Source organism: Acidisarcina sp. (genome assembly GCA_035539175.1).
Classification (GTDB): Bacteria; Acidobacteriota; Terriglobia; order Terriglobales; family Acidobacteriaceae; genus JANXZS01.
This window is the reverse complement of sequence record DATLIY010000007.1, coordinates 863,960-921,630: the sequence shown is the minus strand read 5'-3', so window position 1 is coordinate 921,630 and position 57,671 is coordinate 863,960. Positions and strand designations below refer to the sequence as shown.

General features: G+C 58.0%; 44 protein-coding genes and 1 other RNA gene (2 of these 45 running past the window's edge). 31 read left to right on the top strand and 14 right to left on the bottom strand.

Going from position 1 to position 57,671, the window contains the following annotated elements:
- Window positions 1-821, bottom strand: partial view of a GNAT family N-acyltransferase gene (locus VM554_06595; GenBank protein HVJ08033.1) — the 5' portion only. The gene continues 28 nt to the left of window position 1, outside the view; 821 of the gene's 849 nt are visible here — the first part of the coding sequence; it begins with the start codon at window positions 819-821; the stop codon falls past the left edge of the window.
- A 358-nt stretch (window positions 822-1,179) separates the two neighbouring features.
- On the opposite strand from VM554_06595, the gene VM554_06590 reads away from it, so the two are divergent.
- A complete protein-coding gene (locus tag VM554_06590) occupies window positions 1,180-1,380 on the top strand; it encodes a cold shock domain-containing protein (protein HVJ08032.1) in 201 nt (66 codons plus the stop codon).
- A gap of 164 nt (window positions 1,381-1,544) precedes the next feature.
- Window positions 1,545-3,605, top strand: a complete 2,061-nt coding sequence (locus VM554_06585; protein HVJ08031.1) for an ATP-dependent DNA helicase RecQ — start codon at window positions 1,545-1,547, stop codon at window positions 3,603-3,605.
- A gap of 6 nt (window positions 3,606-3,611) precedes the next feature.
- Here the strand turns inward: VM554_06585 and VM554_06580 are convergent, their stop codons facing one another.
- Window positions 3,612-4,775 carry an aminotransferase class V-fold PLP-dependent enzyme gene (locus tag VM554_06580; protein HVJ08030.1) on the bottom strand — a complete coding sequence of 388 codons (1,164 nt, stop codon included), beginning with the start codon at window positions 4,773-4,775 and terminating at the stop codon, window positions 3,612-3,614.
- A gap of 243 nt (window positions 4,776-5,018) precedes the next feature.
- On the opposite strand from VM554_06580, the gene VM554_06575 reads away from it, so the two are divergent.
- The 14 genes from VM554_06575 (at window position 5,019) to VM554_06510 (ending at window position 22,112) form a co-directional block, all read left to right on the top strand.
- A complete protein-coding gene (locus VM554_06575) occupies window positions 5,019-6,740 on the top strand; it encodes a hypothetical protein (protein HVJ08029.1) in 1,722 nt (573 codons plus the stop codon).
- A gap of 49 nt (window positions 6,741-6,789) precedes the next feature.
- Window positions 6,790-9,063, top strand: coding sequence for a glycoside hydrolase family 3 N-terminal domain-containing protein (locus VM554_06570; protein HVJ08028.1), 2,274 nt, complete (start codon window positions 6,790-6,792; stop codon window positions 9,061-9,063).
- Between the two features lie 340 nt (window positions 9,064-9,403).
- The gene (gene ndhC / locus VM554_06565; GenBank protein HVJ08027.1) at window positions 9,404-9,775 is read left to right on the top strand and encodes an NADH-quinone oxidoreductase subunit A; all 372 of its coding nucleotides are present in this window, start codon (window positions 9,404-9,406) and stop codon (window positions 9,773-9,775) included.
- A gap of 35 nt (window positions 9,776-9,810) precedes the next feature.
- Window positions 9,811-10,455, top strand: coding sequence for an NADH-quinone oxidoreductase subunit B (locus VM554_06560; GenBank protein ID HVJ08026.1), 645 nt, complete (start codon window positions 9,811-9,813; stop codon window positions 10,453-10,455).
- On the top strand, window positions 10,452-11,081 hold the full coding sequence (locus VM554_06555) for an NADH-quinone oxidoreductase subunit C (GenBank protein HVJ08025.1): 630 nt from the start codon (window positions 10,452-10,454) through the stop codon (window positions 11,079-11,081). The genes VM554_06560 and VM554_06555 overlap by 4 nt, the downstream gene beginning before the upstream one ends.
- Window positions 11,082-11,153: 72 nt before the next feature.
- A complete protein-coding gene (locus tag VM554_06550) occupies window positions 11,154-12,317 on the top strand; it encodes an NADH-quinone oxidoreductase subunit D (GenBank protein ID HVJ08024.1) in 1,164 nt (387 codons plus the stop codon).
- Window positions 12,318-12,340: 23 nt separating this feature from the next.
- Window positions 12,341-12,946: a 4Fe-4S dicluster domain-containing protein gene (locus VM554_06545; GenBank protein HVJ08023.1), complete on the top strand. Its 606-nt coding sequence runs from the start codon at window positions 12,341-12,343 to the stop codon at window positions 12,944-12,946.
- A 145-nt stretch (window positions 12,947-13,091) separates the two neighbouring features.
- On the top strand, window positions 13,092-14,267 hold the full coding sequence (gene nuoH, locus VM554_06540; protein ID HVJ08022.1) for an NADH-quinone oxidoreductase subunit NuoH: 1,176 nt from the start codon (window positions 13,092-13,094) through the stop codon (window positions 14,265-14,267).
- Window positions 14,268-14,427: 160 nt separating this feature from the next.
- Window positions 14,428-14,928: an NADH-quinone oxidoreductase subunit J gene (locus VM554_06535; GenBank protein ID HVJ08021.1), complete on the top strand. Its 501-nt coding sequence runs from the start codon at window positions 14,428-14,430 to the stop codon at window positions 14,926-14,928.
- Window positions 14,925-15,233, top strand: a complete 309-nt coding sequence (nuoK, locus tag VM554_06530; protein ID HVJ08020.1) for an NADH-quinone oxidoreductase subunit NuoK — start codon at window positions 14,925-14,927, stop codon at window positions 15,231-15,233. The genes VM554_06535 and nuoK overlap by 4 nt, the downstream gene beginning before the upstream one ends.
- 84 nt (window positions 15,234-15,317) lie before the next feature.
- Window positions 15,318-17,399: an NADH-quinone oxidoreductase subunit L gene (gene nuoL, locus VM554_06525; GenBank protein HVJ08019.1), complete on the top strand. Its 2,082-nt coding sequence runs from the start codon at window positions 15,318-15,320 to the stop codon at window positions 17,397-17,399.
- Window positions 17,396-18,967, top strand: a complete 1,572-nt coding sequence (locus tag VM554_06520) for an NADH-quinone oxidoreductase subunit M (GenBank protein ID HVJ08018.1) — start codon at window positions 17,396-17,398, stop codon at window positions 18,965-18,967. The genes nuoL and VM554_06520 overlap by 4 nt, the downstream gene beginning before the upstream one ends.
- Window positions 18,968-19,092: 125 nt before the next feature.
- Window positions 19,093-20,622: an NADH-quinone oxidoreductase subunit M gene (locus tag VM554_06515; protein ID HVJ08017.1), complete on the top strand. Its 1,530-nt coding sequence runs from the start codon at window positions 19,093-19,095 to the stop codon at window positions 20,620-20,622.
- A complete protein-coding gene (locus tag VM554_06510) occupies window positions 20,619-22,112 on the top strand; it encodes an NADH-quinone oxidoreductase subunit N (GenBank protein HVJ08016.1) in 1,494 nt (497 codons plus the stop codon). The genes VM554_06515 and VM554_06510 overlap by 4 nt, the downstream gene beginning before the upstream one ends.
- An 88-nt stretch (window positions 22,113-22,200) precedes the next feature.
- Here the strand turns inward: VM554_06510 and VM554_06505 are convergent, their stop codons facing one another.
- The 4 genes from VM554_06505 to VM554_06490 form a co-directional block, all read right to left on the bottom strand.
- A complete protein-coding gene (locus VM554_06505; GenBank protein HVJ08015.1) occupies window positions 22,201-23,922 on the bottom strand; it encodes a CRTAC1 family protein in 1,722 nt (573 codons plus the stop codon).
- Complete coding sequence (locus VM554_06500) at window positions 23,919-26,825, bottom strand: tetratricopeptide repeat protein (GenBank protein HVJ08014.1); 2,907 nt, start codon at window positions 26,823-26,825, stop codon at window positions 23,919-23,921. Before VM554_06500 ends, VM554_06505 begins: the two co-directional genes overlap by 4 nt.
- Before the next feature lie 263 nt (window positions 26,826-27,088).
- Window positions 27,089-27,985 (bottom strand): 2-oxoacid:ferredoxin oxidoreductase subunit beta, encoded by an 897-nt coding sequence (locus VM554_06495; protein HVJ08013.1) that lies wholly within the window; start codon window positions 27,983-27,985, stop codon window positions 27,089-27,091.
- Between the two features lie 65 nt (window positions 27,986-28,050).
- A complete protein-coding gene (locus VM554_06490; protein HVJ08012.1) occupies window positions 28,051-29,835 on the bottom strand; it encodes a 2-oxoacid:acceptor oxidoreductase subunit alpha in 1,785 nt (594 codons plus the stop codon).
- 568 nt (window positions 29,836-30,403) lie between these two features.
- Between VM554_06490 and aceE the strand changes: the two genes are divergently transcribed.
- From aceE to VM554_06430, 12 genes are all read left to right on the top strand, one after another.
- A complete protein-coding gene (gene aceE / locus VM554_06485; protein ID HVJ08011.1) occupies window positions 30,404-33,073 on the top strand; it encodes a pyruvate dehydrogenase (acetyl-transferring), homodimeric type in 2,670 nt (889 codons plus the stop codon).
- Window positions 33,074-33,282: 209 nt separating this feature from the next.
- Window positions 33,283-34,005 carry an HAD family hydrolase gene (locus VM554_06480; protein ID HVJ08010.1) on the top strand — a complete coding sequence of 241 codons (723 nt, stop codon included), beginning with the start codon at window positions 33,283-33,285 and terminating at the stop codon, window positions 34,003-34,005.
- Between the two features lie 131 nt (window positions 34,006-34,136).
- Window positions 34,137-36,458 carry a trehalose-6-phosphate synthase gene (locus VM554_06475; protein ID HVJ08009.1) on the top strand — a complete coding sequence of 774 codons (2,322 nt, stop codon included), beginning with the start codon at window positions 34,137-34,139 and terminating at the stop codon, window positions 36,456-36,458.
- A gap of 45 nt (window positions 36,459-36,503) precedes the next feature.
- Complete coding sequence (locus VM554_06470; GenBank protein HVJ08008.1) at window positions 36,504-36,998, top strand: DinB family protein; 495 nt, start codon at window positions 36,504-36,506, stop codon at window positions 36,996-36,998.
- Between the two features lie 275 nt (window positions 36,999-37,273).
- Window positions 37,274-38,332 carry a LacI family DNA-binding transcriptional regulator gene (locus tag VM554_06465; GenBank protein ID HVJ08007.1) on the top strand — a complete coding sequence of 353 codons (1,059 nt, stop codon included), beginning with the start codon at window positions 37,274-37,276 and terminating at the stop codon, window positions 38,330-38,332.
- Between the two features lie 104 nt (window positions 38,333-38,436).
- Complete coding sequence (locus VM554_06460; protein ID HVJ08006.1) at window positions 38,437-39,360, top strand: ROK family protein; 924 nt, start codon at window positions 38,437-38,439, stop codon at window positions 39,358-39,360.
- 377 nt (window positions 39,361-39,737) lie between these two features.
- Entirely contained in the window at window positions 39,738-41,201 is a 1,464-nt protein-coding gene (locus tag VM554_06455) for an acetyl-CoA hydrolase/transferase C-terminal domain-containing protein (GenBank protein ID HVJ08005.1), read from the top strand.
- Complete coding sequence (locus VM554_06450; GenBank protein HVJ08004.1) at window positions 41,098-41,361, top strand: 4Fe-4S dicluster domain-containing protein; 264 nt, start codon at window positions 41,098-41,100, stop codon at window positions 41,359-41,361. Before VM554_06455 ends, VM554_06450 begins: the two co-directional genes overlap by 104 nt.
- Before the next feature lie 13 nt (window positions 41,362-41,374).
- Window positions 41,375-42,469: a 3-methyl-2-oxobutanoate dehydrogenase subunit VorB gene (vorB, locus tag VM554_06445; GenBank protein HVJ08003.1), complete on the top strand. Its 1,095-nt coding sequence runs from the start codon at window positions 41,375-41,377 to the stop codon at window positions 42,467-42,469.
- Window positions 42,462-43,925, top strand: a complete 1,464-nt coding sequence (locus VM554_06440; GenBank protein ID HVJ08002.1) for a 2-oxoacid:acceptor oxidoreductase family protein — start codon at window positions 42,462-42,464, stop codon at window positions 43,923-43,925. Before vorB ends, VM554_06440 begins: the two co-directional genes overlap by 8 nt.
- Window positions 43,926-44,487: 562 nt before the next feature.
- On the top strand, window positions 44,488-44,931 hold the full coding sequence (locus VM554_06435; GenBank protein HVJ08001.1) for a CidA/LrgA family protein: 444 nt from the start codon (window positions 44,488-44,490) through the stop codon (window positions 44,929-44,931).
- A complete protein-coding gene (locus tag VM554_06430) occupies window positions 44,928-45,623 on the top strand; it encodes an LrgB family protein (GenBank protein ID HVJ08000.1) in 696 nt (231 codons plus the stop codon). Before VM554_06435 ends, VM554_06430 begins: the two co-directional genes overlap by 4 nt.
- 229 nt (window positions 45,624-45,852) lie before the next feature.
- On the opposite strand, the gene VM554_06425 is transcribed toward VM554_06430, so the two are convergent.
- From VM554_06425 to VM554_06405, 5 genes are all read right to left on the bottom strand, one after another.
- On the bottom strand, window positions 45,853-46,068 hold the full coding sequence (locus VM554_06425; GenBank protein ID HVJ07999.1) for a hypothetical protein: 216 nt from the start codon (window positions 46,066-46,068) through the stop codon (window positions 45,853-45,855).
- A 319-nt stretch (window positions 46,069-46,387) separates the two neighbouring features.
- Window positions 46,388-46,738, bottom strand: a transfer-messenger RNA (tmRNA) gene (gene ssrA / locus VM554_06420).
- 131 nt (window positions 46,739-46,869) lie between these two features.
- Entirely contained in the window at window positions 46,870-47,307 is a 438-nt protein-coding gene (locus tag VM554_06415; protein HVJ07998.1) for a CYCXC family (seleno)protein, read from the bottom strand.
- A 758-nt stretch (window positions 47,308-48,065) separates the two neighbouring features.
- Window positions 48,066-48,359 (bottom strand): 4a-hydroxytetrahydrobiopterin dehydratase, encoded by a 294-nt coding sequence (locus tag VM554_06410; GenBank protein HVJ07997.1) that lies wholly within the window; start codon window positions 48,357-48,359, stop codon window positions 48,066-48,068.
- Between the two features lie 26 nt (window positions 48,360-48,385).
- Window positions 48,386-49,474, bottom strand: a complete 1,089-nt coding sequence (locus tag VM554_06405) for an HD domain-containing phosphohydrolase (protein ID HVJ07996.1) — start codon at window positions 49,472-49,474, stop codon at window positions 48,386-48,388.
- Between the two features lie 338 nt (window positions 49,475-49,812).
- Here VM554_06405 and VM554_06400 point away from each other — a divergent pair, with 338 nt between their 5' ends.
- A complete protein-coding gene (locus tag VM554_06400; GenBank protein HVJ07995.1) occupies window positions 49,813-50,388 on the top strand; it encodes a sigma factor-like helix-turn-helix DNA-binding protein in 576 nt (191 codons plus the stop codon).
- A gap of 44 nt (window positions 50,389-50,432) precedes the next feature.
- Here VM554_06400 and glmU read toward each other — a convergent pair whose 3' ends face one another.
- Genes glmU through VM554_06385 form a run of 3 tightly spaced genes read right to left on the bottom strand, consistent with a single transcriptional unit; the run spans window position 50,433 to window position 54,839 of the window.
- A complete protein-coding gene (gene glmU / locus VM554_06395) occupies window positions 50,433-51,836 on the bottom strand; it encodes a bifunctional UDP-N-acetylglucosamine diphosphorylase/glucosamine-1-phosphate N-acetyltransferase GlmU (protein HVJ07994.1) in 1,404 nt (467 codons plus the stop codon).
- A 1-nt stretch (window position 51,837) separates the two neighbouring features.
- Entirely contained in the window at window positions 51,838-53,313 is a 1,476-nt protein-coding gene (locus VM554_06390; protein HVJ07993.1) for a pitrilysin family protein, read from the bottom strand.
- Window positions 53,310-54,839 carry a pitrilysin family protein gene (locus tag VM554_06385; protein HVJ07992.1) on the bottom strand — a complete coding sequence of 510 codons (1,530 nt, stop codon included), beginning with the start codon at window positions 54,837-54,839 and terminating at the stop codon, window positions 53,310-53,312. Before VM554_06385 ends, VM554_06390 begins: the two co-directional genes overlap by 4 nt.
- A 262-nt stretch (window positions 54,840-55,101) precedes the next feature.
- Between VM554_06385 and VM554_06380 the strand changes: the two genes are divergently transcribed.
- Both VM554_06380 and VM554_06375 read left to right on the top strand, forming a co-directional pair.
- The gene (locus VM554_06380; protein ID HVJ07991.1) at window positions 55,102-57,627 is read left to right on the top strand and encodes a 3-hydroxyacyl-CoA dehydrogenase NAD-binding domain-containing protein; all 2,526 of its coding nucleotides are present in this window, start codon (window positions 55,102-55,104) and stop codon (window positions 57,625-57,627) included.
- 2 nt (window positions 57,628-57,629) lie between these two features.
- Window positions 57,630-57,671 carry the start of a hypothetical protein gene (locus VM554_06375; GenBank protein ID HVJ07990.1) on the top strand. Its footprint extends 543 nt past the window's final position, so only the first 42 of its 585 coding nucleotides appear in the window; it begins with the start codon at window positions 57,630-57,632; its stop codon lies off the right edge, out of view.

The following is a 57,671-nucleotide window of genomic DNA, read 5'->3' as shown; positions in this document are numbered from 1 at the left end:
GCTCTCGCGGCGGGCGTAAGCTGGTGAAGATCAAGCAGGGTCAGCAGATCGATCGTGCCAAACTCCCGATCCCACGCCGGTGTGCCGCAAATTCTTGCACCCACTCCAATATACGTCCGAAGCAGCTTCGGTACCTTGGCAATCGCCTGTGGCACCGCGTCCTCTGCAGGAGGGGTAAACGGCGGCAGGGCAAATGCCGTGGTTGGCTGGGTTTGCAGCTCGGGAGCTACCAGGAACCCTGACAGTTGCTGAAACATTGACCACCCCGCCTGCGGGTCCTGCGAGGTCAGCGAGGAGCAGCCGATTAAATACCTCAATCCGTGGAACTTGGCATATTGTGCAATCCCGCGCCACAAGAGGGTCAGCACTTCACTGCTGCGGTGTTCGCGATCGATCGAGGCGCGTCCCAGCTCCAGAAGTTCTCCCCGCAGTGGCTCATAGGGGGAGAAATCGAACTCCTGCGCGCTGTAATAGCCCAGGTTTTGCGCGGCCGTGGCGCCGGATTGCATTCTATAGGTGCCCACGATGCGGCGGTGCAGCTTCTCCTCCACGATCAGGTGGTCGCAGAAGAGATCGTATTCGTCCCGGTCAAGGCCCGTGTTGTAAGAGGACTGCAGGCCCTCTCCCAGCTCGATGTTGAAGACTTTAAAGCGCAATCTGCAGGCCAGTTCGCGCTCCTCCATGGAGGCTGCCAGGCGAACGCTGTACTTGCCAAACTCCCCGCCAACGTAGGGCTTTGGCTGCGATTCTTCCTCAATCCTGGGGTGCAGCGTTGGCGTCTGGGCTGCTGTCTCATAGCCGGACAACTCTTCGGCTAGCAAGGAGAGCCTGCGGGACACAGTTGGACTATTCGGGGTGAGCACAGCCCATCATCCCCCGACTTGACGAAATAATTTTTAAAATTCCGAGAAGAACTCGCGAATTCTTGCACGTGGGTAACTGCAGTCTTTTCCGTACCTCCACGACGTTTTTGCATCTAACCCTTCAGACGAAGCTGGGATTTTTCTCATCCTTAACGTTTCAGCTATTGCATTTTTTTTCAATATCGGGGTACACTTGCAGGACGTCGAATACGGATTTCGGTTTTCTGCTCGTTCTGCACTTGCAGTCGCACTACTTGCTGACACCCCGAATTGAATTCAGCGTAATTTCAACAAATGAAGTGAAGGAAAAGAAACAATGGAACAGGGAACAGTGAAGTGGTTTAACGACGCAAAGGGATTTGGATTTCTGAGCCGCGCAAACGGAGAGGACGTCTTCGTTCATCACACCGCGATTCAGGCCAATGGCTTCCGCACGCTGCAGGAGGGTCAGGCGGTTCAGTTCAACGTAACCAAGGGACCGAAGGGCTGGCAGGCAGAGAACGTTCAGGTTCTGTAGTTCGATCTGAATTTTCAAAGAAAAGGGACGGCATTCCGCCGTCCCTTTTTCTTATGCATCCATCCTCGGATCTCGTTTTCGATCGAGTACAGAGTTACGCCTCTCGCTTTGCCGCTTCCGTGTAGCGCGGCAGGTATGCACTAGAATCAGAGAGACCGCAACTCATGTCTCATACCCGTGCAGCACTTGCCGTTTCGAAAACCAGCGAAACTCTCGATGAACTTCTGCATCGCGCCTTTGGCTTCCGCTCCTTCCGGGCCAACCAGAGGGCTGTTTGCCAGGCCTCCATCAAGGGCCGCGATGTTCTCCTTGTCATGCCGACGGGCGCAGGCAAGTCGCTCTGCTATCAACTTCCCGCGCTGGCTCGTGGCGGCACCACTTTGGTGGTCAGTCCGCTCATTGCTCTTATGGAGGACCAGGCGGCCAAGCTATCGGCGCTGGGGCTTTCGGTCGCTCGCATCCACTCCGGGATGGACCGCTCCGCCTCCCGCCAGGCCTGTATCGATTACCTGAACGGATCGCTGAACTTTCTCTTCATCGCCCCGGAGCGGCTGCGCGTCCCCGGCTTTGCCGAGATGCTGGCCAAACGCAGGCCATCGCTCATCGCCATTGACGAAGCGCACTGCATCTCGCAATGGGGGCACGATTTCCGGCCTGACTACCGCACGCTGGGCCAGCACATGCCGGCGCTGCGGCCAGCGCCCGTCATTGCGCTTACCGCTACCGCAACGCCCGTGGTGCAAAAGGACATCGTCCAACAACTGGGCATGGTTCAGCCTGCGTGCTTTATTCATGGTTTCCGCCGCGAGAACCTGGCGATTGAAGTGGTGGAGGTGGTTCCGTCGCGCCGGTCGGAGTCTGTCTGCACTCTGCTCTCCAAGGAGGAGCGCCGGCCTGCGATTGTCTACGCGCCTACGCGCAAGCAGGCGGAGGCCCTGGCGCGCGAGCTATCGCAGATCTTCCCCGCCGCCGCGTATCACGCCGGGCTCGATCCCGAGCACCGCGATAAGGTCCAGAGGCAATTCCTTGCCGGTCGCCTGCAGGCCGTCGTTGCCACGATTGCCTTCGGCATGGGGATCGATAAGGCGGATGTGCGCACGGTCATCCATACTGCGTTGCCTTCCAGCCTCGAAGCCTACTACCAGGAGATCGGCCGCGCGGGCCGCGATGGCAAGCCCAGCCGCACCATCCTGATGTATTCCTGGTCTGACCGCCGCATGCAGGACTTCTTCTTCGAGCGCGATTATCCCCGCGCCGAGGTGCTCGACAATATCTATCGCAAGCTGGCCCGCGATCCTCGCAATCGCGAAGAGCTTCGGGAGTCGCTCCACATGGATCCGGACACCTTCGACAAGGCGATGGAAAAGCTCACGATCCATGGAGGCAGTGTTCTCGACTACGCGGATAACGTTACTGCCGGGGATACGGGGTGGCGTACTTCCTATGTCTCCCAGGCGCAACGCCGCCGCACGCAGATTGAGTTGGTGATGCGCTTTGCCGAGTCCACCCAGTGCCGGATGTCCGCGCTGGTGCGCCACTTCGGCGATAATGCCGATGGCCAGCGTGCCTGCGGAGTCTGCGATTCCTGCGCTCCGGAGCGCTGCGTCGCACGCCGCTTCCGCACCGGGACGGGTGAAGAGCGCAGCACGGTGCAAGCTATCGTTGAGGCTCTGCGTTCCACCCTATCCCGATCCACCGGGAAGCTCTACAAGGAGCTCTTTCCCCGCGAGGACATGAGCCGCAATGATTTCGAGGATCTGCTGGCGGCAATGGCTCGCCTGGGACTGGTGGACCTTGAAGACGCCGAATTTGAGACCGAAGGCAGAACCATCCCGTACCGCAAAGCCACACTGACACTGAAGGGCGAGAATCTGGAGAAGGCGGCCCCGCTCAACCTGGTCATGAAGCACTCTGCCGCTGCATCGGGTGGGAAGCGCCAGGGTTCCGGAAAGAAGCCATCAAAGCCGCGGCAGGAGCCAGACGTCACCCTCAGCTCCTCCGGCGAGGAGCTTGCCAAAAGACTTGTTGAGTGGAGGATGGCGGAAGCCAGGGAGAGAAATGTCCCGGCCTACTGCATCCTCAGCAACAAGACACTGCGCGCCATCGCTCATGAAGCGCCCGCGACGGAGGACGATCTATTGACGATCCCCGGCATTGGCCCGGCCAAGGCGGCGAACTTCGGCGAAGCCATCTGCCGCATCTGCTCCGGTGGTTCGCCCGCCTGACTCCCTTTAGGCCTTGGCGCGTTTCAGCGCCTGGTCCAGATCCGCAATCAGATCCTCGGTATTCTCGAGCCCTATGGACAGACGCAGCAGGTTCTGCGGTGTCTGGCTCTGGGGTCCCTCGGCGGATGCGCGATGTTCTATCAGGCTGTGGGTGCCTCCCAGGCTGGTGGCGCGAATCAGAATTTCGGTGGCTGCAGCCACTCGCATCGCCGCCTCCGATCCTCCTTTGACCAGGAACGAGAGCACACCGCCAAACATACTCATCTGGCGGCGCGCGGTCTGGTGCCCTGGATGGCTTGGCAGCCCGGGATAAAACACAAGCTCCACCGATGCGTGTCTATTGAGAAACTCCGCGATGGCCTGCGCGGAAGCCGATTGCACCCGCACCCGGCAGGGAAGTGTGGCAATGCCTCGCAGCGTCAACCAGCAGTCAAACGGAGAAGGCACCGCTCCTCCCAGCCGCTGTGAGCGCCGCGCGTGGTCAAAGACGGCGTTTTCCTTGCGGCAGATCAGAACTCCTCCGACCACATCGCTGTGACCGGCAAAATACTTTGTGGTGGAGTGCGCTACCAGATCCACTCCAAAATCCAGCGGCCGCTGGAGCACGGGAGTGGCAAAGGTGCCGTCACACACCGTCGTCACGCCTGCCTTGCGCGCGATCTCGACAATCGCCGTGATATCGGTGATCTTCAGCAGCGGATTTGAGGGCGTCTCCATCCAGATCAGCCTGGTGTTGAGACGCAAGGCGGCCGCCACATTTGCTGCGTCAGAAAAATCCACGTAGCTAACTTGCAGGGACATGTGATCGAAGACGCCGCTCACGGCCTTGCGGAAGCCGTGATAAATGTCGGAGGGCGCGAGAACATGATCCCCGGGGCGGAGCGCCTGCAGCACTGCCGACGCCACTGCAATGCCCGAGGGAAAGGCCAGTGCACGCGTTCCACCTTCCATTGCAGCCACGCACTTCTCCAGCGCAGCGCGATTTGGGTTGTCGTCTCTCGAATAGGAGAACCCACGTGGATAGTCCCCCTCCACGCCGCGCTCAAAGGTTGTGGACAGATAGATAGGCGTGGCCACCGCGCTCGTTGCCGAATCGACGGGTTGGCCCGCATGCACTGCCAGCGTCTCAATATGCCGGGTTGGATTAGGATTGGTCGGGTTCGAAGCCATAACGAATCATAAGCGATCCTGCTTTTGCCTGAAGTAATCCGCATCACGATCCGCATCTTTCGTGCGCTGTCACGGCGCTGTTTCGGCTTTGCTTCTTGGACTTCGCCCAGCGAACCCTATATATTTTCGCCAATCTTCAAAAGCTATTGGAACTCGTCGGCAGAACCATCCGCTATCGCTCTTGTCTCTCGCGCGTTGCCATGGCCGGACGGGTACTTCGCTCGCCTGGATGGAGGTAGTCTGTTGAGCCGGTTTACAAGACGTTCCTTTGTTGGAGGTGCCCTCGCTGCCACGGTTGCCAGCGGTGCGAGCGGTGTGGCCGGGCAGCCGGGAAGCAAGCCCGGAGTTGCGGCTGCATCCTGGTGCGAAATCCTTCGCATGCCTGACCGCGTCACCGCCTATGCGGAAGATTCGCCGCGGGCCATTGCTCTGGCCCGCTCGCAATCTACCTGGCGCGCCTCGGGCATCGAGGTCCGGACTGAAGTTAGGACGGGGATTCAGTCCGGCGAGCTGTCCATTGACCTCGCCGCCGCTGCGGTGCCGCTCACCCGTATCCATCTGCGCTGGAGCATGCCGGTCAACGCCTCCGTTCTCATCATGGGCGATGCATGGGAGCGCAGCTATGGCGATCTGGCGTGGCGAGGCTTTGTTCCCGAGCGGGCCATGCCCTGGTACTTTGCCACCCAGGCCGCAGACGGCGTGCATTGCTACGGAGTGCGTACCGGCGCTCGCGCCCTCTGCTTCTGGCAAATGGACCGGGAAGGCATATCTCTCTGGCTGGATGTGAGCAACGGCGGCATGGGTGTCCTGCTGGGCCAGCGCGAGCTTCACGCAGCAACGGTGCTGGCGCGGCGTGGTTCCACTGGCGAACAGCCTCTTCAGGCGGTCGCCAGCTTCTGCCGCCTCCTGTCTCCCCACCCGCGCCTGCCCCAGGGACCGATCTACGGCACCAATGATTGGTACTACGCCTATGGCAAGAACACTTCGGCGCAGATCTATCGGGATACGGATCTGATCGCCTCCTTGTCGCTCTCCGGAGGGTATCGCCCCTTCTCCGTTATCGATATGGGGTGGGAGGGGAACAGCACCTTCCCCGATATGGCGCGCGTCGCCGAGGAGATTCGCCGCCGCACGGTTCGCCCCGGTATCTGGGTTCGCCCGCTGGAAGCGCCCAAGGATGCCAACACTAACCTGTTGCTTCCTGCTGCGCGTTTTGGTTCGCGCCGCAGTCGCGCCGCAGAGCTGGCCTACGACCCCACGATTCCCGAGGCACTGGAGGCCGCTTTGGCCAGAATTCGCCACCCGGTCCAGTGGGGCTTCGAACTCATCAAGCATGACTTCTCCACGTATGACCTGCTGGGCCAGTGGGGTTCCGAGATGGGCGCGCAGCCAACCAATTCCGGATGGCATTTCTCGGACCGGTCCAGGACCAATGCGGAGATCCTCCTCGATTTCTATACCGCGATCCGAAAGGCTGCTGGAGACAGCCCGCTTATCCTCGGCTGTAATACCGTCGGCCATCTCTCGGCGGGGCTGTTCGAGCTGCAGCGCACCGGGGACGACACCAGCGGTCAAGCGTGGGAGCGTACGCGGCGCATGGGCGTCAACACCCTCGCCTATCGCCTGCCGCAGCACGGAACCTTCTTCGTGCAGGATGCCGATTGCGTCGCAATCACCAAGGCTGTTCCTTGGCCGCAGACGCGCGACTGGCTCGATCTGGTTGCCCGCAGCGGAACCGCTCTTTTTCTCTCTCCTGCGCCGGACGCGATCGGCGAAGAGCAGCGCGCAGCGATCCGGGAAGCCTTCGCCATTGCCGCCGCGGGAGACTCGCACGGTCGCGCACTCGACTGGCTTTCAGAGACTACTCCACAGGATTGGCGCTTCGAAAATGGGTCCTCTGCATCATCGGCAACGAGGCATTACAACTGGTCCGGCGAGAACGGCTGCGATCCATTTTCTGTTTGACTTAGCGGGCTTGATGTTTAGAAACCATTCACGAGAGGACTTTCCTTTTATGGCATACCGCGTTGCGTGCCGCACTGCCGCCAGTTGTCTTTCTGTTGCGCTGTTTGTTTGCATGCCTGCGTCCATCGCGCAGCAGTCGCACGCGGCTGTGCCGCCCAATGCTCTCTACAAACGCGCCAATGCTCCCATCGAAGCACGGGTTCGCGACCTGCTCCAGCGCATGACGGTGGAAGAGAAGGCGCGCCAATTGGATATGTATGCCGGAGTTCCCGGGCTCATTGATAAGAAGACGGACGACACCCACGCCGCCAACGATGCCATGTTCCTCAGCGACCAGGCAGAAAAATTGTGGGGCACGCTTGGCGTAGGCAGCATCCATGACCTTTACGGATCAGCGTCACTCAACAACAGCATCCAGACCTGGATCCTGCAGCACTCGCGCCTTGGCATTCCGGCGCTCTTTGCCGAGGAGGGGCTGCACGGATTCAGCAACGGTACCGTCTTCCCGGCGCCGATCAATCTTGCCGCGACGTGGAACCCGGCGCTTGCCCGGGAAACAGCAGCCGCAATTGCGTCGGAGGCGCGCGCCACCGGCGTTGGGATGCTCTTTGCCCCGGTGCTCGACCTTGCCCGCGAACCGCGCTGGGGCCGGGTGGAAGAGGATTTCGGCGAGGACCCGTACCTTACCGGGCAAATGGGCCTGGCTTATGTTCAGGGGTATCAGGGGGATTCGCTCGCCAGCGATCACACCCTGATCGCAGAACCCAAGCACTTTGCCGGCCATGGTTCGCCGGAGTCGGGCACGAATACCTCTCCTGTCCACATCGGCGAGAGGGAACTGCGCTCCATCATGCTCCGCGGCTTTGAGCCGGCCTTTCGCGAAGGCAAGGCCATGGGCACTATGGCTGCGTACCATGAGATCGATGGCATCCCGGTTACCGCAGATCCTTTCCTGCTGAAAAAGATTCTCCGTGACGAGTGGGGATTTCAGGGTTTTGTGCTCTCCGACCTCGGCGCAATCCGCCGCCTCTATGACACCCATCACGTCGCCGCCACGCCAAAGGACGCTGTCGTCATGGCCATCAACGCCGGAGTCGATATGCAGTTCTACGACTTCGATCACGCTATCTTTCAAGGAGCAATTGTCAGCGGCATCAAGGATGGCTCCCTCTCGCCGATCGCCCTCGACCGCGCCGTCTCCTCAGTACTCCGCGTCAAGTTTGCGCTCGGCCTCTTTGATCGCCCGATGGTCGATCCGACGCTGGATGCGAAGGTGCATCGCTCTCCCGCGCATCTTGACGTTTCGCTGGAGTCGGCGCGCCAATCGATGACGCTGCTGAAAAACGACAATCACCTGCTGCCACTCTCCAGGGATCTCGGGCATATCGCTGTCATCGGCCCTAACGCCAACGTTGCCCGATATGGGGATTACGCTGTGGAGGGCCAGGGCGCTCATATCAGCCTGCTTGACGGCATCCGGCAGGCGCTGCCCCACGCCGAGGTCTCCTTCGATGAGGGAGCCGACATTTCCTCTGCCGTTGCCAGGGCAAAGGCCGCCGATGTCGTGATTCTCGGATTAGGGGAGAAACAGGGTATCTCCGGCGAAGGCTTTGACCGCACGAGCCTCGATCTTCCCGGCAATCAGGAGGCATTGCTGGAGGCGGTCATCGCCACCGGGAAACCAACCGTCCTGGTGCTCCAGAATGGCCGTCCACTCACCATTGGCTGGGCCAAAGATCATGTTCCTGCAATCCTGGAGGCCTGGTATCCCGGCGAGTTCGGCGGCCGCGCCATCGCCGAGACGCTCGTTGGCGACAACAATCCCGCTGGACGCCTGACCATCACCTTCCCGCGCAGCGTCGGCCAGCTTCCGGACTTCTACAACTTTCATCCATCGAAGAGCCACAAGTACATGGACGACGACGGCCAGCCCCTCTTCCCCTTCGGCTACGGCCTTAGCTACGCGACCTTTCGCTATGACGCGCTCAGCATCCAGGCGCCTGCCACCAGCAGGGAGGACATAATCGCAACCGTGCAAGTTACAAATACCGGCAACGTGGAGGGCGATGAGGTGGCCCAACTTTATCTGCGGGAAGACGTCAGCAGTGTGGAAACCCCCGGTCGTGCGCTCAAGGGTTTCTCCCGCGTCCACCTCCATCCGGGAGAAGTGAAGACGGTTACCTTCCGCGTGCCGCTTGCCCAGCTCGCGGTCTGGACTGCCGAGGGCAAATGGTCCGTTGAACCTGGCGCCTACACGGCGTGGGCCGGACCCTCCTCCGCCGCTACGCTGACGACAAAGTTCCAACTGCCCGCGTTTCGTTGAGCCTGTTCCGGAGATCCAAAGGGGTTGTGCAAAACAGACCCATCTTTGCGGGGGTTCAACCTTTTTCTATGGTGGAACGTGCCGATTCCGATTTATGCAAAGATCGTGTCGATATAGTCACAGCTTCCATTGGTTCTCTTCTAGGCTTTTGTCATACACTCTCCATAGCAAGATTCAAAAAGTGATACGAATCACAGAAACACCCTTCACGCGGGGCATATGATCGCCAAAGTGTGGAAGGGCTTACCCTGGGCTGCGAGACATTTTCCGATGCGGGATGCAGGCAAGGTAAGTGACTGAAATAAAAGAGTAGTTTCGAACAGAGACGGTTTCGAAAACGATGATGAACGGTGCCTATCTGACTCTCCTGATTCTGTTTCTCTGCGCCATCGGCTTTGGCGTGGGGCCGCTTTTGCTGGCCTGGATATGGGCAAAAGTGTATTCCCCGGAGAAGCCCGGACCGTATAAGAACGCTACCTATGAGTGCGGTCTGGAGTCCAAGGGAGAGGCCTGGATTCAGTTCAAGGCTGGGTATTATCTCTATGCCATCGTCTTTCTGATCTTCGATGTGGAGGCGGTCTTTCTTCTCCCCTTTGCCGTAGCCTTTACGGGTTTGACGGTGGGAGCGTGTCTGGCCATGCTGGTCTTCCTCCTGCTGCTTGTAGAAGGTTTGATTTGGGCCAGCCGTAAGGGCGTCCTGCTCTCCACGTAAGTGGAGCAGCCGCTGGGAAAGTCAGCAGTGTGTACTTGGAAGTCAGGTCAAAATACGTGATCGATGAGCAACTCAAACTCGAGATGAGCCGGCAGGGGATCTTCACCACGACCCTGGAGGAGCTCTATAACTGGGGCCGGAAGAACTCCGTCTGGCCGCTGACCTTTGGCCTCGCCTGTTGCGCCATTGAGATGATCGCTACCACCATGGCACGTTATGACCTGGCGCGCTTTGGCGCAGAGGTCTTTCGTCCGTCTCCCCGGCAGGCCGATCTGATGATTGTCTCCGGCACGGTCACCAAGAAGATGGCTCCGCAGGTGGTTCGCCTCTACAACCAGATGCCTGAGCCCAAATACGTCATCGCGATGGGCGCCTGCGCCATCTCCGGCGGCCCCTTCAAGCAGGGCTATAACGTGCTGAAGGGAATCGACCGCTACGTGCCTGTTGATGTTCACATCCCCGGATGCCCTCCGCGGCCGGAGGCGCTCATTCACGCATTCATGACGCTGCAGAAGAAGATCGACGAGCAGCATCTCACCGGCGCGGACCGTGCAAGACACCTGAACGAGAATCTGCCCAGCGAGTTTGTTGTACCCGAGTTTGGCGAGCACGATCTGGAGCCGCGCAGCAACACTCTCGTCTGGCCAATCGCTAGCAGTAAGGATGGCGCGCAGGGATGACAGTCGAGCAGATTCAAGCCCAAATTCAAGCTGCCGTTCCGGGAGCCAGGGTGGAGATTGTTTACAATCCCAGCCCCTCCGCGCAGCACTCGCTGCTGCTCGATTCCGAGCACGCGCTGGCGGTCGCGAAGTTTCTGCGTGACGATCGCGAGCTCTGCTTCGACCAATGCTCCAATGCCAGCGGCGTCGATTGGCTGCCCCGTGAGGTCAGCGAAAAAGTAAAGGTGAAGAAGTTGGTCGAGGGCGTCGAGCAGGAAGTCGAGGAGGTCCAGAAGACAATGGTTCCCGGCTACCTGGAGGTTGTCTACCACCTCTTTTCGATTGAGAAGAAGCATGGGCCGGTCATCCTTCGCCTGCGAACCGAAGACCGCGCCGACAAGGTGCATCTCCCGTCCATGACGCCGGTCTGGCGCTCCGCGGAGTTCCAGGAGCGGGAGATATTCGATCTCTATGGAGTGATTTTTGACGGTCATCCCGACCTTCGGCGAATCCTGATGTGGGAGGGCTTTAAGGACCACCCCATGCGCAAGGATTACGTGGAGGCGGACGATTATGAGTACGAGCCGACTCCGCATGACCATGTCCTGCAGCGGGCACGGGAGGAGTCGAGCCGCCAGCAGTCTTAGCATCGGCCTTCTCCGCGAGGGAGACCGGCCAGAAGAAACCGTTACCGCGGCGATGAACCGCAGATGAGCAGCATGACAGAGACCACAGCAGCAACGAACGAAGAGCGGACGCGAGAGCTTACCGGCGAGATTGGCGAGGAACAACTCCTCGAAGTCTCGATGGGGCCGCACCATCCCTCCACGCACGGTGTCTTCCGCATGGACGTGGTGCTCGACGGCGAGCGTGTCGTCAAGCTCAAGCCGGTTTTCGGTTACCTGCATCGGAACCATGAGAAGCTTGGCGAAGGCCAGAGCTATCTGGCATCCATGCCGTATACCGACCGCCTGGACTACATCTGTTCGCTGACCAATAACTGGGCATACGCGCTCTCTGTCGAAACGCTGGCTGGATTCGAAGTTCCCGAGCGCGCCCAGTATCTGCGGGTCATTACCGCCGAGCTAACCCGCCTGCAGAATCATGCCGGCGTGATCGGTTTCCTTGTGCAGGATCTGGGAGCCAGCGGCACTCCCTTGATGTATGCCTTCCGCGAGCGCGAAAAAATCCTCGATCTCTTCGAGTCGCTGACCGGCTCCCGCATGATGTGCAACTACATGCGCTTTGGTGGATGCCGGGTGGATTTGCCTCCTGGCTGGCTCGACGCCGCGAAGAAGGTCGTCGATGCCTTTCCGCGCTTCCTCGATGAGTTTGAGAATCTGCTCGGGACGAATGAAATTTTGATGGCCCGCACCCAGGGCGTCGGAGTGCTCTCGCGCGAACTGGCCATCAATGCTGGAATCACCGGGCCCCTGTTGCGCGCCTGTGGCATCAACTACGACATCCGCAAAGTGGACAAGTATGGCATCTACGACCGCTTCGACTTCCGGGTGCCTCTGGCCGAAAACGGCGATGTCTACGACCGCTACATGATCCGTATTCTCGAGATGCGCGAGTCGATCAAGATCCTCGAACAGGCCATGCGAGATATTCCGCCAGGCCCCATCATGGATCCCAAGGCGAAGCTCCGAGGCTTCCGCCCCAAGGCAGGGGAGGCTTACGGCCGCATTGAAGCTCCCAAGGGCGAACTCGGCTTTTATCTGATCAGCGATGGTACGGGAAATCCATATCGCTACCGCGTGCGGGCTCCCAGCTTTGTCAACCTTACGGTGCTTGAAGATATGTGCATCGGCAACTACATCGCGGACACCATTGCCATTCTCGGCAGCATCGATATCGTGCTGGGCGAAGTGGATCGATAAGAAGTCAATCTTCAGGAGAAGTTATGCTGGGCGAAGGAATTGTAAAAGGGCTGGCGGAGACGGCGAGAAACTTCTTCGGCAGCTACGTCAGCAAGGAGCGGCTGACTACCGTTCAGTATCCTGAAGAGCGCCTGCCTCTGCCGGAAGCCGCGCGTGATTATCCATTCCTTGTGTATGACGGAGACGACTGGCAGGCCGGGCTGCGTTGCGTCGCCTGCCAGATCTGCGAAAAAGAGTGCCCACCGAAGTGCATCTACATCGAGAAGAGCAAGGACAAGAAGCCCGATGCCCTGGGTAAGCTGCAGTTCTATCCCGCTCGCTTCGATATCGACGTCTCTGTCTGCATGAGCTGTCAGATCTGCGTCGAGGTCTGCCCCTTCGAAGCCATTAAGATGGATAACGTATACGAGCTCAGCACCGATGACCGCTTCGGCGGCCTTTTGTGGCATAAAGACAGGCTCGCCAAGCCGGATGCGCATTACCACGCGATTCATCCGTCCGAAGCCGCGGTGACGGACCAGGTGCTCGCCGAGGAGAAGGCCAAGGCCGAGGCGAAGGCCAAAGCGGCGGCTGCCAAGGTGGCCAATCCCGTGCCAGCAGCTCCCGTGGAGGCGGCAAACGAGAAGTAACCGGGCTGCGGGAACAGTAGTCAGTTGCGGGCGATACAGGTTAGTATGAGCATCGCCACCCCGCGGCAGTACAGAATCGACGAGCGCTTTACTGCCCGTCAGAAAATAGATGTGTTCGACTTGCAGGGATTGATGGACTGGAACGATGACTGAGACGATCGATCAGATTTTTGTGATTCTGAAGCACTGGCTGGTGGGATACGTGCCCGCCGCTGCGCAACCTGTTGTTGCCGGATTGATCTCCGTTGTCCCCATCATTCTTTTCTTTCCGCTGCTCTTCGCTCTCATCACCGTCCTCGAACGCAAGGGACTGGGGCGTATTCAGAATCGCTACGGCCCTAACCGCGTCGGCCCCTTCGGCATCCTTCAGCCCATTGCCGATGGCGTCAAGACGCTGACCAAAGAAAACATCATTCCTCGCTCCGCCGATAAGCTGGTTCACCTGCTCGCGCCGTTGCTGCTGGTCGTGGCTACCTTCCTTGGCTTTGCCGTGATCCCCGTGGGACGCAACATGGTGGCCACCGATATGGATGCTGCGGTGCTGTACTTCTTTGCTGCCGGATCAATTACCGAGCTGGCGGTCTTCATGGCAGGCTGGTCCAGCCGCAACAAGTACTCTCTGCTGGGAGCCATGCGCGCCATCGCGCAGATGATCAGCTATGAAGTGCCGCTGATTCTCTCCGCCGTCACCGTGATCATGATCGCCGGCACGCTCTCCACTGTCTCCATCGTCGAGTTGCAGTCGGGGTACACCGGCATTTTTCCGCACTGGTATGTATTCACCCCTTGGGGATTCGCCGGCTTTATCCTCTTTATGATCGCTGCGACTGCAGAATCGAATCGCTCTCCTTTCGATTTACCTGAAGGCGAGTCGGAGCTGATCGCTGGCTACTACACGGAGTACTCGGGCTTTAAATTCGCGCTCTTTTTTCTCGCGGAGTATATCGGGATGATGTCCATCAGCGGTATGGCCATCACCCTGTTCCTCGGCGGATGGGCGGCGCCCTTCTCTTTTCTTACATGGATTCCGTCGTATCTCTGGTTCTTTGGGAAGCTCTTCTTCCTGATCGCTGGATTTATCTGGATCCGGGGTACCATGCCGAGGCTTCGCATGGATCAGTTGATGAATTTCGCATGGAAGTTCATGCTGCCGATGGCACTCATCAATCTGGTTACCGCTGGCGTCTGGCGCTTCTTGTCTCCGGGAGTTCTCCGGTGGCTCATCTGCAGCGTTATGGTGGTCGCCCCTTACATATTGCTGGGGCGCGGACTGGTGCCGGGAAAGAAACTGGAGAAGCGGGCATATCGTTTTGCCGAGTAAACGGGAGCAAGCAAATGCCGTGCTTCCGCCTACCGGAGAAATTTCGTGATGAGGGTCACATCATATTTCTGCTTGACTATGAGAAGTTCATTTTGACAACCCTGCAGGGGCAACACATTAACCGTAGCGGGTACGGCTACACGATAGAATCCTGGGAAAGATGACACTGCCGTTCGCCATCATTGCTGCGCTGACGATTGCCGGAGCCGTGGCAGCAATGAGCCTTCGTAATCTAGTGCACTGCGTCCTTGCGCTTACCCTGGCGTTTGCCGGGCTCGCCGGAATGTTCCTACTCCTTGGTGCGCAGTTTGTCGGATTCGCCCAGGTCCTGGTTTACATCGGCTCGGTCGCAATTCTCACCGTCTTTGCCATCCTGCTCACGCGTGGTGCGGAACCGGATGCTTTTCCCCAACTTCGATCGGCGTGGCTGCCCAACATGGTGATCGTTGCCGCAGTCTTTGGCGTGCTGGTATGGGCCGTGCATGCGAGTCCATTGTCGCGGAGCGCACTACCGCCCCAGCCCCAGGTGAGCGTCAAGCAGATTGGCTTCGCTCTGATGGATAGATTCGTGCTGCCGCTCGAGGTGATCGGCCTCCTGCTGACGGCCGCGCTGATCGGAGCAGTCATTATCGCCATGCATGAAAAGCAGGCCAGCAAATGACGTTATCCGGATACCTTATCGTTGCGTCCCTCCTCTTCGCCGTCGGATTTGCCGGCGCATTGACCCGCCGCAACTCGATTCTTGTCCTGATCGGTATTGAGCTTATGCTCAACGCCGCGAACCTTAACTTCATCGCCTTCTGGCGCTATGGCCCCCATCCTGAAGCTTTGACCGGCATTCTGTTTGCGGTCTTCTCCATCGGGGTCGCGGCGGCGGAGGCGGCGGTTGGACTGGCCATGATCATTGCCATCTACCGTCATTACAGAACCACCAACCTTGACTACATCGACTCCATGAAGGGATGAGGAGCCGGGCAAATTGATTCGGGAAGATCCTCGTGTTCTTCCTTGTCGCAGAGAAAGATGGATCTACTGAGTTTTTGAGGCAACATGAACTGGATAGTGCAAAACCTGTGGCTGATTCCCGTTCTGCCGCTGCTGGCAGCCGGACTCAGCTCCGTAGCCCGCCAGCGGAACCGTGTCTTTGCCGCCTCGCTGGCCATTGGGTCGATGGTTTTGTCCTTCCTCCTCTCCCTCGCTGCGATTGTCCATGTGTACGGTCTTACAGGTAGCGGAACCCCAGCGCGAGAGGTCTTCAACTTCCGCTGGTTCCAGTTTGGCAGCGAATGGCTCAGCCTGGGATGGGTACTGGATCCACTTACCGCCATTATGCTGGTGATGGTCACCTTCGTCGGCACGCTGATCTTTATCTACAGCGTTGGCTATATGGCCCACGACGAAAATTTCACCCGCTTCTTCTGTTTCCTGTCGCTATTCGCAGCCGCGATGCTGGGCGTGGTCATCGCCAACAGCCTGCTGCTGCTCTTCATGTGCTGGGAGCTGGTCGGCCTGACCTCCTATCTGCTCATCGGCTTCTGGTATCACCGACCGAGTGCTGCAGCAGCAGCGAAGAAAGCCTTCATCACCACCCGCATCGGCGATCTGCCTTTTCTGCTCGGCATCGTCTGGCTCTATGCCCAGACCGGCACACTGCTCTTTTATAACGGCGGCGCCGGAGCCATCGAGCACTCGGCACTGACCGCGATGGTTGCGCAAATCACCAGCAGTGGCATGGCCGTGTCTACCGCCATCGCTCTGCTGATCTTCTGCGGGGCGGTTGGTAAATCCGGCCAGGTTCCGCTGCATGTGTGGCTCCCCGATGCCATGGAAGGTCCTACCCCGGTCAGCGCGCTCATCCACGCGGCAACCATGGTGGCGGCTGGCGTCTTTCTCGTAGCCCGCGTCTATCCTCTGATGTCTGCCTCGCCGGCGCTGCTTGCCCCGGGTGCGATTGAGACTGCAATTACCGCGACTACGGCGCTCAAGGTCGTTACCTGGATCGGTGCCATCACCGCAGTGTTTGCGGCCAGCATCGCAGTTGCGCAGAACGACATCAAGCGCATCCTTGCCTACTCCACCGTCTCCCAGCTTGGCTACATGATGCTGGGATTGGGAGTGGGAGGTGTCGCGGTTGGATTCTTCCATCTAATTACGCACGCGTTCTTCAAATCGCTTCTCTTTATGGGCGCCGGATCGGTGATCCACGGTTGCCATGAGGAGCAGGACATTCGCCGCATGGGCGGTCTGCGCAAATGGATGCCGGTTACCTTCGCAGCCTACTCCGTCGGCATGCTCGCGCTTTGCGGCTTTCCGCTGTTTTTCTCCGGCTTCTGGAGCAAGGATGAGATTCTCCACTCCGCGCACCTGTGGACCGTCTCCCGTATGCCTTTTTATCTCGGTGTCATCGGAGCGTTCTTGACAGCCTTCTACATGACCCGGCAGATGTTCTACGTCTTCTTCGGTAAGTCGCGCCTCGCATCGGCCGACCAGCACGAGACGCCCCACGAGAGCCCATCGGTCATGACGACGCCGCTGGTCATCCTGGCCACGTGCTCGGTACTGCTCGGCTTCGTTGGCACGCCGGCATGGAACGCCTTCCACGCCTTTCTGCAGGGGGAGCGCATTGGCGTCGATTTCTCACGTTTTGGCGAGAATGGAATCCTGCCCGTCATGCTCTCTTCCTCGCTCGTCGTCTTCCTCGGCCTGACACTCGGATGGTGGTTCTATGGGCGGAAACCGGTTCCGGCGGCGGATCAGCCCGATGCTCTCGACGCAATCCAGCCGCAACTCTTTCGTGTGTTGGCCAATAAGTTCTACGTCGATGAACTCTACGAGGCCACCTTCATTCGCTTCAACGCCTGGGCGGCTCGTGCCAGCGATTGGCTTGACCGTTGGGTATGGGGCGGAGGCGTGCAGCTTGTTTCCCGCAGTGTCCTCGCACTCTCCTGGTTTAATCGCCTTCTGGATACCAACGTGGTCAACTCGGGATTTGATGCGGGTTGCCAAGGCGCTGCTCGTGGTGCGCGGATTCTCTCCCACTTGCAGAACGGCCGCGTACAAAACTATCTGCGCATGATCGGAGTGGCACTCGTCTTTTTTGTCCTGTTCCTGATCTGGGGAAGCAAAGGATGACGACCTTGCCGGTGCTCACAATTCTTACCCTCATGCCGGTCGTCGGCGCGCTGCTTATCCTCTTCATCGGACAGGCGTCGGACAGTGTCCGCACAGACCGCGTTGCCCGCGCCCTCGCAGTCGGCTTCAGCCTTGCCGCGTTGCTCTTCACGCTGGGGTTATGGCATGCCTTCCAGCCCGCTTCCAATGGGCTCCAGTTTCAGGAACAGCACGCCTGGATACCGTCGCTGAACATCCAGTACCACCTCGGCATCGATGGGCTGGGACTCCTGATGGTCCTTCTCTCGGCGATCGTTGTCCTCATAGGCATCGCAGCCTCGTGGCGTGTCACCGAGAGAGTGCCTCTCTACTTTTCTCTGGTGTTGCTGCTCCAGGCGGGACTCTTCGGTACCTTTACCGCCCTGAACTTTTTTCACTGGTTTCTCTTCTGGGAGCTCAGCCTTATTCCGGCCTTCTTCCTTATCCGGCTCTGGGGAGGACCGCAGCGCGCTTCTGCCGCTACACAGTTCTTTATCTACACCATGGTTGGCAGCGTAGCCTTGTTGCTTGCCTTCCTGGCGCTCTTTCTCGCGACCGGCAGCTTTGACTTCATCGATCTCGCGGCCATGGCGCGCGATGGACAGCTCCTTCCGGCTATCACCGCAAATCTGGGTGGGCACGGCATGGCGGGCAGCCGCGTTGCGCTGCTCCTCTTCTTTGCCGCACTGCTCGGCTTTGCCGTCAAAGTGCCGCTGATGCCGTTCCATACCTGGCTGCCCGCTGCTTACGCCGAAGCGCCAACGGGAACGACCATTCTGCTGACCGGAGCCATGTCCAAGATGGGCGTGTACGGATTCCTCCGCATTCTGCTGCCGATTTTTCCGCAGCAGATGTTGTGGATGCGCAAGCCGCTCCTCATCCTCGCCGTTGCCACCATCGTTTTTTCCGCCTGCGCTGCTTTCGCGCAGAAGGATCTCAAGCGCATATTCGCCTACTCGTCCATCAATCACCTTGGCTATTGTCTGCTGGGCATCTTTGCCGTGGCCGGAGCCAGTGGGGACAGCGCCGCAATGCTGACGCAGAAGGCTGCAGCGATTGACGGCGTATTTCTGCAGATGTTCAACCACGGCCTTACCGCTTCGGTGCTCTTCTGGTTTGTTTCGCTGATTGAGAAGCGCAGCGGCGGAGTTCGCGGCCTCAATGATTTTGGTGGTCTGCGCAAGGTCGCTCCTGTCTTTTGCGGATTGATGGGGATCGCGCTCTTCTCTTCGCTCGGCCTGCCGGGTCTCAACGGATTCATTGGCGAGTTCCTGATCTTTAAGGGAGTTTTTCCGCTCACACCCTGGGCCGCGTCCCTTTCGCTCTTTGGGCTGCTGGTCACGGCAATTGTGCTTTTGACGATCCTGCAGCGCGTCTTTTCAGGTCCGTTGAACCCCCGCTGGTCGGGCTTTGCTGACCTTTCGGCGCAGGAGACGCTGGTGCTGGCGCCTGCTATCGCGCTGATGTTTCTCCTGGGTCTTTATCCCCAGGTCGTGCTTGGTGTCGTCAACGGGACCGCGCTGGCGATTGCCGCGCAACTGAGCTTTTAGCTGGTGGTTTTAGATGTTTTTAGCAACGTGTTTTAGCAAAAAAATATGTATGAGAACGGATCAAAGACGGTAGTCAACAGCAACAGCAGAGCGCTACGCCGTATAGCTGTCGTCGCATTCTAACTATGCTTGCCTGGACCATTTACGTTTCGTTTCTCGCCGCAGCCGTGCTCATGCTGCTGCCGAAGAATAGCGCTCGGCTTGCGCGCGTTATCGCGCTGCTGGCGGCGATGGCTGGTCTGTTCTTCGTCTTGAGAGCCTGGGCCACCCACCGCACCGGCGAACTGGTCACCGTCGTCCATCACGCTTGGATTCCATCGCTCGGTATCAGCTATCATCTCGCCGCCGATGGCATCAGCATGGTCCTGCTTCTCCTTACTGGCATCATGGCCATTGCCGGGATTCTCTTTTCCTGGAATATCGAGAATCGCACCCGCGAGTTTTTCGCCTTCTATCTGGCTCTTATTGGCGGCGTCTATGGCGTCTTTCTCAGCTTCGATCTCTTCCTGCTCTTTGTCTTTTACGAAATAGCGATTATTCCGAAGTACTTCCTGATTGCCATCTGGGGATCCACACGCAAGGAGTATGGAGCGATGAAGCTCGTGCTGTACTCCTTCATTGGCAGCTCCATGGTGCTCATCGGCATGATCGCCGCCTATGTAGTAGCTGGCTCCCGCACCACCAGCCTTGAGGAACTCGCGCGCTTTCCGTTCCCTGTTCATTTCCAGATGTGGGCCTTTCCGCTTGTCTTTGTGGGATTCGCGATTCTTGCTGGTCTGTGGCCCTTCCACACGTGGGCGCCCACCGGTCACGTTGCCGCTCCGACGGGAGCTTCGATGCTGCTGGCCGGAGTGGTGATGAAACTGGGTGCCTATGGCTGCCTGCGGGTGGCTATGATGCTCTTCCCCCTCGGTCTCGACCCCTGGGGCTTTCACTTCCTGGGTCTTGGTTCCTGGCGGGATGTCTTTGCCCTGCTCGCTGTGATCGGCATCGTCTATGGCGCTATGGTTGCCCTGGTGCAGGAGGACTTCAAGTTCGTCATTGGCTACTCCAGCGTCAGCCACATGGGGTTTGTCCTCCTCGGACTCATGACGCTTAACCGCATCGGACTTGATGGAGCCGTACTGCAGATGTTCTCCCACGGTGTAATCGCGGGCCTGCTCTTCGCTGTTGTAGGGCGCATGGTTTACGACCGCACCCACACCCGCGACCTTGCCGCGCTGGAGAAACTGCACCTCAGCAAAGTCATTCCATTCGCCGCGGTGACCTTCGTGCTTGCCAGTATGGCCTCGATTGGACTGCCCGGCTTTAGCGGATTCGTGGCGGAACTGCAGATTCTCATCGGCGCCTGGCGCACCTTTCCCGTTGCCGCACTCCTTGCCGGGGTGGGCCTCGCAGTCGGGTTCGCGTATACCTGGCGTGCCATGCAGAAAGCCTTCTTCGGCGCGGGATCCGTGGCTGGCCAGAGCAAACCTCCGGCTCCAGCCGAACACGCGCAGCTGCCTCCCATCACCCTGGCGGAACGCGCAGGTGCAATTCTCCTCTTAGGAGCCAGCGTAGCCGTGGGTCTTTATCCGCAGATACTTCTCAATCTGATCATCCCCGCTTTCAATTCGCCGTTGTTTGAAGGCTTGCGGAAAGGGAGCTGGCAATGACCGGACTTAGTTACAGGGAACTGCTGCTGCTCGCCTTACCGCAGACCATTCTTGTCGTGGCGGGCCTGATCGCGCTCGCGCTCGATCTGACTCTCTTCCGCAAGTCAGCCAGCCGTGTGCGCTTCTCTGCGGGAGCCATCGTCACGTTTGCCGGGGCGCTTGCCGCCGGATGCTGGATTCATCTTGCGCAGGGCCAGACAATCCTCCAGGGCGGAATGTTGTTGTCGAATCCGCTGACGCAGCTAATTCAGATCGCACTTCTCGTGCTGGCTGTTCTTACCATCCTGCTTTCTGTCGATTCCGACTTTACCAGCCACATCGGCGAATATATCCTGCTCATTCTTCTGGCAACCGCAGGCATGATGTTTCTGGTCAGTACGCAGGATCTGCTGCTCATCTTTATTTCGCTGGAATTGCTGAGTCTGTGCCTCTATATCCTCACCGGCTTCAATAAACACAGCGTCCACTCCGCAGAGGCGGGGCTGAAGTATTTTCTTTTTGGGGGCATGTCGGCAGCCTTTCTGCTCTTCGGCTTCAGCCTCCTTTACGGACTCTCCGGGTCTACCAACCTGGTTCGTATTGCCGCCGCCACCCAGGGGCCTGCGATGGATCCTCTGCTGATGGTTGCCATCGTAATGACGGTGGTGGGCTTCGGATTCAAAGTAGCTGCCGTACCGTTCCATCTCTGGGCGCCTGACGCTTATGAGGGAGCTCCTGCTCCCGCGGCCGCCTTCATCGCTTCGGCTTCCAAAGTCGCCAGCTTCTTTATCTTTGCGCAGGTCATGATCCTGGGCTTTGCCGGTTCCGCTGGCAGCGCGGGATGGCATCTTCGCACGCCGGGATGGGCGCCGCTCATCGCGGTGGTTGCGGCCTTCTCGATGATTCTGGGGAACGTTGCCGCCCTTGCGCAGACAAGCGTAAAACGGCTGCTGGCGTATTCGGCGATTGCCCATGCTGGCTACATGCTTGTGGCCTTCGTTTCGCACAACCAGCAGAGCATCGCCGCGCTCCTCTACTACGTTCTTACCTATGCGCTGACTACGATCGGTGCCTTCGGAGTTGTCGCCGCAGTCGAGCGCCCGGCCGGGGGCGACAAGTTTTCAGATTTCGTCGGGCTTAGCAGGCGCGCACCTCTTCCATCGCTGTGCATGCTGGTCTTCCTGCTGTCGCTCGCGGGAATTCCCCCGCTGGCCGGTTTCTTCGGAAAATTCTTTCTCTTTAGCGCAGCCCTCGCCGGCACAACGTCGCTCTCTCTCCTTTGGCTGGTAGTCCTGGCCGTCGCGATGAGTGCCGTCTCGCTTTATTACTATCTGCAGGTGCTCAAGCGGATTTACGTCGAGCATCCTCCGGCAGATGCCGCACCTATCCAGGTCTCCGCATTCAGCCAGATCATCCTCTGTCTCATTGCAATTGGCGTTGTCGTCCTTGGCTGTGCGCCCAATCTACTGCTGCGTTTTCTGCAGAGTGCTGTCGCCGCCGTCGCTTCGTAAGCCGGTTGATCTTTATCCCGCGACAGGAATAAAGATCCGATCAGGCGAAATTGCAAGGCGGCTCACGACTCTGGAAGGCGCAATACGATCAGTGCTTACGGAAGGGCAGCCTGGCGATTATGCCGGAGCGTTCCTTGATCGTCAGCGTTTCATCTCCGCCAACATTCGTCAGCTTATCCACGGCGCCGCTTGGCCAGTGGACCTCAACCACATCCGCCTTGGTGGATTGGCCTAGTCCAAAGGTCAGCAGTAGCTCGCTGGAGGAGAGATAGCTTGATCCGCTGCGCAGCATCGACTTCTGCGCCAACTTTCCCGACTGCACGAATACGACGGAGCCTATGCCGTCACGATTGCTCTTTGTTCCCACCAGCTTGATGCGGAGGCCGTGATTGGTTGTCCCTGTGTTCCGGAAGAGAACAGCGGGCCCGCCATTCGTGGTTACTACCAGGTCTGGGCTGCCGTCGTTGTTGATATCACCATAAGCTGCGCCGCGCGCCACGCGAGGAGCAGCAAACGAGCTGCCCATTTCACTGGCCACATTGCGAAACTCGCCGTTGCCCAGATTGTGAAACAGATGAGCTGGCTCCGCATAGTGCACCGTTTTCTGCACCCGCTCGATGTCCGGATCGATGTGTCCATTGGCTACAAATGCATCCGGCCAGCCATCGAGATCATAGTCAAAGAAGAAGCACGCAAAGCCCAGCGTCAGCAGGGAAGTGCGCCCCATCTGTGATTGCGCCGCTACATCCACAAACAATCCGTTCTGCTCGTTGTGGTAGAGAGCCATCATCTGGTTGGAGAAATTTGAAATCAGTATGCTCGGATAACCGGAGTGGTCGTAGTCCACCGCATCAATTCCCATGCCGGCGCGAACCACGCCGTCTTCGCTGTATGCGATTCCCGCGGAAACAGCTTTCTCCGTAAAAGTTCCATTTCTATTGTTGATATAGAGCTTGTTCGGCTGCGTATCATTGCTGATGGCTAGATCGGGCCAGCCATCCTGGTTCGCATCCAGCACCGCAATTCCCAGGCTCTTCGAGGAGCTGTCTCCCAAGCCGGCACGCTGCGTCACTTCTTCAAATGTCCCATTTCCACGGTTATGCCATAGCCGCACTGAAGCTCCGCGATACGACTCCGGTGTGCAGTAGGACTTCGTTTTTCCGTCCAGGGTGCAATATAGATCTGCCTGAGGCGACCACTGCACATAGTTCGCGACTACCAGATCAAGGTGCCCGTCGCGATCGTAGTCAACCCAAGCCGCGGTTGTGCTGAATTCATTCGGTCCCCAGAGCCCCGCCTTCTTCGTCACATCGGTAAACGTTCCGTTTCCGTTGTTATGGAAGAGATGGTTTTGCCCCATCGAAGTCAGAAACAGATCGTCGAAGCCATCGTTATCGAAGTCCCCGACCGCGACACCCATGCCGAAGGTGCTGATTGCCAGTCCAGCCTTTTGGGTGACATCTGTAAACGTACCGTCATGGTTGTTGTGATAGAGCGCGGGCGTTGTTCCGTGCCCGGACTGCGCCGAGAAGCTGGTTCCGTTGACAAAGAAGATATCCTGCCAGCCATCGTTGTCATAGTCGAGAAAAGCCACACCAGACCCCATCGTTTCGGGGAGATACTTCTTTCCGGTTGCGCCGTTGTTATGTTTAAAGTGGATTCCCGCACTCCGGGTGATATCTTCGAAGCGCACCCGGTTCGACGCCGATTGCGCCAGTGCGGCATGGCCCGCGATACAAGTCCCGATATATGTTCCGTTCAATACCAGCATCAGGGCAAGGTGCAGACGATTCAGCTTCCTTCGATTCAATTCTCACTCCTATATGCAATTGCAGCGGAAGGCATCCCGGCATGTCGAGCGCCACTATGAAGCGCGAATTGATTCGTGGCCGCACCTTGCTTCGTACGTACCGCTACAGTTGAGCGCAACGGAAGTGAGATTGAAGCATGCTCGTGAACGGGTTGGCGCTCCAGGTTATCCTCTGGATGCTTCTCCCGGTATGGCCCAGTCAGCGTCTGGGACATTTCATCCGCCTTAAACCGCATATAGCGTGCCTGGAACTCGGCGGAGCGAGCGGCATCTCCCATACCCGTATAGCACAGCATCAGGTTGTAGTTTGCTTCCAGATCTTCCGGATCGACCTCAAGTGCTTTATTGAATTCATCGCGTGCAGCTGCGTAGTTATGCTTCAAAAACAGCACTCGGCCTAGATCGTCCCGCACAACGCGATCTTTCGGATATTGTTCCACTGCGGTCCGCAGGTGCGAGATAGAACCGTCGTAATCGCCAACCTGCCGGAGCACTCGAGCATAGAAATAGTTTGTGCGCGCCAATGATGGAGCTATCTTCAAAGCCTTCTCCAGCACTTCGCGAGCGCCGGGGATATTCCCCTCCTGCAGTCGCACCCGGCCAATGTTTACCCACCCATCCGGATTCTGGCTGTCGATCTCGGTGACCTTCTGGAAGGCGGCCTCTGCTCCCCTCAGATCTCCTTGCAGCAGCAGGCCGATGCCATAGTCGTTCCATCGTTGCCAATCCTCGGGAAGCAGGGAGGGCCGCAGCTGCGGCCGCGGTGCGTTGCTTGGGAGAATGGCAAGATCTACATTCGAAACAGCCATTGTTACGATAGGCAAGTCGGGGATCGCCTTCACTTCGCCGGAGACATTCTTGAGGTTCCCGGTAAAGCTGATCTCGCGGTCGTCGTACTCCCTGGTTACATCATTTGGATGCTTGCTGTGTGAAACTCCGGCGAAGGAAAACTGCGTGTTGAACCATGAAAATTTGCGATAGTTCAACTTGGCCTGCAGATGGATATGGCCGCGCGCATCCTTGGGGATATGTAACCGGAAATGTGCTGTATCCGCTGCTCCCGGCGGAATCAGGTGCACATAGACGGTTGCCCGGGTAGCCCATGCATTGCGCTTATTGATGGGATTTCCATGTGCGTCGATCTGCAGCGACTTGTAAAAGTGAGCGCCCTTCTCCACTGGACCATGGCCATCGTCTTCCACCATCCCGCTCCAGAAGATAACGCGGCCCGCGTCATCGGTAGCCTTCAGCTCCAGCCAGCAATCGAAAGCGTCAATCGTGCCACCGGGGAAGAAGTGTCCCACGCCAACCGTACGCACGACCACATCGACGCGCTCCGTGTCTCCTGCACGTACCGAAGCATCGACGCGGTTTAGCGGCGCAGAGATCGGTGCGCTTGCAGCCGTTGCTACCTGCGCCGCCGGGATCTGCGCCTCTGCCTCTTCACCAACTGCAAATGTTGTCTGGATCTGGCGCGACGCTCCCGTTGCCGTTGCCGCTGTTTCAGCTTTCTCCTGGCTCGTCTCCGGCGAGATGGCGAAGATATCGACTCGCACCTTGCCTGCCTTGAGAAATTGCTCGGTCGCAGCCAACTGTGTCCAGTCCTTGTTCACGAACGGCAGGGCGGTATTGGCGGCGATAAAACGATGCGAGTGCACCAGTCCGTTGAGGTTTCCTGCATCCTTCGACGCCACCTGCGGCATGTGGCAGTCCGCGCAATCCATAGGCTTAGGCGGATAGTAGAACGAGCGTGCGCCCATACCGGATACGCCGCTAGCCTGCCAGTTATCGTAGTCGTTAAAGCCGCGAATCCAGCGATAGTTGTTGACCGGGACATCCAGGTGCACCTTGTGGCATGCTGAACAAAAGTTTGCCGTATCCGCGCTCATGAACGGTTTCTGAAATGTCCGTCGATGGGGCTCGGGATTTGTTTCGACCAGAAAATCTATTGCGCTGCGCACCAGCGGATTCTTGCTTGTGACCAACCGGTGCAGGGCGGGATACTCCAGAACAAAATCGCCATTGCCCATCGTGCTCTTTACTTTGCGAATCGAGTGGCACACCATGCAGCCCATGCCGGCCTGCGCTGGAGGAGTAAAGATGCGATCTGCAACCGGAGTGTTGAAGTTACCGGGAAAAAACATGGCAGCATCGTGGCAACCGGCACACCACTTGGAGGATTGCACGCCATTCACTTCCTGCATGTATTCAATGCTCTTGCGATACCACTGATTATTGAAGGAGGAGTAATGGTGTGCCGAACTCTCCCATTGGTTATAGATATCGGCATGGCAGCGCTTGCACGCTGAGGAGTCCATGAAGTAGTCCTCGGGCACGGTTTTTCCCGTCGAGGTCTCCGCGGAACTCGGAAAGTAGGGACTGGTTGCGCCGCTGCCTTCGTCCGCCATATTGGCCGGGGCCATCGTCGGGTTCTGGATTCTATATGCGCGTTGCCAGGGCACTGTGCGAAGCCACCATGCACCCGTGGCCAGTCCAGCAATCGTCACCAGGATCAGCGAGAAGCGCAGCAGGCTGGTCGCCTCGTTCCGTGCCAGCCACCCCTTGCGGCCGCTCCAGGCCCACGCCAGCACCACGATGGCGAACACGGAAAGGGCCTCGTGCGATGTCAGCAGCAGCCACTTATCGCGCCGGGCACCGGTGAAGAGCAGGACCGCTCCTATCAGGCCCGCCGCGAGAAGAAAGATCCAGCCCGCACGTTCCGGGGCGCTTACGTTGCGCAAAGAACGCCACAGCGCCGGAACTCCAAAGACCAGCAACGCAACACCCAGAACAATATGCAGGACGACAACCGCCTCGTAGACGAGCGAAGCTGCCGGGTACGCGTAAAGAAACAATGCGGTCGCCGCCAGGACGAGCGTCGCCGTTGTGAGGATTCGCCTCAATCGAGATCTCCATGGTGGGCCGGATGAACCGCACTCTTGGGGAAGGGAACTCCGGAACCAGCATCAGGATATTAATCACTCAGGGTAGGTTCTAGCATCCACCTTTCGATGGAGGCGTGCTCTAAGGAGCAGATCAAGTCGCGAACCCGCCTCTGAACCAGTCAGCCTTTAACCACCCGGCCTCTACCAGTCGGCCTCTAAAAGGTTGTGGGCTGACAGTCAGGATAGCCAGCCCACGCAGACAGCGTTCGCAATGCGCCTCTTTACATCAGCTCATCGATAAATTTCTGCGCAACCTCGGGGGCTATGCGAATCTCCTGATGCACCAGGGGACCGGCGTTCAGCACCGGCTCTGCTTCCTGCAACGATTGCAGGTCGGTGCGTTCGAAGAATCTTCCAATCGGGATCTCATCGCCCCACAGCAGCGATTTCTCCATCGCGCCTGACCAGTCGCTGGCATCGTACGACGCATCGTCCTCAAGCTTCTTGACGCGCGGACGAAACCACGGATACGTGTTGTCGTGGTTGTATGTCACGCAGGGGCTGAAGACGTCGAGGAAGGAGAACCCCTTGTGTTGGATGCCTTGCTTGATCAGCTCTGTCAGGTGCTTCTGCTCGCCGCTGAATCCGCGGGCGACAAATGTGGCTCCCGCCGATAGAGCCAGCGCCACCGGGTTCAGCGGCGCCTCGATATTGCCATAGGGCATGCTCTTGGTCTTCATCCCCTTGCGGCTTGTAGGCGAGGTCTGGCCCGTCGTCAACCCATAGATCTGGTTATCCATCACAATGTAGAGCACATCCAAATTGCGTCGCATGGTGTGGACGAAGTGCCCGCAGCCAATGCCGAATCCATCGCCGTCGCCGCCCGTAACCAGCACCGTCAGTTCGTGGTTGGCGAGCTTCACGCCGGTTGCGACCGGCAAAGAGCGCCCGTGGAGGGTATGCATGCCGTATGTATGAATGAACCCCGGAAGATTCGACGAACAGCCAATTCCGCTTACGACCACCACTTCATGGTTGGGAATCTGAAGATCGACCAGTGCCTTCTGAATCGCGGCGAGCACGCCAAAATCGCCGCATCCCGGGCACCAGTCCGGATCCACCCGGCCCTTCATGTCTGCCATCGTCAACTGCTTGGGAGCTACCACATCAGTCGCCATTTCAATCTCCTGGAGCGTTCTCACCGTCAATGTAAGAGTTGGAGCAGGTTGCCATAACCCTGACTTCAAACCATGACTTCATGGGTCGGAACGGAGAGCGTCGTCTTACCCGCAAGCTGTTCCTTTACCGCTTCCGCTATGTGGTGCGGCATGAACGGTTCGCCATCGTATTTGCGAATGTGTCCACTCGGCACAAAGCTCGTTTCGCTGCGCAAATATCGCGCAAACTGTCCGCTGTAGTTGTTCTCGACAAGAATCGTGTGCGGCGAGTCCTTCAGAACTTCCAGGATCGCCTCCCCGTGCAGCGGCACCAGCCAGCGAATCTGCAATTGGTTTGCGGTGATCCCTTCGGCCTGCAGAATCTCGCGAGCCTCCTCGATCACTCCCTGCGTCGATCCCCAGCCAATCAGCGTTACCTGCGCATTCTTCGGACCCTGCAGCGCAGGAGGCGGTACCATCGATTCGATCCCCTGCACCTTGCGCATGCGCTTTTCCATCATGGCGCGTCGCTTGGCCGCGTTTGTGTATTCATCGCTGATGAGGACGCCGTCTTCATCGTGCTCATCGCTCGACAGCGTATGGATGTACCCCGGAAGGCCTGGAATCGCCCGGGGCGAAACACCGCTCTCGGTGATCTTGTAGCGCTTGTAGCCGCCATCCTCCACCGGCGTTCCATTGGTCTTCGCGATCAACTCTCCGCGATCGATCGGCGGCTGGAAGTCCAGTACCTTGGGATCCACGCTCAGCCTGCCCTCCGAGAGCAACAGGTCGCATAGCACAATCGCGGGCACCTGGAAGCGATCTGCGACATTAAAGATCTCCGGTATCAGCGTGAAGCAGTCCGCAATGTCCAGCGGAGCCGCAATCACCCGCGGATAATCGCCAAAAGCTGCGCCCAGCATCTGCCAGAGGTCGCCCTGCTCTGTTTTGGTGGGAACGCCCGTCGACGGGCCGGCGCGCTGGCAGTCGATCACGACTACCGGAGTCTCCATCATGGCCGATAGTCCCAGCCCCTCGCTCATTAATGCAAAGCCGCCGCCAGAGGTTGCGCACATGGAGCGCAGCCCGGCATTCGACGCCCCAATCGCCATGTTGATGACGGCAATTTCATCTTCTGCCTGGCGCACCATGATTCCCGCGTCCCGCGCATGTGCCGCCATCCAGTGCAGAACCCCGGTTGCCGGAGACATCGGATAGGCGACGTAGAACTTTACCCCCGCCGCCGCGCCGCCCATCGCCATCGCCTGATTTCCGCTGAGCACCGCATAGCGGTTGTCCGTCATGGGGAGAGGGTGCGCAAAGGGGTGGAAGTTCTGTGTCGCGTAGTCGTATCCCGCGCGTGCCAGGCTGATGTTCTCCGTGATCACCGCTTCTTCTTTTTTCCTGAACTGCTCCCGCAGAACATCCTCCAACGCTTCAAAGCCGATGCCCACCATGCTCAATGCCGCGCCAATTGCCAGCGTGTTCTGGGCTACCTTGTTGCGGCTGATGTCCGCCAGCTTTGAGACCGGCAGAGGGCATAGCTGCACTCCATCTGCCGGAGTGCCGGGCTTGATTGCGTCTGCGTTGTAGAGGCATGCACCCCCGGCGGTCAGCAGTTCCAGGTGTCGATTCATCGTGTCCTGGTTCAACGGGATCAGCAGGTCTATCCGATCTCCCATATTGGTTACCGGGCCGTCGCCGGTGCGCAGCGTCAGAAATGTATGCCCTCCGCGAATGATCGACTGGTACGAGTTATATGCATTCACGTGCAGTCCACGGCGGCTGAAAATCTTGGCGAAGATATCGCCCGGCGTGGCTACACCCTGGCCGGCCGCGCCTCCAATCCCGATCGTAAACGTCTGCCCCATACATTCATCTCCCGGTCATTTCCTGCGTTTTGCACCTGTCCTGCTTACTGCGCGCAGGCATATCCCACATCGGCATTCGCTCAATCCTAAAGATGGTCCTGCCGTGATCGGCAGGCTCAAGGATCTGCCGGATCTGCTTCCATCCATGTTGCGAAGTCGCGTAACTAACCTTCTTTGAGCGCCTTGTTTGAGCGGAGACGAGCATACAACAAACCCCGGACCACAGGCACGCGATTTCGTCGATGAGATCGCATCTGCTTGCATACAATGTCCTAATCGCAGCGGCGGTCGGGCCCGCAGGATCTGGCGCTGAAGGTTTATTTCCATCCGCCCGCGGCCCGCTTCGCACGTCCTTTTTTGCCGGGCAGGACTGACCGCGACCCTGCCCCCCTACAAAGTGCGCTGCAATCGTCGTATTCTGTCAGTAGGGATATATGGTTACGCGCGTTCCCTCAACATCCACCGGCCGGGTCGTCGAATCGCACCCCCCGCATACACGAGCCCGGGCAAGCAAGCCCCGCTTTTACCTAAATTCACCTGTGTCACGCTACGAGTTGATCCCCAAATTATGAGCACACAAGTCGAAATGCCTATCGCGACGGATTTCACTGCTGAAGTTGCAGAATGGATTGAAGCCTTCAACCAGGTCGTTCTAGCAGAGGGCCCGCAGCACGCCTCCGACCTCCTAGAGGAGTTGCACGAGAGAGCGCGCGATGCCGGAGTCCCCACCCCCTCCCATCTCACCACCCATTATCGGAATACCATCCCGGTTGAAGAAGAGCTGCCCTACCCCGGCGACCGCTACATGGAGCGCCGCATCAAGGGGCTGATTCGCTGGAACGCGCTCGCCATGGTGCACCTGCAGAATAAGAAGGATCCTGGCATTGGTGGCCACATCTCCACGTATTCTTCTCTGGCTACCCTGCTCGAGGTCGGCTATAACCACTTCTTCCATGCTTCTTATGGAGACCAGCCCGGAGATCTCATCTACTTTCAGGGCCACGCTTCACCCGGCGTCTATGCGCGGGCGTATGTGGAAGGCCGCTTGACGGACGACCACCTGCTCAACTACCGCCATGAGCTGCGCGACAAGCCTGGACTCTCCTCTTATCCTCACCCCTGGCTCATGCCGGACTTCTGGCGATTCCCAACCGTCTCTATGGGCATCGGTCCGCTCAACGCCATCTACCAGGCGCGCTTCATGCGCTATCTGGAGAACCGCAAGCTCATCGAGAAGACCCCCCGTAAGGTCTGGGCATTCATAGGAGATGGCGAGACAGACGAGGTGGAGACGCTCGGGGCGCTTACCATGGGCGCGCGTGAGAAGCTCGACAACCTCATCTTTGTCATTAACTGCAATCTGCAGCGTCTCGACGGCCCGGTTCGCGGCAACAAGCGCATCATCGACGAACTCGAAAGCGTCTTCCATGGCGCTGGCTGGAACGTAATCAAGGTGATCTGGGGAGCGGGATGGGACAAGCTCTTCGAGCGCGACCATTCCGGCCTCCTGCTCAAGCGCATGGAAGAGTGCGTCGACGGAGACTATCAGGCATACAAGGCCAAGGGCGGAGCCTACGTACGCAAAGAATTCTTCGGCAAGTATCCTGAGCTGCTTGAACTCGTCAAAGATATGACCGACGACGAAATCTATGCCTTGCATCGCGGCGGGCATGATCCTGTCAAGGTATTCAACGCCTACAAGCGGGCGATGGAGCATACCGGCGGACCCACCGTCATCCTCGCCAAAACCGTGAAGGGCTTCGGCTTCGGGACCACGGAAGGACGCAACGCCGCCCACCAGGAAAAGAAGCTGACCGAGGACGGCATCACCGCATTCATCAAGCGCTTCAACATCGAGCTTCCCGAGGAAACGGCAAAGCAGGTCCATCCCTATCGCCCTGCGGAGGATAGTCCGGAGATCACGTATCTCCGCGAACGCCGCCGCGAACTCGGCGGCTACATGCCCAGCCGCGAAGTGCCAAAGACCGACTTTCAGGCTCCCCCACTGGATTACTTCAAGGAGTGGACTGCTGGATCGAGGGGACGTGAAGTCTCTACGACCATGGGTTTTGTCAGCATGCTTCGCACCTTGTTGAAGCATCCCCAGTTCGGCAAGTACATTGTGCCGATCACTCCCGATGAGGGCCGTACCTTCGGTCTCGAATCGGCAATTCGCCAGGTTGGCATCTATGCCAGCGAAGGGCAGAAATACAAGCCGCACGACGCGGATGTATTGCTCTACTATCGCGAAGAGATAGACGGCCAGATTCTGGAAGAGGGCATTACCGAGGCCGGAGCCATGGCATCCTTCACGGCTGCGGGCAGCGGCTATACCAACTATGGTGTGCCCACCATTCCGTTCTACATGTACTACTCGATGTTCGGATTCCAGCGTGTTGGCGACATGATCTGGGCATTCGCCGATTCTCGCGGCAAGGGCTTCCTGATGGGTGGAACCGCGGGACGCACCACTATGCTCGGCGAAGGGCTCCAACATCAGGACGGCCACAGCCTGATCCTCGCGAGCACGGTGCCAACCTGCATTAGCTACGATCCGGCCTATGTCTATGAGCTGGCAGTGATTCTGCAGGATGGTCTGCGCCGCATGTATCAGGACGGAGAGAGCGTCTTCTACTACATCACCATGTACAACGAAGACTATGCCATGCCCGAGATGCCGGAAGGGGTTGCGGAAGGAATTCTGCGCGGCATCTACAAATTCAAACCGGCAGCCAAGGGCAAGGCCACGGTGCAGCTCTTCGGCAGCGGCACGATCCTCAATGAAGTGGTGCGTGCGCAAGGCATCCTCGCCGAGAAATACGGCGTTCAGGCTGACGTGTGGAGCGTGACCAGCTACAACGAGCTTCGGCGCGAAGCGCTTTCCGTGGAGCGATGGAACCGCCTGCACCCTGCCGAGCCGGAGAAGACGCCATATATTCTTACCGCCTTGCAGGGAGCCAAAGGCCCCATCATTGCGGCCAGCGATTATATGAAGTCCCTGACCGATCAACTCTCGCCGTGGCTCTCCAACCGCCTCGTCACACTTGGGACGGATGGATTTGGCCGCAGCGACAACCGCGAACATCTGCGTCAGCACTTTGAGGTCAATGCGGAGTCGGTGGTCGCCGCTACGCTCTCGCGGTTGGCACGCGAAGGAAAATTCGACGCTGCTCGCGCGCAACAGGCGTTTGCAGATCTCGGATTGCCGACCGAAACCCCAGACCCGGCGCATCTGTAGTAGGTGCCGGTGGATAGAGAAGGATTGACGAAGCAGGGATCAGCGATGATCCCTGCTTCTGCATCCGCAAGCCCTTTCCTTCGCTCCGCACGCCAACCTAAGTGCGGATATTGTCGTCCTGAGCGAAGCGAAGGATCTGAAGTCCTTTCACAAGAGAGAGATGGCTTGCCGGCCAATCCCGCCGCGACTTTGCGGCATCTAAGGGAAGTATGAATTTTTCCACATTGGCAACAGACTACGACGGCACCCTCGCAGAGGAGGGCGTTGTCGCGCCATCCACTATCGAAGCTCTGGAAGCCTTACGCCATTCTGGACGCAACATCATCCTCGTGACCGGCCGCGAACTCCCCCAACTGCTGGAGATTTTTGATCGAACGGACCTTTTTGACTGGATAGTCGCGGAAAATGGCGCACTCCTTTATCAGCCCGCAACCCGGCAAAAGCAGCTTTTGACGGAGCCTCCCCCGATCCAGTTTGTGCAGGAGCTTAAGCGGCGCGGTGTCTCCCCTATTTCGACCGGGGAAGCCGTGGTTGCCACATGGAGGCCGCAGGAAACCGCTGTGCATCAGGTGATCCGCGACCTCGGTCTGGATCTGCAGATCACGTTGAATAAAGATGCCGTTATGGTCCTGCCTGTTGGTGTCGACAAAGCCAGCGGCCTCGAGGCAGCGCTCGAAGAAATGAAGCTATCGTGGAACACGGTCGTTGGCATCGGCGATGCGGAAAACGACTTTGCATTTCTCAGTAAGTGCCAGTGCTCCGTCGCCGTTGCGAATGCTCTCGATTCCCTGAAACAAGAGGTTGATTTCACGACGCTTGCGTCGCGTGGCGAAGGGGTTGTGGAACTCATTCAACATATTCTCAAGGACGATCTGTGCTCTCTCGGCGACAATGACCGGCAGATTTCCATTCCCTCCAATACCAGTTCCTAGGTGGGCCGGGTCAAAACCTTCCTTAAGTGCGAGCCCACCTCTGGGCTGCCTATTTCTGAAAGCTCGCATCAAAATAGGGAACTGTAAGATGCTTCATCCCCCATTCCTCAGTGACAGGTGCCTGCGATACCATGCGAATTCTAAGTTGGCGATTGATTGTGGCGCTGATCATTGGAGTCTCTCTGGTGACGCTTGCGTCATCCTGGTATGAGGTGCAGTCCCAGAAAGATGCTCTCCGCCACGACCTGGACCGCAAAGCCGCAACCTTAGGGGAAAGCCTGGCCGCCACCGCCGAACTCTATCTCGCTACCCAGGATCATCCCGGCCTTGAGCAACTGGTGGGACGCTTCAGCAACCGCGAACACCTTGTCGGAATCGCAGTCTATGGCCGCGATCAATCCCCCCTTGTCATGACTCCGGGCCTTAGCGGATCTCTCCCCAGCCTTGCTCCGCTGCTGCGTGATTCCGTCCGCGACAATCGGGACATCAGCGTCTTTACTCATCTACGATTCCGCCGCGTTCATGTGCTGGCTGCTCCTTTGCACGCTTCCGACAGAACGGTGATTGGCGGGATCCTCGTCATCCACGATACGGGTTATATCCGCGCCGAGATCTTTCGCATCTGGGGTCGCGTCTTCTTTCGCATTGCCATCCAGGTGCTCGTCATTGCGGCGATTACGCTATTTATTCTTCGCTGGAGCCTGACCGGACCAATTGCCCGCGTTGCAGTCTGGATGCGAGCTCTGCGAACAGGCCAGCATGCGGTGCGACCCGCCGCGACGGATCTGGACTTCCTCTTTCCGCTGGCCCGCGAGGTCGCACCAATGGCGGAGAGCATCCAGCGCGCCCGAGCCGCGGCGGAGACGGAAGCGGGCCTGCGCAATGCCAACGAATCACAATGGACTGCGGAACGGCTGGCCGATCATGTCCGGAACCGTCTTGGCCAGAGCAATCTCTTTGTGGTTTCCAACCGCGAGCCGTATATACACTCGCATCGCGAAAATGGCATCGCTGTTACGGTGCCTGCGAGTGGACTGGTTACCGCTATCGAGCCAATCCTTTGCGCGTGCAATGGAACCTGGGTCGCGTATGGAAGCGGCGATGCAGATGCGGAAACCGTCGATGCCCGCGATCGCATCAAGGTTCCGCCGGATGAGCCGCGTTACACTCTGCGCCGCGTGTGGCTGAGCCATGAAGAGGAAGAAGGCTATTACTACGGATTCGCCAATGAGGGCTTGTGGCCGCTCTGCCATATCGCCCATACGCGCCCTATCTTTCGCGCCTCGGATTGGGAGTACTACTACGAGGTCAATCGGAAGTTTGCCGACGCGCTCCTCCAGGAGATCGGCGACGAGGAGAATCCCGTCGTCCTCATCCAGGACTATCACTTCGCCCTGCTGCCGCGCATGTTGAAGGACCGGCTGCCCAATGCTCGCATTGCGATCTTCTGGCACATTCCCTGGCCTACGCCGGAGTCGTTTGAAATCTGCCCATGGCAACGCGAATTGCTCGATGGGCTCCTCGGTGCGGACCTTATCGGGTTCCATGTGCGCGCCCATTGCAACAACTTCCTCAATACCGTCGATCGCATCCTGGAGTCGCGCGTCGATTGGGAGCACTTCTCCGTTAAGCGCAACGATCACCTGACCTCTGTGCTTCCATTTCCCATCAGCGTCGAGTTCTCCGGCGATGTTCCCCCGTCCGAAAGAGACCTCACCGCGGGAGAAGAGCGCAGCGCCATCTTTGCCGAGCTGGGAGTGGAAGCCACTTACCTCGGCGTTGGCGTCGATCGCGTCGACTACACCAAAGGCATCATCGAACGATTCCAGGCGGTTGAATCTTTCCTTGAGAGGTACCCCACCTATCAGGGCAAGTTCACCTTCGTCCAGATCGGCGCTCCCAGCCGCAGCCGCATCAAGAGGTATGCCGATTTCCAACTGGAGGTGGAAGCCGAAGCCAACCGCATCAATGCCCGCTTCAAGCGTGGTAGATGGAGACCCATCGTCTTTCTCAACCGCCAGCATGATCGCCATCAAGTCGAGCGCTACTATCGCGCCGCTCATGTTTGCATGGTCACATCGCTGCACGATGGAATGAATCTTGTTGCGAAGGAGTTCGTCGCCACACGCCACGACGAGAGGGGAGTGCTCATCCTCAGCCGGTTCACCGGAGCCGCGCGGGAGTTGCACGACGCTATTATCGTCAATCCATATGACGTTAATGCGACCGGCGAGGCCATCGCCCAGGCCCTCAAGATGAATGTCAGCGAGATGGTCGACCGCATGCATCGCATGCGCAAAACCATCAAGGAGCACAACATTTACTGGTGGGCTGCCAGCCTCATCGGAGCTCTGTGCGAACTTCGTCTCGAACCTAAAGGCGGCACTTGGGAACACAAACGCGGCAGCGACGACGAGACCGTTGAGCCTGAGCACGTCTCGGTAGAGATCTAAACACCAAATCTGATATGCTTCGCCCGCATTATGGAGAGAAGATACATGGAGATCCGCGACCTGCTTGCATCTGAATTTGAGAGAGAGATGAAGGGTACCAGAGCCACCCTCGAGCGCGTTCCCGAGGGGAAGTCCGACTATAAACCTCACGAAAAATCCATGTCCATGTCCAGACTTGCTGGACACCTTGCTCAACTTCCAGCGTTAGCTGTCGTGATCGTCGACTTGCCGGAGCTTGATTTCGCGACTTCAGATATGAAGCCGCTTGTCATGGAATCCAGAGACCAACTGCTCCAGGCCTTTGATAGCAACGTGCAGAAAGCCCGCGATGCTTTTGCGCGAACCAGTGACGCTGCTCTCGCGCAACCTTGGACGCTGAGGCATCAGTCACAGGTCTTCCTGCAAGGCAGCCGCTACGAGGCCATCAGAGGTATGCTGCTCAATCACATCATTCATCACCGCGCCCAGCTTGGTGTCTATCTGCGGCTCAATGGCGTTCCTGTTCCTTCCATCTACGGACCTTCTGCTGACGAGTCCTAACAGAAGATCTCCGAAGCAAAAAACGCCCGGTTGCCGAACCGGGCCTGCTGGAGAATAGATCAAAGGGGGGGCAAATTCCATGCCCTCTTTTGACTTTCTAGAACGTGTATTTGACAGCGAGTACCACAGGTCGCAGCGAGGCAGGAGACATCCTATTGCCTATATCTTGCGTCTGGACCAAGCTATAAAATGGTAGCGTTATCAGCCAGAGCTTGTAAAACATAAGGGTCGAGCATTACACTCGGCTTGCCAATGACCCCAGAGCATAGCCCCGCATGAGTAGAAAGTCTTCCTCCGTTCCTACCATCGCCGATGTTGCACGCGAGTGTGGTGTCGGCTCTATGACCGTCTCCCGGGTTGTGAATGGTGGCAGGTATGTGAGTCCTGCCACGGCAAAGCGTGTGCGTGCCGCAATTGCCAGGCTTGGTTACGAGCCCAATGAGGCGGCTCGCATTCTGAAGGGGCAGGCTTCTCGAACCATCGGCCTCATCCTGCCCGATCTGGGCGATCCCTTCTTCTCCGCCTGCGCCCATGCTGTGCAGTTGTTGGCAGCCAGGCACGGTTATAGAACGCTGCTCTCTGTCTGCGAGGGAAATGTTGAGACCGAGCTGGAAGAACTCGCGGTCATGAAGGCAAGGAAGGTGGCCGGGATTTTGGTCATACCTTCCAATAAAGAGTCGATTGAGCCATTAGCGACGTTGCGGGCGCGAGGCGTCCCTGTCGTCATGCTGGATCGCACCCTCCCTGGTCTGGATGCGGGAGAGGTAATGGTGGACAATGCCGGAGGAGCGCAGAAGGCTGTCAACCACCTTGTCCAGCACGGTCATCGGAAGATCTTGTGCATCGGCTACAACAGCAGGTTTAACTCGATCGGCCAGCGGATAGCGGGCTATGAAAGTGCGATGACTGCGGCAGGCCTGGTTCCGCAGGTCCTCGCCGTAGAAGACGATTCTTCCGTCGGCCCGCAGTTGCTCCAGTGCTTGCGTTCCAGCAAGCCCCCCACTGCCATCTTTAGTTTGAATAATGTGACAACCACCCAGGTCTTGCATCTGCTGCAGAGGGAAAATATCCAGATTCCCGGGGATGTCGCACTGATCGGCTTTGATGATTTTGAGCTGGCGAGTCTCCTCGCGGTGCCGCTAACCGCGGTCAATCAACCGGCAGGCGAACTTGGCCGCAGTGGAACGCGGATGCTGCTGGACTGGATACGTACGGGGACGCAGGAGATGCGCTCCGTCGACGATAGAGTGGTATTGCCGGTAGAGCTTGTGATTCGCCGCTCCTGTGGTTGCGACGCGCCTCCAAGGATTCGCTCTTCCCGCCAGGACAACTGACTGCAACCTGCTCATTCTTCGCGAGGCAGAGGGTAAGAGAAACTATGCTTTCGCCCGATGCTCCGATAAACTGAATAGGGTAGCGTTATCTAAGGGAGCTTGCCTTGTCTCGTGATGCGGGAGTTGAACTTCTTGTGTTTGATGTTGGTGGCAGTCATATCGCCTGTGGTGTATTGAGCCTGAAAACAGGGACTCTCAGCCAGGTAAGGCGCACTCCCACGCCCGTGACGGGGCCCTCAGAAGAATTCTTCCGGGCGGTTGAAGTTCTCGGTAAGCAGCTGCTTACCGCGCCGGAAGCGTTGGCTGGCCTGGCTCTTGCGGTCCCGAATCCGTTTGATTATGAGCGCGGCATCAGTTACATGGAGCATAAGTATCAGTACCTCTATGGCGTTGATCTTCGGCGCGCCCTGGCGGACCGCTTCGCTTGCGATCCTTCTCGGATTCATTTCCTCAACGATGCCGCAGCATTCCTCATCGGCGAGATTCACCAGGGTGCCGCTGTGGGCATCGGCCGCTCCATAGGCATCACTCTGGGAACAGGGGTCGGGTCGGCCTTTGCGGTGAATGGCAGGATTGTGACGGACGATCCCAACGTTCCTCCCGGCGGAGAGATATGGAACCTGTCGTACCGAGAAGGCATTGTGGAGGATGTCATTTCAGGCCGTTCCATACGGGAGATCTACAAGCGACTCACGGGCAGTATGGCCGAAGTAAGGGAGATTGCTCGCCGTGCTGCTGAAGATGCGATCGCCCGCCAGGCCTTCGAGATATTCGGACAGGAGCTTGGCAAGGTCCTGCGTGCAACCTGTGCTGCATTTCATCCGGAGCGGATTGTTTTTGGGGGAGCGATTTCCCACTCCGGCGATCTCTTTCTGCCCGCGGCAAGAGCGGAGCTGGCTTCCGACACCATCGAGTTGTGCGTCTCTCAGTTGTTCGATAATGCGCCATTGATTGGAGCCGGAATCAGTTGGCAGCAACAGCAGGGTGTGGATCGGCATGATTCGCTAGCGTCACCCACAGCGCGATGAGATAGGAAAGCTCCACCACTACTTCCCGAAAACGCTGCTCTGACTCTTCCTGATCAGGATGTTTGCGCCAGCAAACCCTGATCAGGAAGAGCTTTTTGTGACCCATCCTCTAAAACCTATCCGTCGATACCACCCACCTCCCCAGAATGTGAACCCTGCCTTTCGATGCGGCAAAGTATTTTGTTGCGTGGGTGATGGGCGTCACAGCAGCCCCCTGTGGCAAAGCGTAAAAACAGCGCCGGGTTGGAGAAGAACACTTCCGGTCCTGGAACGAAGGACGCTGTGAAGGCGCGAACACAACGTCAGTTTGCAGTGAGCAGCAAGGCGAAGAATTCGATGTATCCGTCGTAGCAGCACGTGTACGGAGGCACTCGGAGATGAGCTGGCGAAAAGAATACGAGCGCAAGCGTATGGATGCAGCGCAGGCATTGCAGACCGTGCACTCTGGCGACCGCGTATGGATCCAGTCGGGATGCGGTACACCCTCGATACTGGTGGATGCATTGGTCGCGCGGGCCTCCGAGCTGCGCGATGTGGAGATCGTCCACATGATGACGCTGGGGAACGCAGATTACACGCGGCCGGAATGCGAAGGGCATTTTCGGCATCGCGGATTGTTTCTGGGGGCGAACGTGCGCGAGGCGGTGGCGGCAGGCCGCGCCGACTACACGCCCATTCTGCTGAGTGAGATTGAAGGACTATTCCTGAGCGGAGAGCTGCGACTCGATGTTGTTCTGATGCAGGTATCGCCGCCGGATGTGCATGGGTTTGTGAGCCTGGGAACGACAGTGGATTGCACGCTGACCGCAACTCACTGTGCCAGGGTGGTGATTGCCGAAGTGAATGAACAGATGCCGCGCACGCACGGAGATACATGCATTCCCGTGAGCCGGATCTCCGTGCTGGTGGAGACATCGCGGCCGCTGCTGGAGCTGCATTCGGAGCCTTTCACGGATCTGCATCTGCGTGTTGCGCGCAATGTGGCGTCTCTCATCCCCGATGGTGCAACGCTGCAAACAGGAATCGGCGGGATTCCGGATGCGGTGCTGAAGTGCCTGGGAGACAAGCGTGATCTGGGGATTCACACCGAGATGTGTTCTGACGGAGTCATGGATCTGATCGAGTCCGGCATAGTGAATGGCGAACGAAAGTCTCTGCACCGCGGCAAAGTGGTTCTGGGATTTGTTCTGGGAACGCGACGCTTGTTTGATTTCATCCACGAGAATCCAAGCTTCGAATTTCGATCAATCTCTTATACGAATGATCCTTTTGTGGTGGCGCAGAACGACAGGATGGTTGCGATTAACTCGGCATTGCAGGTGGATCTGACGGGGCAGGTGTGTGCCGACTCGCTGGGAACCAGGCCCTACAGCGGCTTCGGCGGGCAGTTGGACTTTATTCGCGGTGCAGCGCGCTCGATTGGCGGAGTGCCGATTATCGCGCTGCCATCGACGGCGCTTGGTGGCAGGGTATCAAGGATTGTCCCCGTGCTCGAACCAGGAGCGGGCGTAGTGACGTCGCGGGCGGATGTCCACTATGTGGTGACGGAGCATGGCATTGCCTATCTGCACGGGAAAACTTTGCGGGAACGTGCGGAGGCTCTGATCGCGATTGCGGGATCCGAAGTTTCAGGGCGAGTTAGAGGACTTTGCGGTGCGGGCACGATACCTGGAGCGCAAAGCGGCGATGGCCGGTTATCCCTGAGGAGCGGCGATCCAAAGGAAAGGAGCGCGAGAGATGGAGATGCGCGACAGAGGCTTGCTTCAGGTAGATGTGGAGGAGTGCAAAGGATGCGGCCTTTGCATCGAAGCGTGTCCGCCGAAGGTGATTCGCATGAGTGAGAGGCTGAATCACTACGGTTACAGGACAGCGACATACGCAGGCGCAGGTTGCACGGGTTGCGGAATCTGCTTCATGGTGTGTCCCGAGCCGGGAGCGATCACAGTTCTGTGTGCTGCGGCTTACAGGAATCCGAAGGCGAACACCTGGCCACAGGTGTAGAGGGAGACAGCAAATGCGCAAGCAACTGATGAAGGGGAACGAAGCAGTTGTGAAGAGCGCGATTCTCTCGGGTTGCCGTGCGTTCTATGGATATCCCATCACACCGGCAAGCGAGATTGCAGAGGCGGCGGCGCAATACATGACGCCGGCAGGAGGAGTGTTTCTGCAGGCGGAGAGCGAGGTAGCAGCGATCAACATGATGTACGGCGCGGCGTCGGCGGGCGTAAGAACCATGACGGCGTCAAGTGGCCCGGGGATCAGCCTGATGCAGGAGGGCATCAGCTACATGGCGGGCGCGGAGTTGCCCGGCGTGATCGTGGACATCACTCGCGGCGGCCCTGGCCTGGGGAACATTGCAGCGGAGCAGAGTGACTATCACCAGGTGGTCAAGGGTGGCGGCCATGGAAACTATCGAACGATTGTGCTGGCACCGGATTCCGTGCAGGAGATGGCGGATTTAACAGCCCTTGCCTTCGAAGTGGCAGACCGCTATCGCAATCCAGTGGTGGTGCTTGCGGATGGATTCATCGGGCAGATGATGGAGCCGGTGGAGTTTCCTCAGAGCGCAATCGCGCCGCGTTTACCGGAGTGGGCCGTAGCAGGTACGGCAGCGTCACGCGGCAATCTCATCACATCACTGCATATGGATTGCGATGAGTTGGAGGCGCATCTCCGCCACCTGGAGACGAAGTATCTCTGCGCGAAGCAGCATGAGGTGCGCGCAGAGGAGTGGCATGCGGATGGAGCAGAGGTTGTGCTGGTGGGATACGGTATTGCGGGGAGAATTCTGAAGGCCGTAGCAGCGGAGGCTCGCGCAGCCGGGCTCAATGTGGGCGTGCTGCGTCCCATCACTCTGTATCCATTTCCAGAGATGCATCTGCAGCGCCTCGCCACGCATGCGCGTGTCTTCGTGGTTGTGGAGTTGAGCAATGGCCAGCTGCTCGAAGATGTGAAGCTCGCATTGAACGGTGCGCGTCCGGTCGAGTTTCTGGGTCGAGGGGGAGGGAATGTGCCGTCAATCGAAGATGTCCTCAGCTTTGTGCGAGAACAGGCGTTCCGTTATCCGCCGGTAAAGCAGCCGGAAGAAGGGCGGCTGGTTCATGTCTAACGAGACGGTTTCAGAATACGCAGTGGTGCATGCGCGGCCCGACGCGTTTTACGAGTGCTTCGAGCGAAAGCCGGAGTTGCAGCACCAGACGCACTATTGCCCGGGCTGCGGACATGGCATCGTTCACAAGATGCTCGCGCAGGCCATTGATCAGCTAGGCATCCAGGACAGAACAATTCTTGTCAGCCCGGTCGGATGCTCAGTGTTTGCGTACTACTACCTCGACGTCGGCAACATTCAAGGCGCGCATGGGCGTGCCCCGGCTGTAGCAACAGCGGTCAAGCGCAGCAGGCCGGGCAGCATCGTGATCGACTACCAGGGGGACGGAGATCTATCGGCAATTGGGTCGGCGGAGATTCTGCATGCCGCGAACCGTGGCGAGAACTTCACAGTGATCTTCGTGAATAACGCGATCTATAGCATGACCGGCGGCCAGATGGCTCCGACGACGCTGCTGGGGCAGAAGAGCACGACAACTCCGCATGGGCGAAGCGCGGCGAGTGAAGGGTATCCGCTGCATGTGAGCGAACTGCTGGCAACGCTGGAGGCCCCGGTTTACATTGAGCGCGTTGGTTTGGGAGATAACAGGCAGATCGCGCAGGCGGCGCGCGCAGTCCGGCGAGCCGTGGAGAACCAGGTGCACGGGTTGGGCTTCTCCATGGTGGAAGTGTTGTCACCATGTCCGACGATCTGGAAGATGTCGTCGGTCGAGGCACAGCGGTGGGTGCGTGACGTGATGGTGAAGACTTATCCGCTGGCGGTTTTTCGCGACCGCACACAAGACGCACAGCCCCGCGTGGTATCTGAGGCAGCGCCGGCCCTGGAGGAGATTCCGCGAATTGTTGGCGTTGTCGAAGAAGAAGATTCGTCGGCAGTGAATTCCGCAAGTACAGAGCAAATAGCAGAAGATCTGGATCTTCGCGTGCGCGTAGCGGGCTTTGGCGGGCAGGGAGTGCTCTTGCTGGGCGAAGTGCTGGCGGAGGCTGGGCTCGATGCGGGGCTGGAGGTGTCATGGCTTCCGTCCTACGGGCCAGAGATGCGCTCCGGCACCTCGAACTGCCACGTGCGGCTATCCAAACGGCCAATCGATTCGCCTCTGGTGATGCGGCCCAACGTGCTGGTAGCGATGAATGAGCCATCGCTGCGAAAGTTCTATGCGAGCGTGCGCAGCGGCGGATGGATTCTCTACAACGGAGAAACGCTGCCAGCAGATTGCGCGCGGGCAGATGTGCACGTGCTGGCAATGCAATTTACGCAGGTGGCCGATGAACTGGGCGATGCGCGAGCCAGCAACATGGTGATGCTGGGTGCGCTGCTGGAGAACATCGCAGTTTTGCCAGAGGCAAGCGTTGGCGCAGCGCTGCGGCGGTTGGTCAAGCATGCGCAATGGGTAGCACTGGATGAGCGCGCACTTGCTCGCGGACGAGAACTCTACAGGAACTCCTCGCGAATATAGATGCGTTTCAGCGCTGCTCGCCGCTGCGGGAGTGTCTTGTGTGGATGCGCAGGAATCCCGGTGACTGCATTCCGATAAATTCTTTGCTCGGGCGGAGATTTCCGGTTGCGTGTCACTCCGCATGCACATGCGCGGGACTCTAGCCCCACGGTTACCTGCACACAGTCGCGCACATGCTCCTGCCAGGTATAACGTCCGTATTGAAAAGTACGGTTGACAGGGATGCGTGACTACTTGTGCCAACTAGCGAGTATCAATAGCAGATAAGATAACTTTTAGATGGCGTGATGCACGACGCCAACAACTAAGAAGAAATGCAGCGAGCTATTTTTGGAGGGATGCTCCTCGTCCTTTTGCCGTGAACTCCAGCGGCATGCGACTGTTATTTCCAGCCGCGATGTGCATACGGGTAGATAGGAGCTGTCACGGAAGAAAGGGAGCAGATGATGGAGCAGCAAGCTCACGATCTGCTCGGGTATATGCTTCTGTCCCTTTGCCATAAGCTCAAAGTAAAACCAAAATTGGAAACTCCCGCTAATCAAGCAAATCAGGGATAGGCAAGATGACTCTGCGTTTCTATAAAAGAATCAGATTTGAACATATGATCGACTATTTGCGCGGATTTTCAATTGTAGTGGGCTTCTTATCACTTGGGTCGCTGTTGCACCGGCTCGGCATTCCCATCCCTGGAGGAGTTCTGGGATTGATCGTGTTTTATCTGGCGATGTCGACCGGCCTGATAAAGCTAAAGTGGATGGAGAGAACGGCAAATCTGCTGCTTCGCAATATGGTGCTTATGTTTGTGCCGCTGACAGTGGGGCTGATGGACATGGGGCCTCTGCTGTCGCGGCAGGCCCTGGCGATGAGCGCCAGCCTGGTAGTGAGCCTGGTGGCTGTATTGCTAACGACCGGCGTGCTGGGCCGCTGGCTTCTGCCAACTGAGTCCATCCAGCCGGAGTTCAGCGCGCACACCGTAAAGCATGAAGCGACTGAGGATGGCCAATGAATTTCGTGCAGGGGATTGTCAGAAATCCGGTCTTTAGCATTGTGCTTACCTTGTTGGTCTATTGGCCGGCTCTTGCGCTGCACAGGCGCTGGCACTGGATTCCGCCCGTCGTTGCTACCTGCCTGCCGATCGTGGCTTTCCTGCTTTTGGTGCGTGAGCCTTACACGGAGTACAACCGCGGGGGCAGCTATCTGAGCTGGTGGCTGGGGCCGGCGACCGTGGCGCTGGCGGTGCCCATGTACCGGCATGGCATGACGCTGCGAAAGTCCTTGCCGAGGCTGGTGCTGATCGTGCTGGCTGGCTCGATCGTGGGCATGATCTCTGCCGGACTTACCGCGTGGTTGCTGGGCGCACCCTTGCCGGTCGTGATGTCCACTGTGCCCAAGTCAGTGACCACACCGATCGCCATCGAAGTATGCCGGGAGCTCAAGGGCATTCCGCAGATCACTATCGCACTGGTACTGCTGACAGGAGTGTTGGGCGCCAGCTTTGGGCTGCCACTGCTGCGGCTGGTGGGCGTGCAAGACGATCGAGCTATCGGCGCCGCCATCGGCACGTCCGCACACGGTATCGGCACAGCAAGCTTGGTACGGCACTCGGAGATGCAGGCCACTGTCTCTTCCTGGGCCATGGCCGTGGCGGGCGTATTTACATCATTGCTGGCATCACTGCTAATGCTGTTTCTGCATTGACGAGTAGAAACGCGCACTATATATCCGCTTTGGGGCAGCTACAACGGCGCCCATCTTGCGGCTGGCGTTCTTAGGGCCTGGATGGCGGCGGGTATAGACGGAAAGCATGAGCATCCAGACTTCAGCGAAATTCTGCTCGAATCGCGAAATTAACGCAAACAGTGAGGCGCGACCGTACGGCAGCCGTACAGTCTCCCCGAAATTTCTCCGGTTATTGAGTAACTGGGATTCAGGGCTCTGTTTGATTCAGAATCTTCGCATCGTGTTCTTTAATCCCAGCCAACGACAGTTTTCCGCACTCCTCTAATTTCTCCAAATCGACACGACTCATAACATACGTATATCCATCCCTATCAGTAATAAGGTAGGTCGGCTCGCCATTCTCGCCCCGGCTATTAACCACTCTCAATCCCTGGTTTTCTAAAGCCCTCTTAGGATTTGGCATGCGTTCTCTCCTGGGGGATAAGTGTGCTACAAAAGGTCACGTTGCTCATTCAACGCAGAAAACACTTGACGTCATGCAGTGGCGCATCCAAGAGTTCTCCTCTAGTCCAAGGCGATCTGTCATGGACCCATTTTAGGCTCGGGAAGATCGCAGTCGCCGCTAAGCAACTTGGCAGAAATTATCTTGGAATCGAGATGAACTCAGAACAATTGAAGATCGCGGAGGGGCGCCTCAGGCAAATCAATAGCGAAACAACAGTAAGTACGTAACAGATACATGGTTTTCAAAATGCGCCGTATGCGGCACATACCAAAAAATATGGTGGAGGCGGCGGGAGTCGAACCCGCGTCCGAAATCGATGTCAGCAGAGAGACTCCATGCTCAGTCACGTTCCGGAGACTTCAGTTTACGCGCTCAGAACGGACAAAATACGCGTAACCCTAGCCCGTAAATCTCGTTCTCTCAGCCCAGGCGTAGCCTTGAGAACCAGTCTGCTGTGCGACGTTCTTTCGCGGCCCACAGACAAAGCCACGGAGAACGGCAACTTAACTAATTAAGCTGCGTATGCCAGTTGATTATCGGCAATTATCATTTTGCAAGCGATTACGGGTGCCCGCACCCCGGCATGCCTCTTTACCGCAAACGATCCCGTCGAAACCGTGACGCCCCCACTTCTGAAGCAGCATGCGACGCTTTTTATCGCATGCCTAGTCTCATTATACCGCCGTTCCTGGCGGCTATCCGTTCGAGACTGGCCGTTTCCCGGTTTGAGAGTGTTCCCCGGTAATTGGGGCGAACAATCTACGATCCAAGATGCTCCAGGTCGATGGATTCGTATGCTTTTCGCTCCACCCCTTCGCGAATTTGCTTAGGCGTCTTCCCGAGCTTCGTCTGGCGGTAGGCGTACACCGCTTCCTTGGCGCAGGTGGAGCACTCGGCGCCGTGCGTGTTCTCAAAGCAGCTATGCAGGCTGTTATGACCAAGCGCGCGGTCACAGCGGCAATAGCAGGGAAGCTGATGGAGCACGGCAGGAATCTTTACCGCCATCCGATAGACCTGCGTTTGCCATGGGTAGCGGAAGGATGGGCCTTGCAACTGGCTGCCGGACAGAATCGGTGGAAGCTTTGCTGTGGGAGGCTGGGAGTTATAGGCTGGCACGTCATCCCCTGGATTCGACCATTGAGCAAATGCGCCTGCAGTGGCTAGTCCCATGAGCACGCCCAGCACAATACGCTTCATACACAACCCCTCGACAAAGGATGAGTGAATGTCACTTCAGATCACCGACGCGCAGCTACAGCCGAACCAGCGCCCGGTAAAGAAGCAGAAGTGGAATTCCTGACTCCATCTTAACGTACCTGTGGGTGTCGTATGACGGGCAAAAAAAGGCGGCACGAACGGTATGTTGTTCGTGCCGGGAGGCCAGTGACGCAACTTGTGACGAATCCCTTTTGCTGGACGGTGAGAGATCTATCTCGATCGAACCGCCAGAGCCACACAATTACTTAGATGCTGCTGCCTGCCAAAAAGCATCCAAACTTGTGTTGCAACTCCTGAAGTGTATCCATCTTTTGGTACATACACAAGGTAAAAGCGATGAAATAATTCATATTCCCGTATTTTTATTGCTCCTTTAATGGGGAAAGTATGGTTTCACGGATTATCGGGGGCGCTCCTGGGAATGCTCCGAGACGCAAATAGAGGAATATATGCTTAATAATGAATGGTTTGCATCATTGGCGGAGAAAAAAGAGACAGCTGATACCCATGAACTAGCCACAAGGAGCGCATCCAGGCCACTCCTTAGAACTGTTTTGCTGATGATGAGCTCTGCGCTCCTGGGAGGTGTCGCCTTCGCAATCTGGAATCGGCGGCAGATCTCCAGTATTCGGGAGAAGGACACGGTCTATCCGTGGCCACCAGTTTCCGATGACGACGACGCGATTTATTAAAACCTCGAGAGCGGTTTTCCTGTTACTAAGCTGCTGATCTTCCAATTACTTGTGGATTGCTTCGGAAGTGGAATCGCAGCTCGCCGCCAGGCTAAAGTCCATCTCGGTTAGGCCGCCGGCATCATGCGAGGTCAGCGCCAGGCGAACTTTGTTATAGCGAATATCTATATCTGGATGGTGGCCCAGGGCTTCGGCATTTTCTCCGACCCGATTGACGAATTGCAAAGCGGTTATAAAGTCCGGAAAACTGAAGGTGCGGACAATCTCATGTTGCTCCAGGTTCCAGTCCGGGATCGATTGCAGTTTGTGCTGAACGGTTTCCTCATTAAGTAGGGCCATCACCGCCTCCTTGTCCTTTAGGATGCTTATTCGGAGTAGGTCAATGGGGCATATCGCTGGTTATGATGGCGAATCTCGGCGCGCAGATCCTGCCAAAGCTGATCTGGCAGGCTGAGATAGGTTTCGACGATTGCGGGATCGAACTGCGTGCCGGCGCAGCGGCGTATCTCTCGCCGGGCTGCCTCAAAGCTGTTTGCGCAACGGTAAGGTCGATCCGAGGTGATCGCGTCCAGAGCATCCGCGATGGCAAAAACGCGCGCGCCGAGCGGGATCTCCTCTCCCTTGAGCCCTCGTGGGTATCCCGAACCGTCAAAGTGTTCCTGATGGCTGTAAACAATCTCCGCTGCGTCATGCAGGAAAGGGATCTTGTGCAAAATATGGTAGCCTCGGGCGCAATGTTCGCGCATGATGGCCTGCTCTTCCGCACTGAGCCTCCCCGGCTTCAGCAGGATGGCGTCAGGAATCGCCATTTTGCCGATGTCATGCAGGAATGCACCGCGAGCGATGACCCGTATCTCGGAGGGACCAAGCCCCAGAGCACGCGCCAAGGCTATGGTGAAGGCGGTGACGCGTTTGGAGTGGCCTTCGGTTTCCGAATCTTTCAGATCGAGAGCATCGCCGAGCGCTTCGAGCGTAATGTCGTAGGATCGCTCCAGATCGGCAACAGCCTGTCCCAGCATCTCTGTTCGGGACGAGATCAGCTGCTGGAGATTCTCACGGACCTCTGAATTCTGCTTCACCAGCCGGCGGTAATCCAGCGCCTGACGCACGGTTTTGTGCAACAGGGCATTTTCGAACGGCTTCAGCAGGTAATCGTAGGCTCCACGACGCATGGCGGTGATGGCCATCCCGATGTCGTGAATGGCGCTGATGATGACGACGGGAGTGTCGGGTTCGCGATCCTTCAGACGATCGAGCAGCCCCAGGCCATCCACGCCTTTCAGGGTGATATCGGAGAGAACGAGATCGAAGGGGTCTTCTTTTTCAATGTGATGCAGGGCATCACTGCTGCTGGCGGCCAAAAGGGGCTGGTAATCCGCCGCCTTTAATGCCGCCCCGATTGACTTCCTTACATCTGCATCGTCATCGACTACCAGGATTCGAACTGCTGTCATCCCGTCCCCGCTCTTCCATGAAGCACAAAATTGATCAACAGCGTCTGCATCAACATTACCTGCGAAATGTTACTTGCGCGGTATAAGTTTGGTGTCTTTGTGCACGTCTTCTTACGATTGGCTGTGTTTTAAAAGTATAAGCATACGTTAATGTCCGAATGAAAAAGGATGACATATGACGGTGCCGGAAACGCTTTTTCTTGATACAGTTAGCTTAGGCCTATTTACCGATCAGTGACTCCGTCATTATTTATAAGGAAACAATCTATCCGACACTGGCACGTTCTGAAACAGTAAAGCAACATCCTTACAGTCGTACAACGTAAATTGAGGGACCCTTGTTCAACCTTGATCGCGCATTTTTTGAAGATCAGACGCCGAAGCTGATTTCTTCAGCAAAGCGTTCGCTGCAAGATCGTCAACGGGATATTTACGACAGTCACCGCCATCGAGTCTACGCCGTGGCTTACTACATGATCGGCAATGAACTCGCTGCGGAAGAGACTCTGACGCAAACTTTTGTGCGTGCATTCCAAATAGCGGAAGAGCCGGACGCCAAAACCGTCGATGCCGTATTAATGGGAGAGCTGCGCGCACAGTTGGGATTCGACGAACCTGCTCCGTTCATGGAAGTCACGACTGAGGGCTCGAACGGTAGCCGCAACATCCGCAGAACAGATCTGGAGGAAGCGATCCAGCAATTACCTCCTATGGAGCGGTTAGTCTTTCTGCTGAAGGATGTGGAAGGGTACTCCACGGCAGCGATCGGCGACTTTGTCAGTCTGCCTGCCGCCGATCTTCCGCGTATTCTGCTTTCGGCCCGGTTAAGATTGCGTTCCATCCTTGCATCGGGCATATCCGCCAAACCTTCGTTCCAGGGTGATGATCCCTCGTCCGCTTCGGCAGCCGCGTAACAGTCGTTGTCTCGATAATCCCCGCCTAGAGGTTCCAGGGCTTTCTAAGTCTTCTTGAGCTTTGCCATGCGCTCGCGGCGGATCCTGGCCCATCCGGGCTTGTTCGTCTGCCTGGTACGGCCAAGCGCCAGCGCATCCTGTGGTACATCCTCCGTGATGCAGGATGCTGCGGCAATGTATGTGCCGTCTCCTACCGTGATGGGCGCAACCAGAGTGGAATTGCTGCCCACAAACACTCCATCTCCAATATTGGTTGTGTGCTTAAAGACGCCGTCATAGTTGCAGGTGATGACACCGGCTCCCACGTTCACTCCGCTGCCGATGTTGGCGTCTCCCAGGTAGCTCAGATGATTTGCCTTGGATCCCTTGCCGAGCTTCGTCTTCTTCGTTTCCACAAAGTTGCCGACGTGGGCTCCTTCGCCGATCTCGCTGCCTGGGCGCACATGGCTGTAGGGGCCGATCATGGCTCCCGCCTCAATGGTTGAGTCGGCAATAATGGAGCCCTGCCGAATGAGCACATCGTTCCCAATGGTGGCATTCTCGATCACTGAGTAGGAACGAATCCGGCAGTTCTCGCCGATCTTTGTATTACCGAGCAACTGTACTCCCGGTTCGAGAATCGTATCCGCGCCGACTTGTACCTCGGCATCGATGAGGCAACTCTCCGGGCGAAGAATGGTGACGCCCTCCGCCATAAGCTTGCGTGCGGTGTTCGCACGAAGCGTTGCGTCCAGTTGCACGAGTTCTGCAATGGTGTTGGCGCCGAGCACCTCGTTGGGGAACTCGGCCTCCAGCGCTACGACACGTTCCCCCGCATCGACCAGGATGCGCGCCATATCCGTCAGGTAATACTCGGCATGGGCATTAGCCGTCTGCAACTCCCCGATGTGGCGAAAGAGAGGGCCAGTTTGGAAGGCATAGATGCCGGAGTTAATCTCCGGTGCGTTGATTTGCTCCGGCGTAAGCGCCTTTTGCTCCACGATCGCTGCAACCTCAACCGATGCGGGAGATTTGCGCAGGACGCGGCCATAGCCGTGCGGATCCTCGGGGGCTGCGGTGAGGATGGTCATCGCTGCATGCTGCTCCAGGTGGAATTTGCGAATGCCCGCAATCGTCTCCTTGCGAATCAGCGGGACGTCTCCGGAGAGGACCAGGATGTGGTCATAGCCTTCTACAAAAGGCTGAGCGCATTGGATGGCGTGTCCGGTGCCGCGTTGTTCCGCCTGCAGCACAAACTGCACTCCGGTGGAGCGGACGGCGTTCTGGACGCGCTCGGCCTCGTGGCCAATCACGACATAAATATCCTTCGCCGGCACGATCTCCCGGGCAGCCGCGATGACGTGGGAGAGCAGGGGCTTTCCGCCGATCTCGTGCAACACCTTTGGACGTTTCGATTTCAGGCGGGTGCCTTTGCCCGCCGCCATAATGACGATTGCAACTTTGATCATCCTAGCGACCCTTTCCTCCCGGCGCTTCCATGCCTGGCGGCATGGGAATGGTGATATCCACGGGCTGAACCTTGCCCAGTTTTTCCAACGGCGTTCCGAAATCGGCAGCGTTGCCGACCACGAGGATCGCGAGCTTGGAGGGGTCGATATACTTTCGTGCGACGCGCTGCACGTCGGCTGTCGTTACCTTCTCGATGCCGGCGCGATACTTCTCAAGAAAGTCCGCCGGGTATCCGTAAAACTCCAGCCGCGCGCTTTCGGAGAGAATCTTTTCCTTGCTGTCATAGCTGAAGATGAAAGAGTTCAGGATCTGATCCTTTGCGTTCTTCAATTCCTCTTCCGTAAATGGCTGCGTCTTCAGATTGTCGATCTCCTTCAACATCGCCTGTGTCGCATCCACCGTGCTGGCGCTCTTGGTTCCAGCGACCACGTGGAAGAGTCCAGGGTGGTCGTAGGAGGCGCCGTAGGAGCCACCTACCGAGTAAGCAAGCCCCAGTTGCGTGCGCACCTTTTGAAACAGGCGTGAGCCAAATCCGCCGCTGAAGATCTCGTTCATCAGTGCCAGCGCGAAATAGTCAGGGTTTCTGCGCTCCGTCCCCAGGCCGACAATCCAGATATTGCTTTGGTTCACGTCCTGCTTGTCGACGAGGTAGACGCCCGGCGTGGGGCCGGAGAACTTTTCGTTTGGCGGAAGAATCTTCGTGCCCGGCTTCAATGGCTCGAAGGCCTCGCGAATCCTGCGCTCCATTTGCGCCGAGTCAAAGTCGCCGGAGACACCGACGATCATGTTGTTGGGCACGACTGTATGATCATGCCACTTCTTTAGATCATCGACTGTTACAGATTGAACGGTTGCGATCTCGGAGATGCGCGAATAGGGACTTTGGGCGCCGTAGACGAGCTTGGCAGCTTCGCGCGCAGCAATCCCGCCGGGGTCCTCATTCCGGCGAACGATCTCCGCCGCCGCTGCCTGCTTCGCCAGCTCCAGCTTCTGCTGGTTGAAGACGGGATGCAGCAGCAAATCGACGGCGATTGCAAAGACCTGGTCCTGGTCAGCCTTCAGGCAGGACCAGCCTACGCTGGTGGAATCCAGATCTCCGTTGGTCTCCACTTTGGCGGCTTTCGCTTCCAGCAGGTCGTCCAGCTTGTCGCCATTTATGGTTGCGGTTCCGCTGGTCCTCCATGTTTCTCCATAAAGATCGATCAGGCCGGCTTTGGCTGGATCGATGTCGCGCGACCCGCCGCGCAACTCCACAAAGCCGTTGACGAAGGGAAGCTCATGGTCCTCCTGAAGAAACACGACCACGCCGTTCGGCAGCGCGATTCTCTTCGGCTGCTGGGGATGAAAGGCATGGAGCGGAGGAATGGCGATGGACTTCCACGGTTGTGCCTGTGGCTGTGCTGATTGCGCGCGAAGCGCTGGAACCGCGAGGAGGCTCAAGGCCGCTGCCAGTGCGAGCGTGGCGTTCCGATTCACTTTGCACCCCCGTTTTGTGCGGATTTCGGTGCCGCAAATTCAATCATTGCTGAGGTCCTGTTGCTATCGACGAAGATCTTGTTGGCCACTCGCTGAATATCCGCCTTGGATACCTTGTCGATCCGGTCCAATTGTTTGAAGAGCTCGCGCCAGTCCCCGTAGCGCATCTGGTAAACGGCCAATTGCTCGGCGAGGCCCTGGTTATCGGCAAGCCCCCGAAGCAGATCGGCGCGCGCGCGGGTCTTGAACATCGCCAGTTCGTCATCGCTCACCGGAGATGTCTTCAGCATGTCGATTTCTTTATGGATAGCATCGCGCATCTGCTGCGGAGTATGGCCCGGTACGGGAACCGCGTAGAAGGCGAAGAGGCCAGGATATTTGTCTCCGGGGAATCCGCTGAAGCCCTGGGCGACAGCGGCAATCTGCTGATCCCGAACCAGGCTGCGATAGAGGCGCGAGGTGCGCCCGTTGGAGAAGATATCCGAAATAGCCGCGTACACTGCGTCATCCGGGTCGCGATAGTCGGGCCTGTGGTAGCCCTCGATAAAGAAGGGTTGCGTCGCCTCGCGGATGAGTACCGTCTTTTCCGCCCGCTGCGGAGGTTCGACCGTAGTCATCTCTTCCGGCGGGTTGCCGGCGGGGATGCGTCCGAAATACTTCTCGAGAATGGGCATAGCCGTGGAGGCTTTGATATCCCCTGCGACGCCAATCACGATGTTCGCCGGAACATAGTAGGCCTGGTGAAAGGCTCCGGCTTCGGTAGCGGTAATCTGGCTGAGCTCCGAGGCCCATCCGACGCCGGGACGCCCGTAAGGATGAGCGACATAGGCAGTCGCCAGAAACTGCTCCACCATGCGGCCAATGGGGTTGGAGTCCGAGCGCATTCGGCGCTCTTCCATCACCACCTCCCGCTCCTTATAGAACTCGCGCGGCACAGGATTCTGGATGCGATCGCTCTCCAGGTAGGCCCACAATTCGAAGCGATTCGACGGCATGCTCCAGAAGTACTGCGTGGAATCGAGGCTGGTGGATGCATTCACGCCGGTGGCGCCGTTTTGTTCGGCAATCTCCGTGAACTGGTTGGGGATGACGTACTTCTGCGCTGCCACCGTAGCGGCGTCGAAGTCCGCCTTCAACTGCTTCAACCGGGCGGGATCCTGCCCGACGCGCTTGCGGAATTCCAGGTCATAAGCGGCGTAGGCTGCTTCCACCTTGGCCAGCGCAACCTTCTCCGCGGCATAATCCGTGGTGCCTATATCCTTGGTGCCCTTGAAGGCGAGATGCTCAAACATATGCGCCAGGCCAGACTGGCCGCCGGGATCGTTGGCGTCTCCGGCATTCACGATCGTCCAGAAGGAGAAGACTGGTGCCTCCGGTCTTTCACAGACGATGAGCGTGAGCCCATTGGGGAGCACCTTGGTCGTGATTCGTTTCTCAAAGCTCGCCAGATCCTGTGCGTACGCGGACAGAGTGAGGACGCACATCAGGAGGAGCGAGCGAGCAGCCAGACGCGATGGATAGTTCATGTGCTGATTCGACCTCGGAAAACTCCTGCCGGCGTCGATTGGCCAATGGCCCATCAACGGGTGGGAGGGAGTAATTCCGAAACTACCCGCCCGCTCCCGCCATGTCAAACCTCAGTACGCCGCCAAATATGTTGGTATTTCGTCACTTAGGTCGCCGTCTTGACCAAATGAATCGTCATTCATTATGCTTCGACAGTTTTTATTAGTCTGATTCGCAGGCTTGCCGCACAGAGCGTTCCGTCACCTCGAAGGAGTTCAGCCGATGAGCAGCATGGTTTCAGGAGATGTCCAGCCGGTTTCACGCGAGCTGTCAGCGGAGCTCTCCGCGAAACTACCCGCGAAACTACCGTTGATCCGCCGCGCTGCAGTTCTGGGAGCTGGAACCATGGGCTCCCGCATCGCAGCGCATCTGGCGAACGCGGGGGTTCCCGTTTTGTTGCTCGATATCGTTCCTGCAGGCGAACAGGCGAATCGAAGCCGGATCGCGGTGCAGGCCATCGAAGCGCTGTTGAAGGCCAAGCCTGCTGCGTTCTATGAGGCTTCGCTGGCGCAGCTTGTGACTCCGGGCAACTTTGAAGATGATTTGCCGCAACTCGCCGGATGTGACTGGGTGATTGAGGCAGTGACAGAAGATCTCACCATCAAGCAGAGTCTGCTGGGGAAGATATTGCCTCATCTGGCGCCGCTGGCCATCCTGACGACGAATACCAGCGGGTTGCCCATCGCCTCCATCGCCGCCGGTTTGCCCGAGGAGTTTCGCAATCGCGGGTATCACCGGCGCTGGTTCGGGACACACTTCTTCAACCCTCCGCGTTATATGCGGCTGGTGGAGATCATTCCTACGCCGGAGTCCGACCCGGAGGTAGTCGCGGACATTGCGAGGTTCGTGGATCAGCGGCTGGGCAAGACAGTTGTTTATTCCCATGACACGCCGAACTTCGTGGCGAATCGTATCGGAGTCTTCACGCTGTTTACGTCGATTCGCCTGATGATGCAGCAGGGACTCTCCATTGAAGAGGTAGATGCGCTGACGGGTTCGGCCATCGGGTGGCCGCGCACGGGAACCTTTCGCCTTGCGGACATGGTCGGCATCGACGTGCTTGCCCACGTTGCCGCTAACTTTGCGCGTTCGGGTGGCAGCGATGGCAGCTCGGCGGATCTGCCTGCCTTTCTCAAGACGATGCTGGAGCGGCACTGGCTGGGCGACAAGGCCGGGCAAGGATTCTACAAAAAAGAAAAAGATGCGGAGGGCAAGGAGTTGCGCCTCGCCCTCGATGTGAACACGGTGGAATACCGCCCGCTGGCAAAGGCGAAGCTTGCCGCCCTGGACATGGCGAAGAACGCTGAATCCCTGGGGGCACGGCTCAAGATGCTGCTCGCGGCGGAGCCCCGAAAGGACAAGGCCGCAGCCTTCCTGTGGCCCTTGCTGGCTCGCCTGTGGAACTATGCCGCCGACCGCGTACCCGAGATAGCCGACGACATTCCTTCGATAGATCGCGCCATGCACGCTGGATTTAATTGGGAGCTGGGTCCCTTTGAAATGTGGGATGCGGCTGGCGTAGCAGAGACGGTGGAGCACATGCGGGCCATGAACGAGCCCATCTGTCCCAATGTCGAGAAGCTGCTCGCTGCGGGACATTCTTCCTGGTACAAGGACGACGCCAGCCAGGCTTCCGGCCGCGTTTGCTTCAACCCTGTGTCAGGGGAATATGAGCCCGTCATTCTGCCCGAAGGGATTGCCACTGTCGCCATGTTTCGCAAGGCACACGGCGTTGTGCGCAAGAATGCCGGAGCATCGCTGGTGGATCTTGGAGATGGCATCGGCTGCATCGAGCTGCACTCGCTCAAGAATGCAATCGGCGATGACATTGTGCATCTCGTCACCCAGGTTCTCCATCGCGACAGCGAACCGGTGCAGCAGTTTCGCGGATTCGTGATCTCGGGGGATGCGGAAAACTTCTCAGTGGGCGCAAACCTGATGCAACTGCTTCTCGCCGCACAGGAGGGGGAGTGGGAGGATCTCGATCTGGCGGTGCGGGCCTTTCAGCGAATGACCGCATCGATCAAATTCTGCCCGCGTCCGGTGGTGGTTGCGCCCTTTGGGCTCTGCCTCGGCGGTGGAACGGAGATCGCGTTGCACGCCGCGCGTCGTCAGCCCCATGCCGAGTTGTATATGGGGCTGGTGGAGGCTGGCGTCGGCCTGGTTCCTGGTGGAGGCGGCACCAAGGAGATGGCTCTGCGCGCGATCGATGCAGCCGCAGCTATCGCGAAGCCTGCGCCGAATGATCCTCCGGCAAAGTTCGCCATGTCCGGCGAGATGCTGGATGCGCTCAAGAAATCTCTGGAAATAGTGGCGATGGCTAAGGTGTCCACCTCCGCGCTGGAGGCGCGTACGCTCGGTCTTCTGGCGCCGTGCGACCGGATAACGCTGCACCGCAACCGCATCCTGCTCGATGCGAAACAGACCGCTCTTACGTTGGCGGAGGCGGGCTATTCCGCACCCGTCGAACGTGCCAGGATTCCGGTGGCAGGAGAGGCTGTGTTGCCGACGCTCAAGCTGGGAATTCATATGATGCGGCAAGCGGAGTACATCAGTGATCACGACTTGAAGGTGGCGAGCAAAGTGGCGCACATTCTCTGTGGGGGAACTCTCACACCCGGCAGCCTGGTCAGCGAGCAATATTTTCTGGATCTCGAACGCGAAGCCTTCCTCTCGCTCTGCGGCGAGCGCAAAACGCAGGAGCGCATCGCGTTCACGCTCAAGACCGGCAAGCCATTAAGGAACTAACGTTGCAAAGATCGCTCACAGTTTGCCTGCTGTTACTTGGCGCG

Excerpts from the sequence above, each read along its gene's own strand:
- VM554_06490 (HVJ08012.1), bottom strand. The coding sequence starts at position 29,835 with ATGGGGCAGACGTTTACGATCGGGATTGGAGGCGCGGCCGGCCAGGGT.
- VM554_06415 (HVJ07998.1), bottom strand. The coding sequence starts at position 47,307 with ATGAAGCGTATTGTGCTGGGCGTGCTCATGGGACTAGCCACTGCAGGC.
- VM554_06480 (HVJ08010.1), top strand. The coding sequence starts at position 33,283 with ATGAATTTTTCCACATTGGCAACAGACTACGACGGCACCCTCGCAGAG.
- VM554_06405 (HVJ07996.1), bottom strand. The coding sequence starts at position 49,474 with ATGACAGCAGTTCGAATCCTGGTAGTCGATGACGATGCAGATGTAAGG.
- VM554_06430 (HVJ08000.1), top strand. The coding sequence starts at position 44,928 with ATGAATTTCGTGCAGGGGATTGTCAGAAATCCGGTCTTTAGCATTGTG.
- VM554_06590 (HVJ08032.1), top strand. The coding sequence starts at position 1,180 with ATGGAACAGGGAACAGTGAAGTGGTTTAACGACGCAAAGGGATTTGGA.
- VM554_06520 (HVJ08018.1), top strand. The coding sequence starts at position 17,396 with ATGACGACCTTGCCGGTGCTCACAATTCTTACCCTCATGCCGGTCGTC.
- nuoH (HVJ08022.1), top strand. The coding sequence starts at position 13,092 with ATGACTGAGACGATCGATCAGATTTTTGTGATTCTGAAGCACTGGCTG.
- VM554_06455 (HVJ08005.1), top strand. The coding sequence starts at position 39,738 with ATGAGCTGGCGAAAAGAATACGAGCGCAAGCGTATGGATGCAGCGCAG.
- VM554_06545 (HVJ08023.1), top strand. The coding sequence starts at position 12,341 with ATGCTGGGCGAAGGAATTGTAAAAGGGCTGGCGGAGACGGCGAGAAAC.
- VM554_06580 (HVJ08030.1), bottom strand. The coding sequence starts at position 4,775 with ATGGCTTCGAACCCGACCAATCCTAATCCAACCCGGCATATTGAGACG.
- nuoK (HVJ08020.1), top strand. The coding sequence starts at position 14,925 with ATGACGTTATCCGGATACCTTATCGTTGCGTCCCTCCTCTTCGCCGTC.
- VM554_06510 (HVJ08016.1), top strand. The coding sequence starts at position 20,619 with ATGACCGGACTTAGTTACAGGGAACTGCTGCTGCTCGCCTTACCGCAG.
- VM554_06470 (HVJ08008.1), top strand. The coding sequence starts at position 36,504 with ATGGAGATCCGCGACCTGCTTGCATCTGAATTTGAGAGAGAGATGAAG.
- VM554_06435 (HVJ08001.1), top strand. The coding sequence starts at position 44,488 with ATGACTCTGCGTTTCTATAAAAGAATCAGATTTGAACATATGATCGAC.
- glmU (HVJ07994.1), bottom strand. The coding sequence starts at position 51,836 with ATGATCAAAGTTGCAATCGTCATTATGGCGGCGGGCAAAGGCACCCGC.
- nuoL (HVJ08019.1), top strand. The coding sequence starts at position 15,318 with ATGAACTGGATAGTGCAAAACCTGTGGCTGATTCCCGTTCTGCCGCTG.
- VM554_06570 (HVJ08028.1), top strand. The coding sequence starts at position 6,790 with ATGGCATACCGCGTTGCGTGCCGCACTGCCGCCAGTTGTCTTTCTGTT.
- VM554_06380 (HVJ07991.1), top strand. The coding sequence starts at position 55,102 with ATGAGCAGCATGGTTTCAGGAGATGTCCAGCCGGTTTCACGCGAGCTG.
- VM554_06515 (HVJ08017.1), top strand. The coding sequence starts at position 19,093 with ATGCTTGCCTGGACCATTTACGTTTCGTTTCTCGCCGCAGCCGTGCTC.
- ndhC (HVJ08027.1), top strand. The coding sequence starts at position 9,404 with ATGATGAACGGTGCCTATCTGACTCTCCTGATTCTGTTTCTCTGCGCC.
- VM554_06410 (HVJ07997.1), bottom strand. The coding sequence starts at position 48,359 with ATGGCCCTACTTAATGAGGAAACCGTTCAGCACAAACTGCAATCGATC.
- aceE (HVJ08011.1), top strand. The coding sequence starts at position 30,404 with ATGAGCACACAAGTCGAAATGCCTATCGCGACGGATTTCACTGCTGAA.
- VM554_06475 (HVJ08009.1), top strand. The coding sequence starts at position 34,137 with ATGCGAATTCTAAGTTGGCGATTGATTGTGGCGCTGATCATTGGAGTC.
- VM554_06450 (HVJ08004.1), top strand. The coding sequence starts at position 41,098 with ATGGAGATGCGCGACAGAGGCTTGCTTCAGGTAGATGTGGAGGAGTGC.
- VM554_06555 (HVJ08025.1), top strand. The coding sequence starts at position 10,452 with ATGACAGTCGAGCAGATTCAAGCCCAAATTCAAGCTGCCGTTCCGGGA.
- VM554_06425 (HVJ07999.1), bottom strand. The coding sequence starts at position 46,068 with ATGCCAAATCCTAAGAGGGCTTTAGAAAACCAGGGATTGAGAGTGGTT.
- vorB (HVJ08003.1), top strand. The coding sequence starts at position 41,375 with ATGCGCAAGCAACTGATGAAGGGGAACGAAGCAGTTGTGAAGAGCGCG.
- VM554_06535 (HVJ08021.1), top strand. The coding sequence starts at position 14,428 with ATGACACTGCCGTTCGCCATCATTGCTGCGCTGACGATTGCCGGAGCC.
- VM554_06585 (HVJ08031.1), top strand. The coding sequence starts at position 1,545 with ATGTCTCATACCCGTGCAGCACTTGCCGTTTCGAAAACCAGCGAAACT.
- VM554_06495 (HVJ08013.1), bottom strand. The coding sequence starts at position 27,985 with ATGGCGACTGATGTGGTAGCTCCCAAGCAGTTGACGATGGCAGACATG.
- VM554_06440 (HVJ08002.1), top strand. The coding sequence starts at position 42,462 with ATGTCTAACGAGACGGTTTCAGAATACGCAGTGGTGCATGCGCGGCCC.
- VM554_06550 (HVJ08024.1), top strand. The coding sequence starts at position 11,154 with ATGACAGAGACCACAGCAGCAACGAACGAAGAGCGGACGCGAGAGCTT.
- VM554_06385 (HVJ07992.1), bottom strand. The coding sequence starts at position 54,839 with ATGAACTATCCATCGCGTCTGGCTGCTCGCTCGCTCCTCCTGATGTGC.
- VM554_06465 (HVJ08007.1), top strand. The coding sequence starts at position 37,274 with ATGAGTAGAAAGTCTTCCTCCGTTCCTACCATCGCCGATGTTGCACGC.